The organism is Stenotrophomonas sp. YJH_SMC_65, assembly GCF_059369475.1.
The window spans coordinates 223760-281430 of the sequence record NZ_JCAFSR010000003.1 but is presented as its reverse complement, the minus strand read 5'-3'; the positions used below and the strand labels follow the sequence as shown (position 1 = coordinate 281430).

Below are 57671 nucleotides of genomic sequence, written 5' to 3'. Positions count from 1 at the left end.
TCGCGCATCACCAGCACCGGTTTGGCCAGCGCCGGGGCTTCTTCCTGCACGCCACCGGAGTCGGTGAGGATGACGTCGGCGCGCTGCATCAGGCGCACGAAGCGCAGGTAATCCTGCGGCGGCACCAGGTGCACGTTGTCGAGGTTGCCGAGGTGGGCATTGACCGGGCCCTGCACGTTCGGGTTGAGGTGCACCGGGTACAGCACCTGCAGGTCCGGCCGCCGTGCCAGCTCGGCCAGCGCACGGCAGATGTCCTCGAAGCCCTGGCCGAAACTCTCGCGGCGATGGCCGGTGACCAGCAGCAGCCGGCGGCCGGGGTCGAGCATATGGAAGGGTTGGTCGGCCTGCGCACGCAGTGCCGGATCGGCATCCAGCCGCTGCACGGTCTGCTGCAGGGCATCGATGACGGTGTTGCCGGTGACCAGGATCTGCCCGCCCAGGTGCTCACGGGCCAGGTTGGCGCGCGAGCCGGGAGTGGGTGCATACAACTGATGGCCGACCACATCGATCACCCGCCGGTTCATCTCCTCCGGCCACGGCCGGTGGATGTCGCCGGTGCGCAGGCCGGCCTCGACATGGCCGATCGGGATGAGGTGATGGAACGCGGCCAGGGCCGCGGTCATCGCCGTGGTGGTATCGCCATGCACCAGCACGTAGTCGGGGCGGGCCTGCGTGTAGAGCGCGTCAAGCCGTTCGAACAGCCTGGAACACAGGCCATTGAGGGTCTGGTTGGGCACCATGACATCGAGGTCATGGTCGGCGGTGATCTCGAACAGCGCCATCACCTGGTCGAGCATCGCCCGGTGCTGCCCGGTGATGCAGACCACCGATTCGATATCCGCAGCGTGTGCCAGGGCGCGCACCAGCGGCCCCATCTTGATGGCTTCCGGTCGCGTGCCGAACACCGACAGGACCTTCACCGGAGCGCTCCCGAAAGCCGGCGCGGAAGGGGGCAAGCAGCAGTAGCCACGTCTGGATCCTTTCGGCGTTGCCGTCCAGCACCCGCAGGCAGGAGACGGTCACCTCATGAGGAAACTCCAAATTCGCGACATACATCACACTAAGGCGTCTGTATGCGCGTCGTGGCATCGATCTTCATCGTTGCAGGATCAAGACGCAGTCAACGCCGCCCGTGAGCCGGGCGACGTTGCGGCGGAGCGCAGCAGGGGCAGCCGCCGGGGCGGCCTTACTCGTACTGGATGGTGAACGTGGCCTGGCCGTTTGCGACACCCGCGCCCACCGTACCGGCCTGGGTCTGCACGTAGCGCGCGCGCAGCGGCAGCGCCATGACGCTGGTACCCGGCGCGGTGGTGCCAACGCTGATGGTCTGGCCAAAGCGCACTTCACGCTCGGTGCTGCCATCGCGCTGGACCATCTGGATGCCGATGCGGGTGGCACTGTTGCTGGCCGCGCTCAGCTTCAGCACGCCCGGCATGTTCGAGCTGTCCTGGTCGGCATCGAGGCGGATGCCGATCTTGCTCTGGTAGGCGGCAACGTTGCTGCCCTGGCAGTTCAGGCGGATCTCGAAGTCGCGATCAACGGCCTTGGAGCCGACACCAGTGAAGGTGGTGTTGGGCACACTGCCGAAATCGACGGCAATGTTGCGGCTGCCGGCCTGCACTTCACAGGTCGGGCTGACCACGGTGGTGCCCGAGCCCTTGAACGTCGAGGTCAGTACCGGGCGCCCGGGGCCATCGCCGTCGAAGTAGTAGTTGGTGAAGCGGCCGTTCGGCGCGATCACGCCCGAACCGGTCTGCGCAGCGGTCTTGATCAGCTGGATGCGGAACTGGCCACCGATGAGGCTGACCACGGAACCGCCACCGAAGTTGATCGAGTGCGGGTAGTAGGTCTGGATCGCACCCGAATCGCGGTACAGGCGGATGCCGACGCCTGCCACATCGGTTTCATAGACGTTCGAGAAGCCGGCCACGGGGCGCTTCTGCGCTGCGTTGACGTACTCACCGATCGAACGACCGCCGGTCCAGGAATCGCAGCGGGCAACGCTGTTCTGCTGGGTGATCGGTTCACTGATTTCCTTGATCACACCGCCGACCGGGGTGCTGGGCAGGATCACGATCTGGCCCATGTCCATGGTCACGTCCTGGGCGATGAACCAGCTGTTCTGGATGCGGCAGGCGGCGCTGGCCTGCTGCGCCAGCAGCACGCCGCCCAGTACGGCCAGCGCGGCCAGCGCCTTGCGGCCACGGGAAGAAATCATCGGCATGCTGCCTCCAGCGGGATGAAGCCGGTCTTGGACGCATCGGCGCCCGCCGGTACCTGGTAATCAATGGTGCAGCGCTGGTCGGCACCGGCGCCCCACTCGACCTGCAACTGGCCCTGGTTCTTCTCGCTGCGCACGTACAGGCGGCCGCCCTGGCTGACCATGCCGACCGGCTGGCCCTGTTCGTCCTTGACCTGCGCACCGAACGGCATGCTGCGGCCATCGGCGTTGCGCACCTGGATCAGCAGCGCGTTGCCCTTGCGGGTGTCGAAGCGCAGGTAGCTGATGGCACCGGCGAACGGCGCGATGGACTGGCTGGTGCTTTCCAGTTCGACGTCGTGGGCCATGCCCTGCGGATCGAGGGTGACGGTGTTGAGGCGGTACGGCGACACGTACGGCACCACGGCGTAGCCGCGGCCATCGACGCGCAGGCCCGGCGCGTTGCTGACGATCGCATCGCGCGCGCCCGGCGCTTCGACCAGCACCATGGTGTCGCCGCGCTGCGGGGTGAAGGTGAAGCCGCCCGGATGCACGACCACACTGCCGTTGGCACCGACCGACGCCTGGCGGAAATCACGCGAGTGGCTGTAGGTGGCGTTCAACGCGGAGTAGCGGCTGCGGTACTCCGCATTGCCGACCGCGGTGGTGCCGCCCTCGCGGGAATCGGACAGGGCCACGCCGTAGCTGAAGTTGTTGTCGACGCCGGCCGAACCGGTGATGCCGACGCGGCTGTTGTCGTAGCCACCGCGGTCGCGCGCGCCAAGGTCGGCGCTGAACGACACCGGGTGGGTGCCCCGGCCCAGCGGCACGCTCATCGACAGCAGGTACTGGGTATCGGAACGGCCGAGCACGCCTTCTTCGGTGCGCAGCGCCGAGAAGCCGTAGTTCACCGAGCGCCAGGCGTTGTTGTAGCCCACCTGGTACTGCTTGGAGGTGCCGGAACGGTCGTAAAAGTCACGCACCGAGCCGGTCACGTACAGCGCACCGCCACGTCGGCCCAGCGGCTGGTTCAGCGTTACCTGGAACTGGCTGCGCTGACGGCCACGGGTGGTCGGATCGATGCCGCGCTTGTCCGAATCACGGCCATACAGCGCGTCCTGCAGGCTGTAGAAGCCTTCAGTGGAGTAGCGGTAGGCGGCCAGGGTCAGGTTGGTCCCGGTCTCGCCGATCATGTTGCTGTAGCTCAGCCGCACACTGGCGCCGGTATGGCTGCCGTAGTGGTCGAACGAGGTCCGTGCATGGGTGACGTCGGCAGCGAAGGCACCGATGCGCGTGGACAGGCCGACACCGTACAGCAGCGACAGGTAGCCTTCGCTCAGCGCGCTGCCGCCGTACAGGGTCAACTGGTTGCCGATGCCACGCTGGTAGGTACCCTGCACCAGCCACGGCTCATCGGCCAGCAGCTTGTTGCGCACCTGGCCGGCGGTCAGCGAGTAGCGCGACACGCCTTCGCGCAGCATCTGCGGCACAGAACCGAACGGCACCTTGAATTCGCGGTGGCGGCCGTCGGCCTCGATCACGCTCACTTCCAGGTCGCCGCCGTAGCCGGTCGGGTACAGGTCGTCGATGACGAAGCTGCCCGGCGATACGGTGGAGGAGTAGATCAGCTGCTGGTTCTGGCGCACTTCGATGCGCGCGTTGGTTTCGGCAATACCGCGCACGACCGGCGCGTAACCGCGCAGCGAATCGGGCAGCATGCGGTCGTCGCTGGCCAGGCTGGCACCCCGGTAGCCGATCGAATCGAACAGCTCGCCCGTGGTGTAGGCCTCACCAATGGTGAGCATGCCGCGCACCTGCGGGATGCCGCGCTGCGCATAGGTGGCAATGCTCTGCCAGTGGCGGCCGTTGCCTTCGGACCAGGTCAGGTTGGAATCGTGGCGGAACTGCCAGCCTCCCAGGTTCAGGCCGGCGTTGAGGCCGAGGTAGGCGCTGCGATTGCGCTGCCCCCCTTCAACACGGCTGTCGCTGTCGATGGCGTTGAAGCTGTAGCCGACGAAGCCAGCGTTGATGCCGCGGTCCCACAGCGACGGATTGACGTAGCCGCGCGCCTCGCGGCGCAGGAACACCTGCGGGATGCTGAGGTCGTAGCGCAGGTTGCCGCTGTCATAGATGCCATAGGCATTGGCCATGCGCCGCTGTACCGGCACGCAGCTGTTCGTGTCGGTCGGCAGCGTCGGGTCCTGCTGCAGCAGCACGGCCTCGCTGTCCACACCCATTTCTTCCAGCATCGGCAGCGGCAGGCAGGCGTCGACGCGGCCCTGCTCATCGGCCTTGAACTGCAGATCGCGACGGCCCTGCCAGCCACCGTTGACGTAGACGTCGACACGGTAGGTGCCAGCCACCATCGGGTTGCCATTGGTGAAGGAGGCCAGGTCGACCTGCTTGGCCTGGCCGGAGAGGAAGCTGGAGTTGAACTGGGCCGACTCGGGTGCACGCGCATTGGCCGCACCGCTCTGCGCCATCAGCGCCTGTTCGCCGAGATTGGCCGGCGCAGCCAGCGCCCATCCTGGGCAGGCCACGCCAGCAACCAGCAGGCAGATCGCCTGGTGGATCGACAATGTCAATCTGTTTCCGATCACACTGACATTCCTTCAATTCGCCGCACGGCGGCGGTGGCGGGATGCGCAGGCCCATGGCCGGCGCGGCGCGTTCAGCCCCCGGTACTGCCGAGGCGGACCGTGTGCTCCACCCGACCGCCGTAATCGTTGATGGTGATGAAGCGCACCTGGTCGGAGCCCGCCGGTGCGGTGAACTCCAGGCTCTGCTTCGGCGCGACCATGGCGCCCTTGTCCTCGACGGTCTTCTCGCTGCTGCCGGTCACGGCATGCACTTCGGCCAGCGTGACGTGGAAGGGGCTGGGGTTTTCCACCCGCAGGCGATCGCCCGTGCGGGTCCAGCGCAACGCTGCCGGCGCGTCGTTGGCGACGCCCTTCAGGCCCTGCGGCCGGTAGAACAGTTTCAGGCGCGAACGGAACGCGACCTGCAGGTAATTCTGGTCGCCGCTGTCGGCGTTGTCGGGCGACGGCGGCACATCCAGCACGTTGAGCCAGAACACCGACTCACGATCGGTCGGCAGCTGCGCACCGGAGAAGATCACGCGCAGCGCCTGGCTGCGGCCCGGCTCGACACGCGCGATCGGCGGCGTCAATACAAACGGGGCGTCGCTGTTGTCGGCGGTCTGGTTGGCGTCGCCGCTGTCGATCCAGGCCTGGACCAGCGCCGGCGAATCGCCCACGTTGTCGACCTGCACGGTCACTTCGCGCGCCTGCGCCGGATAGATCACTCGCGTGCCGTTGACCACCACGCCGGCCAGAGCGTTCTGGCAGAAGGGCAGCGTGAACGCTGCCAGCAGCAGCGCCCGGGGAAAGATTGCTTTCATCGGAAGTACTACGCTCGAGGGGTGTGGCCAGGGGCCGCGAAGCACTGGCCGGCGCGTACGCCGGCCAGTGCGGGTACGACGACGATCAGTTGTAGATGATCGTGTACTTGACGCTGCTGGTGACGTCGCCCGGGGTGGCGGCGGCAGTGGCGTAGTACTCAGCGTAGTAGTTCAGATCGGCCGAGCCGTCGGTGCCGACGGTGACCCACTGCGAGTTGGTCTGCGCCAGGCCAGCGCCGGCAGCCTTGATCGGCAGGAACTGGTTGTTCGAGCCCAGCAGCTGCAGCTGCACGTTGGTGGCAGCGTTGGCCGAGGCCTGGTTGACCAGGCGGCCGCTGTTGAAGTCGACGGTCGAACCCGGCTCGAAGTAGGTGGCGACGTTGCCGGCGCTGCACTTGGTCAGGTTGATGGCGAACGGGGTACGGCCCGCAACGGCACCGGCGGTGGCCAGGGTGTTCTTGGACACGGTCGGCAGGGTCACGGCGAAGTCCTTGCCGCCCGGGGTCGAGATGGTGCAGGTCTTGTCGGTCACCTTGCCATTGAAGGTGATGGTGCCGTCGGCGGCGTTGGCGGCCAGCGGAGCGGCGGCCAGCATCAGAGCGGCAATGAGGTTCATCTTGTGCATTCGCTTTTACCTAACCCTACTGAAGAGATGAGAAGTAGAGGAGGAAGCAAGGAGCACTGCCGGGCTAACAAGACCCATCCTTGCGTCTCACCTGTGGCCGGACTCGGACATACCTCTCCCTGAATCCGTGACGCAAGTATAGGCACAACTGTGATGAAAGTCTCATTATTTTTCTGAACGCCAATTCATTGACGCATTAAATGTGACGTGCTAGGCGAAATCACAGCCTCGGGGTGCGGGGGATTTGACGCGGGGCCCGGTCACGCTACAAACGACTGGGGATGTCGCATTGCGCGACGCGTTCGGCACGCGCGGAAACAGGCATTTTTCAGGGGGAATTTGGCTTCTTTGATGCGCATCACTCTTTCTTGGTGATGGCCCTAGCAGATTCGGAATCGTCCTATTAAAGGTTGATCGATCCTGTCGCTAACTAGGACACACCGAACCAGAGAACGTGTCATGAGGAACTCCATTCTGCTGTGCGTGGCCCTGATGTCCGTCAGTGCGCTGGCCCAGGCCAGCAGCGGCAGCATCCGTTTCAGCGGCCGTATCGCCGAGCCGGGCTGCACGACGAACCTGTCCCAGGGTGAGCTGAGCCTGGCGGCCTGCCCGCCGTCGGCCAAGGGTTCGACGGTGGCCGTGACGGCACTGGCCGATGGCCAGGCGGCGACGCTGCGTGACGGCAAGCGCCAGGGCCAGAAGCTGTCGGTGTCGGCCAGCGCGATGCGCGCCGGCGATATCGCCTTCTCCGAGCGCTACAGCGTGCAGGCTTCGAAGCAGCAGCCGCTGCAGGGCGCCTACCTGGTGGTCGTCGACTACCTGTAAGCCCTGCAGGCCGGTATTACTCCGGCTGTGGCAATTCGAACACCTGGCGCAGGTAGGCCAGGTAACCCGGGTCGTCGCACATGCTCTTGCCCGGCGAATCGCTGAGCTTGGCCACCGGCTGGCCGTTGCAGCGGACCATCTTGATGACGATGTTGAGCGGCGTCGGGCCCAGGTCATTGGTCAGGTGGGTGCCAACGCCGAACGCGACCTGGCAGCGACCGCGGAAGTAGTCGTACAGCCGCATCACCTTGGCGATGTCGAGCCCATCGCTGAACACCAGCACCTTGCTGCGCGGATCGACCCGGCGCTGCTGGAAATGCGCCAGCATGCGGTCGCCCCAGTCGAACGGATCGCCGGAGTCATGGCGCACACCGTCGAACAGCTTGCAGAAATACATGTCGAAGTCGCGCAGGAACGCGTCCAGGCCGACCACGTCGGACAGCGCGATGCCAAGATCGCCACGGTACTCGCGCGCCCACGATTCCAGTGCTGCCACCTGCGAATCACGCAGGCGCGGGCCGAGCGCCTGGAACGCCTGCAGGTACTCGTGGGCCATGGTGCCGTGCGGGGTCATGCCATACAGGCGCGCGAAGTGGACGTTGCTGGTACCGACCAGCTGCGGGCCGAGCGCGTCGCGCAGCAGCGGCAGCAGGCGGGCATGCCAGTCACGCGAGTAGCGGCGGCGGCTGCCGTAGTCGGCGATGCGGCAGTGCTCGAAACCGGGGGTATCGCGCAGCAGCGCGGCCTTGGCCTGCAGGCGGCGCTCGCCTTCGGCGAAGTCGGCCGTGGTGGTGTTGCGGAACCAGACTTCGTTGATGATCGCCAGCAGCGGCACTTCGAACAGGATGGTGTGCAGCCACGGGCCGGTGATGTCCAGCTCGATCTCGCCGGGCACGGCCGTCGACGCACGCAGCTGGATGTACTTGCGGTCCAGATGGAACAGGCCGAGGAAATCGGCGAAGTCCGGCTTCACGAAGCGCAGGCCACGCATGTAGTCCAGTTCCGCGTCGCTGAAACGCAGGCTGCACAGGTGGTCGATTTCCTCATCGATCTGGGCGATGTAGCTTGCCAGGTCGATGCCGGGGGTGCGGCACTTGAACCGGTACTGCACCTGGGCGCCGGGGTGCTGGTGGAGCACCGCCTGCATCATGGTGAACTTGTACAGGTCGGTGTCGAGCAGGGACTGGATGATAGGCATGGGGCGGATTATGCGCCCGGCGGAGTGAACCGTGGGCGCGGCGAGTGGAGCCACACCATGCGTGGATGACCCTTTCCATGCAGCCGAGCGTGGGCTCGGCTCTACAACGACCTGCGCAGCAGGCGCGGCACCAGCATCAGCGCATGCGCCCAGATCGCAGCCCATACCGCCGCGCGCACCGGCAGCGAACGCTGCCTGGCCTCGAACTTCTGGAAGTAGCGCCACAGCCCCCTGTGCTTGTGCCATTCCACGAAGAACGGCCGCGAGCGGCTGGAGACACCGCGCACATGGGTAACCTGCAGGTCGTTGGCGATCGCTACCACCGCGCCGGCTTCGCGCGCGCGCCGGCACAGGTCCAGGTCCTCGGCGTGCAGGCGATAGCCCGCGTCCCAGCCACCGATACGGTCGAACAGCGCGCGCGGCATCATCAGCAGTGCGCCGGATAGTGCCGGCACCCGCTGCAGTGCCTGGTGCGGCTCACGCGGAACCGCCAGCTTCGAGCCCTTGCCGGGCGAACGCAGCATCCTCAGGAAATCCGGGTCGCGGCGGCGCACCGCCTCGTCGGCATGGCCATGCTCGTCCACCTGTTCAACGCCCAGCAGGCAGTCGCCCAGCGCTTCGGCGCGGGAGCGCAGTTCGGCCAGCGTGTCCGGCTCGACCATCAGGTCCGGGTTGATGAAGGCCAGCCACGGGCTGTGCGAGTCGGCCACGCCCTGGTTGTTGGCGGCGGCGAAGCCGGGATTGTCCGGGTTGCCGACGAAGCGCACGCGTGGATCGTGGCTGGCATGCCGCTGCACGATGTCCAGGGTGCCATCCAGCGAACCATTGTCGATCACCCGGATCTCGGCCACATCCTGCGCCTGGCGCAGGCGCGAGAGGCAGGCATCGATGGTGCTCCCACTCTGGTAAGTGACGACGATGGCGGCGATGGCAACATTCAAACGGGTGGCTCCGGCACTGACGGGACGAACAGGTCGCCCTGTTCCTTCGGCATTATCGCCTGCCGCATGCGCTGCTGCAGGTCGGCGCGCAGCCCGTGCAGCGGGTCGTGCATCAGGAAATCGGCCAGCCGCGGTACCCAGGCCGGCCAGCGCGCGGCCAGGGCCTCCAGATCGCCATCGCGGCTGACCGCCTCCCCTGCCCGGCTGACGAAGGCGGTCTCGCACAGCACGTTGCGCCAGCCAAGGCCGGCCATGCGCAGGCTGAGGTCGACCAGTGCCGCGTTCCAGCCAGCGTAGCTGTCCACGTCCAGGCCGCCGGCGCGACGGCGCGCGTTGCCGCGCACCAGCACCGCGTGGGTGACCGCCGATGGCAGCTCCGGGTGCAGCGTCGGCAGCGTCGCGCAGGTGTGCGCCAGCAGGACCGGGTCCTGCGGCTCGGCATTGATCTCGCCCAGCCGTGGCCACGCGGCGGTCTCGCCGGCATTGCACCAGGGGGTTGCGGTGGCGATCGCGGCATCGCGGGCGAAGGCATCCTGCAACTGCTGCAACCAGCCGGGTGATGGCACGCTGTCCGGCGCCAGCACGGCCACGTCCAGGCCATCGCAGGCGCGCAGCATCTCGTCCAGATGGGCGACTTCGCCCAGTGGCCGCGCGCGCCGGGTGTACTCGGCCTGCAGCGGCGTATGCGCCAGCCAGTGTTCCACCACCGCCTGCGCGCGTGGCCCGGTCTGTGCGTCATCGGCCAACCAGACCGCGGTCCCTGGCGCCGTGCCGGCATCCAGCGCGGCCAGGCAGCGGTCGAGTGCGGCATCGTCCACGCACAGCGGCAACAACACGATCGCCCCCATCCCGCCTCCGTGGTTGTCGGTGGCCACAGCGTAGCACCGGGAGGGTATCGGCCGGGTTGCACCCGGCACCCGCGGAGGCTGGAGCCGAAGCCGAAGCAACAGCCAGAGCGGGTTCCTGGGGGATGGCGGGGTGGGTCCGGTTGCGGGGGACGCTGCAAGTACGTCCATGTAAGCTCGGTCTCCGCATCCATGCGGCTCACGCCCCCGCAACCGGACCCACCCCGCCTTCGACAGATTTCTGCGATCTGTCGGCAAAGCCTGGGGTCAGATCCGTTTTCCAGAGGAAAACGGATCTGACCCCATTTTCTGATTTCGAAATCTGACAGACAGTCATCCACGCATGGCGTGGATCGTGTCGACCAAGGTCGACACCTACCAACAGCCGCGGGAGTCTGTCAGAGGTGGGTCGGCGTGGGGTGGCAGGACCGTTGGCGCCATGGATGGCGCCATCGAGCCCCCAGGGACGGGTTTACGGCGTGTCCTGCCACCCCACGCCGACCCACCCTCCCTCAGTAAACCCGCTGTTGCTGTTGCTGTTGCTTTCGCTTTGGCCGTTGCCGTTGCTCCGGCCTCGGCGGGTGCCGGGCGCCGCCCGGCCGTAACCCCTTACTTCTTCGCGCGCGGCTGGTTCAGCGGCTCCATCGCGCGGAAGCGCTTGCTGTACTCGTCGGTCAGGTTGCGCGATTCCAGGCTGTTGCGCACGATGCTCGGGGTCAGCAGCACGATCACCTCGGAACGGCGGCTGGAGCGGCTCTTCTGCCCGAACAGCGCGCCAACTACCGGAATACGGCTCAGGCCGGGAATGCCGCTGCTGCCATCGGTGCCCGAATCCGTGATCAGGCCAGCCAGCATGATGGTGTCGCCGCTCTGCACCGCCGCTTCGGTCGACAGCTTCTTTGTGGAAATTCGCGGGTTGCAGTTGCGCTCGGTCGGATTGCAGTTGTCGGGCACGTTCGAGGCGCTGCTCACTTCCTGCACGATATCCAGGAACACCGTGCCATCGCGGGTCACGCGCGGACGCACCTTCAGGATCACGCCGGTGTCGATGTACTGCACCGAGCTGTAGGTGCTGGTGCCCACGCCGGTGTTCACCGTGGTGGTGTTGATCGGCACCTTGTCGCCCACGTTGAGCGTGGCCTCGGCGTTGTTGCGCACGAACACCGAAGGCGTCTGCAGCAGGCGTACATCCGTGACCTTGTCCAGCGCACTTACCACCGCCGCGCCATTGTGGCCGGTGAATGCCCAGCCCAGGCCTTCGCCGCCCGTTGCGGCACCGGCGAAGCTGCTCCACGAGCCACCCGCTGCCGCCGGCAGGGTCACGCCGCCCAATGCGCCCGTCAGGGCACGCCCGGCCACGGCATTGTCAAAGAACCAGTTCACGCCGTACTTCAGGTCGCCATCCAGCGAGACCTCGGCCACCTGGGCTTCGATGTGTACCTGCAGCGGCATCACGTCCAGCTTCTCGATCACCTCGCGGATCGAGCGCCACGCCTGCGGCGTCGAGCGCACCAGCAGGGTGTTGGTTTCCTCCACCGCCGACACGCCGACGCGGTCGCCCTCCACTTCCAGGCTGACACTGACGTTGCCGGGCTGGCGCTGCGGCAGGTTCAGGCTGCCATTGCTGCTGCCACTGCCACTACCACTGGTTCCGCCCAGCGTCGAACCCAGGTTGCTGCTGCTGTTGTCCATGCCACGGTCGCCGTCGCCGCCCAGCTGCGACGGAATGGCGCCCGGTGCCAGCGAGGCCGGGCTGGAGCCGCCGCGGTTGCCACTGCTGGCGAAGGCCTCGCTGAGGCGCTCGGCCAGGTCGCGCGCCTTGATGTAGCGCAGCTCGTAGGAGAACAGGCGGGCGCTGCCACCAGCGGTGTCGATGCGATCCAGCCACTGCTGGATCTGGTCCAGGTAGCGCACCTGCGGCGTGATCACCAACACGGCGTTGGCATTCTCCAGCGGCAGGAAACGGAACATGCCGGCGCTGGGCGTCTTGCTCTCTTCGCCGAACACCTTTTCCAGGTCGGCCGCGACCTGCTCGGCCTTGCCCGACTGGATCGGGAACACGCCCACCGACATGCCCGACAACCAGTCGACGTCGAAGATCTCGACGGTGCGCAGGTAGTTTTCCAGTTCCGCGCGGGTACCCCCCAGGGTGATCACGTTGCGGCCACTGTCCACGTTGACGATGGCGTTGGGGCGCGCGTACGGCTCCAGCACCTTCTTCATTTCGGTGGCGGAGATGAACTGCAGCGGGACCACGCGGACTTCGAAGCCGCGCGCGCTGGCCGCGGGTGCCGTGCTTGGCGCGACCGTGCCGGCCAGCGCCTGGTCGGCGGCGACGATGTTGTAGCGCCCACCGCTGTAGACCATCCGCGCGTTGTTCCAGCCCAGCACCATCTCCAGCAGGTTCAGTGCCTGCGCCGGCGATACCGGCTTGGGCGTGGCCAGGGTGACCGTGCCCTGCACGCCTGGCGCGATCACGTAGTTCTGGCCAAGCATGTCACCAAGGATGGCCTTGACCACCGCATGCAGCGATTCGCCTTCGAAGTTGAAGGTCGCCTCGCCGGTACTGGCACCGTGCAGCGCCGGTGCCGGCGCACGCGCGGCCTCGCGGTTGATCATGGTGCCGGTGCCGCGGCGGATCACCGCCTGCGGTGCCCCCTGGCTTTCACGGGCGGCATCGGCAGCGACATCGGCCGCCTGGCCGGCGTCGGCGCTGGGCGACAGATTGCCGTTGCGCTGCACGTGCGGCGCGGACACCGTACTGCAGCCGACCAGCAGCGCGAGGGCAAAGGACCAGGGAAGAAAACGCAGGTTCATGCATTCACTCTATCGGTTGGTGCCATCGCCCGGGGGCGGCGACGGTTGTTGCTGCTGTTGCTGCAGCTGGCGGCGGCGGGCCTGGATGCGCTCGCGGATGGCCTGCATCTGCGCTTCACTGGGACCGTTGTTGTTGGCCGGTGGGGTTGTTGCAGCGGCCGCCGCAGGCGCTGGTGCATTGCCAGCGGGCGACGGCGATGGGATTGCCGCGGGCGGTGGCGGCGCCGGCGGAGCGCCCGCCGAGGGCGGCACCACGATCGCACCTGCAGGCGGTGCGCCGTTGGCACCGCGCAGCACCGTCGGCGGCTCACCGCCCTGGCCGTTGAACACCGCCAGTTCCAGGACCTGGTTGCCACCGGGGCCGATCACCGTCGCCTGGCGCGGCTGCAGCGCCACCAGCTGCCAGCCATCCACGGCTTCGCCGTTGAGGCGCAGGCGCAGCGAGCGGTTCTGTTCGGTGGTGAACGTGGCCATGCCGAAATCGCCGGTCAGCAGCACACCGGTGAGGCGCAACGCGGCGCTGGCCGCCGGTTCGCTGCCACCCAGCAGATAAGGCCGCGGCCTGCGGTCTTCGGCGAACAACGGGCGCTCACCGATCGCGCTGTAGCTGTCGGCGCTGGCCATGCGCTCGGCCGCCAGCGGCGGCAGCGATGGCAGCGATGGCGCGGCGTCGGCATCACCGCCGGCACCCGGCAGCTGGCTGCCCAGCCCGAAGCCGGTCGCCAGCCAGACGGCGGCCGCCCAACCGGCCAGCGCCAGCAGGAAGCCGGTACGCAGGCTGATCTGCTCAAGCTTCATCGGCCACCTCCTGTCCTTCGGACGGGGGCGCCGGCTGCGGCGCAGGTGCGGCCTCGGCCGGCGACGCGGACGGTGCCGGTGTCGCAGCAGGCGCCGGAACCGTGCCATCGGCGGCAGCGCCCGGCAGCAGATAGCCGGCCAGCTCGAAGGACACGTCCAGGCCCAGCCCCGATTCGTTCGGTGATTGCTGGAAGCGCTGCGCGATCAGGTTGAGGTTGTCGACGAACAGGCGTGGGCTGCCGGTTTCCAGGCTGTGCAGCACGGTGGCCAGTTCGGCCACCCCGCAGCGCAGGCGCACCTGCATGGCGACGCGCACGAACTCGGCGTCGCGCCGGTTGTCGGTCAGCGGCGTGCGGTTGCTGATGGTGCAGCTGCGGTTGCCCGGGCTGGCCATCGCCACCGCATCCTGCAGCCGGGCGCCCAATGCAGCGGCGGCAGCTTCGGCAGTGGCTTCGCGCAGGAAGCCTGGCCGCTGCTGCAGTGCCTCGCGGGTAGCGCGAAGGCGCTGTTCGATCTGCGGCTGCTGCTGCAGCTGCGCCTGCACGCGCGACTCGCGTTCGCGCAGTGCGGCGACATCGGCATCGATCGCACGCAGCGGCTGGGTGAACCAGGGGTGCACCAGCAGCAGATAGGCCAGGCCCAGCACTGCCAGCAGCAGTGCCAGCGCCAGCCAGCGGTCACGGCGTGCGCTTGGCATCGGCATCGGCCGCCTCCGGGGTTGGTGCGGCGGCCGGCAACGGCTGCAGTTCGGCGGTCATGGTGAAGCGGTCGCGGCCACTGGCCGCGCCATCGGCCTGCAGCACCCCGGTCAGGTTGACCTTGCGCCACTGCGGTGCGTCCTGCAGCAGCTGCACCAGCTGCGACGCCTCGCGGCTCAGGCCGATCAGCTGCAGGTTGTTGTTCTCGATCGCCAGCTTCTCCAGGTAGGTACCTTCCGGCAGGCGCCGGGTCAGTTCGTTCCAGATTTCAACGGTGCCGGCGCGCTGGCTGCGCTGCTTCTCCAGGAATGCGGCGCCATCGATCAGCGCCTGCAGCTGCGCGCGTTCGCTGGCCACACCTCGCGCACTGCGCGCGCTGCGCTCGACCTGTGCACGCAGCTCATCGGCGGCGGCCTGGCGGTTGTCGAGCAGCTGCACCGCGGCCAGTACCAGCATCACGACGGCAGCCACTGCCAGAAGCAGGTTCCAGCGTCGCATCGGGTCTGGCCGCAGTTGGCGCTGTGCGGGCGGCAGCAGGTTCACCTGCAGCACGTTGCCCTGCGCATCGATGGCATCGACGCCCGCCAGCGCATCGGCCCATGGGCCCACACTGGTGCGCCATGCGTCCAGCTGCCGCAATGGCCACGCCACCAGTTCGACCTGCAGCTGGCCCTCGCCGCCCGCGCCGAGCTCACGCACGTCATAACTGACCTGGGATGATTCGAACGGGGTCTGCCGGTCGATCTCGAAACCGACCACGGCGCGCAGGCGGTCGGCCGCTGCGGCAGGCAGGCGCAGGCTACGCCGCAGGACGTCCGTCGCCGGCAGCAGCCACACCCGCGGCAGAGTACGCAGGCGAGGCTCCAGCACGCGGTCCAGCTCCACCGGCGACAGCGGCCACGGCAGGCGCGCCACCGCTTCGCGGCGTTCGCCGGCTTCACGCCAGACCTGCAGCTGGTCGCCCTCGTGCAGCAGCAGCAGGCGTGCCTGGCCCCAGCCCAATGCCCATTGCCAGCGCACCGGCACCCAGGCCAGCAGCGACTGCCGCCACCAGCGCAGGAAACGGCCGGCGCCCGGGCCGATCCGGCCCTGCACCTGCCGCAGACTGTCCTGCCACGCCGTCATCTTGCTGTCATTCCCTGCTCCCAGCGAAGCACTGTGTAAGTCCGCCCGGGAACCCCGCCCGAGCCACTGCGTACCACTGCCTGCAACACCGACCTGCGTCCACTGCCGTCGATGGCACCGGACTCGATACTATAGGTGCCGCTGCTGCTGGCAAGCGTTGTCGTGCCGCCAGCGGAATCTGCATCACGCTCCTGCTGTGCGCGCTGCGCCATCACACTGTCCGCATCCAGGCCCAGCGCGGTCAGCACCGGCGCGCTGGCGAACTGCGGATCCGGCCGTGCCTGGCGGCTGTAGAGGGTCAGGTGCGGCAGCATCGCCCGGTACAGGGGTCCGCGCATGCCCAGGACCCGCTGCAGCTCGCCCAGGGTCTCGAAGCGCTTGTTGCGTGGGCCGTAGGGCAATCCGGCTGCGGCGTAGTCCGGCGCTTCGGCGCCACCGCCCGGTTGCAGCAGGCTGTCCTCGTCGCGCCAGTCGATGATGGCGCCGGCCAACTGCCGGGCCTGTGCATCGTCTTCGCCCAGCGCCTTGAGGAAGGCGGTCAGCAGTGCGGCGTCGGCCAGGTTCAGGTTGATCTTGCCGTTCTCGTCCAGCACCTTGATCTCGATGCTGGCGTCGTCGAACTGCCAGCGGTAGGTACGGCCATCGGCACGCCAGGGCGCCCGTTGCGGATCGGCTGACAGGCGCAGGAGGGCATATTCGAGGCCGGCGCGCGCACGTTCCTGCCCGCGTGCATCGTCATCCAGCACGCGCTGCTGCAGGTGCTCGACCCGTGCGCTCAGCGCGAACGCACCGACCAGCGCCGTCATCAATGCGATCAGCCACAGCACCAGCACCAATGCCGCCCCGCGCTGACGGCTCATCGCGTGCCTCCACTGCCACCGGCACGCAGCGCCACCACCAGTGGCGGCCACGGCGCGCCCCGGGATGGCACGATCTGGATTTCCACCAGCATCGGCAGGCGGCGGGTGTCATCCCAGCGCGGCAGCCAGTCGGTCACCTGCCCGGTGCTGGCATCGATGCCGCGATAGCGCAGCTGCACCGACTTCAGGTTGTCCACCAGCACCTCCGGCGGGCGCGGCGGATTCTCGGCGATGCGCTCGCCTTCCTGCAGCAGCACGAGGTCCAGCAGCAGGCGCTGTTGGCCACCGCGTCCGTCCACCTGCAGCGCGTGCAGGTAGGGGCCGCCACGGCCGAGGTAACCGGGCAGGTCGGCGGCGAACAGCATGCGTTGCTCCTCGCCCTGGAAGAAGATGGGTTCGCGGGTGGGGTCCGGGGCCTCCAGCGGGGTGCGCAGTGCACCCGCCAGCTGCCTGCGCAGCAACGACTCGACCGCGCGCATGCGTTCGCTTTCAGCGGCGATCTGCTCGCCGCGCTGGCTGACCGCCATCGCCGAGCGCACGCTGGCAAAGGCCAGTGCCAGGCCACCGGCCAGCAGCACGGTGGCCAGCATCACTTCGACCAGGGTGAAGCCCGCGGCGCGCCGCTTCATCGCGCGTTCTCCAGGTCGGGCGGCAACAGGCGCAGGCTGCGCCAGTGCAGTTGTTCGCGCTCGCTGTCGCCCCAGCGCACCCGCAGCTGCAGCTCGGCCAGCCATGGGGTGCCCGCTGACGTGGCCTGCACGACGTTGCCGGCGCGTGGCTCGACCCACGGCTGGACCTGCAGCTCCCAGTGATAGCGCCCCTGTTCCCAGTCACCCTGCTGGCTGCCCACCTGCAGCGGCGCGTCGACACCGGCCTGGGCCAGCAACGACTGTGCATGCAGCACCGCACGCGTGCGCAGCTCGGCGTCACGTACCTGCTTCGCGCCACCGGACAGGCTGCCCAGCAGCAGGGTCAACGCCAGGCCCAGCAGGGCGAAAGCGACGATCACTTCCAGCAGGGTGAAGCCACGCGCGCGCCGCTTCATTGCGCCCGCCAGGGGCCGGAGCGGACCTCGCCGGTCAGCCAGCCGACGTCGACGCGCCATTCGGCACCGTCGCGCTGCAACCGGATACGGCCGCCGCTGGAGCCACCATCGGGATGGAACTCGATCACGCCCTGCCCCGCCGCGGTGGCCAGCTGTGCGGCACCTTCGAACTGCACCTGCAGCTGTGCCGGCACCTCACCGTGGCGCTGGTTGGCCCCCTCCCAGCGGCGCCGTGCCGGTTCGATCACGAAGCGCTGCGGTTCGCCGCGGGCGATCGCCTGCGCGCGCACCATGCGCAGCTGGCTGGCGATGTCCTTGCCGGCGCTGCGCAGCTGCATGCCGGCGAACCCGCGCGACAGGCCGGCGGCGGTGATCAGGCCGATCGCCGCGATCAATGCGATCACCAGCAGCATTTCCAGCAACGACAGTCCAGCCGCGCGCCTGCCGTGCAGGCGCGGGCGTGGCAACCGGCGCGGCAGGAAGTGCGTCATGCGCGGTTACGGCTGGTAGCGGATGTCAGCGTCGACGCTGCTGCCGCCAGCCTTGCCATCCTTGCCCAGGCTGACCAGCTCATACGGCTGGCCTTCGCCCGGCGCCCGGTACTCCAGTGCGTGGCCCCACGGGTCATTCAGGTCGGCGGGCTTGGCGTACGGGCCGAGCCAGCCGCCGACACCGGCCGGCGCCGTCACCAGGTCGTTGAGCGTGGCCGGCAGCTTGCCGGTGTCGATCTGGTAGTTGTCGATCTTGGAGGCGACGGTCTGCACCTGCGCCTTGGCGATGTTGGCCTTGCCACGGTCGGCGCCGCCCAGCACGCGGCTGGCGACCAGGGTCAGCACCGCGCCGATCAGCACGATGACGATGATGATTTCCAGCAGGCTCATGCCCGACTGGTTGCGCGCGGCGGTGAAGGAAAGGCGGATCGGTCGGCGACGGGCAATCATGGACGGTCCTTTCAGTTGCGGAGTATCGGGGTTGCAGGGAGTGCCATCGTCAACCGATGGCATTGGTCAGGTCATACAGCGGCACCAGCACGGCCACGATCACCGCGCCGACCACCGAGGCCAGCACCAGGGTGATCGCCGGCACCATCGCCGCCAGCATGCGGTCGATGCGCCGGGCGCTGTCCTGTTCGAAGGTGTCGGCGGCCTTGAGCAGCATGGTATCGAGTGCGCCGGATTCCTCGCCGACCTGGATCATCTGCAGCGCCAGGCGCGGGAACCGCTTGCCGCGCGACAGGGCCAGCGACAGGCCGGCGCCGTTCTTCACTTCATCGGCGGCCGTTTCGACGTCAGCGGCCAGGGCGCGGTTGCCCAGCACGTTGCGCGCGATGCCCAGTGCCCCCAGCAAGGGGACGCCGTTGCGCAGCAGTGTGCCCAGCGTGCGCGCCAGCCGGGCGGTTTCCAGCTCGCCGATGAGGCGACCGATGCCACGCCGCTGCAGCAGCCAGCCATCCAGCGCCAACCGGAACGCCGGTTGCCGCGCCTTGCGCTCGAAGAACAGCACCAGCACGCCGGGCACCACCAGCAGCAGCACCCACCAGTCACGCACGAACAGGCCCAGCTGCAGTACCGCGTTGGTGAACCACGGCAGCGCCACGTCCAGGCTTTCGTACATCTGCGCGAACTGCGGCACCACGTAGCCGAGCAGGAACAACAGCGCGCCACCGACCACCACCAGCAGGATCGCCGGGTAGACCAGCGCGTTGATGACCTTGCCCTGCAGCGCGCGGCTGCGCTCGAGGTAGTCGGCCAGGCGTTGCAGGGTTTCATGCAGGCTGCCACCGGCTTCGCCGGCGCGCACCATGTTCACGTACAGGCGCGAGAACAGCCCATGCTGGCGCTCCAGCGCGGTGGACAGCGGTGCGCCACCGCGCACCACGTCGCGGATGTCGGTGATCGCGCGGCGCGATCGTTCGTCCTCGGGCAACCCCAGCAGGATCGACAGCGCGCGGTCCAGTGGCTGGCCAGCACCGAGCAGGGTCGCCAGCTGCTGGGTGAACTGCAGCAGCGCGGCCCCCTGCAGCGGGCGCTGCTGCAGCAGGTTGCGCCAGCTGCTGCCGCCGATCGCGCCGGCGTCGGCCAGCTGCGTCTCCATCGGCAGGTGGCCCTGGTCCTGCAGGCGCGCGATCAGCTCGGCCTCGCTGGCCGCTTCCATCTGCCCATCGAAGACCTCGCCATGCGGATTGAGCGCCTTGTAGCGATAGTTCGGCATGTCAGCCCCGGCGTCCTGCACGCATCAGCTTTCCTCGGTCACGCGCAGCACTTCCTCGATGGTGGTCTGCCCGCTCAACGCCTTGGACAGGCCATCCTCGTACATGGTGCGCATGCCGGCCTCGCGGGCGATGCGCTCGATCTCGCCCATGCCATCGCGGCGCATCACCGCACGGCGCAGCGCATCGTTCATCACCAGGAATTCCATGATGGTGGTACGCCCCAGGTAGCCGGTCGGTGCCAGCGCAGACGGCTTCGGGCGGTACAGGTGGATCGGCCCTTCCGGCTGCAGGCGGCGCAGTTCGAACCGCTCGATCTCTTCCGGCGAGGCTTCGTAGCGCTCGGCGTGGGTCGGCTCCAGCCGGCGTACCAGGCGCTGGGCCAGGATGCCGTTGATGGTGGACGTGAGCAGGTAGTCCTCCACGCCCATGTCGAGCAGGCGGGTGATGCCACCGGCGGCGTTGTTGGTATGCAGGGTGGACAGCACCAGATGGCCGGTCAGCGCCGACTGGATGGCGATGCGCGCGGTTTCCAGGTCGCGCATTTCACCGATCATGATGATGTCCGGATCCTGGCGCACGATGCTGCGCAGGGCATTGGCGAAGTCGAGGCCGATCTGCGGCTTGGCCTGGATCTGGTTGATGCCTTCTATCTGGTATTCCACCGGGTCTTCGACCGTGATGATCTTGACGTCGGCGGTGTTGAGCTGGCTCAGCGCGGTGTACAGCGTGGTGGTCTTGCCCGAGCCGGTCGGGCCGGTGACCAGCAGGATGCCATGCGGCTGTTCCAGCACCTTGCGGAACTGCGGCAGGAAGGCATCGGTGAAGCCGAGCCGGTGGAAATCGAACACCACCGTTTCGCGGTCCAGCAGGCGCATCACCACGCTTTCGCCATGCGCGGTCGGTACCGTGCTCACGCGCAGGTCCAGCTCCTTGCCCTGCACGCGCAGCATGATGCGGCCGTCCTGCGGCAGGCGGCGCTCGGCGATGTTGAGCCGGGCCATGATCTTGATGCGGCTGATCACCGCAGCGGTGAGGTTGGCCGGCGGGCTTTCGCCCTCCACCAGCACGCCATCGACGCGGTAGCGGACCTTCAACCGGCTCTCGAACGGTTCGACATGGATATCCGAAGCGCGCAGCTCCACCGCACGCTGGATCACCAGGTTGACCAGGCGGATCACCGGTGCTTCCGACGCAAGGTCGCGCAGGTGCTCGATGTCGTCGACCGCACCGCCCTCGCCATCCGCGGTTTCCACGATCGCGCCCATCGCGCTGCGGCCCTGGCCGAACCAGCGCTCGACCAGGTCATCGATCTCCGCGCGCATGCCCAGCACCGGTGTCACCGGGACCCCAAGGGCCAACTGCACGGCCTGCTGTGGATAGGCGTCGTGGGCATCGGCCAGCCACAGCCGCACCCCGTGTTCATCCAACTCCAGCGGGCACACATGGAACTGCTTCAGGAAGCGCAGCGACAGCGGAAGTCCCTCGGCCAGCGCCTGCGGCGGGGCCTCCGGCACCTGCTTGCCTTCCAGCAGCGGCCGGCCCAGCACCTCAGCGCTGGCCTGTGCCTGGTCGCGTTCAGACACCAGGCCCAGGCGCACCAGCAGGCCCAGCAGACTGCCGCCGGCCTCGGCATGCAATGGCCGCGCGCGTGCCAGGTCTCCTTCCTTGAGCCGGCCGCGCGCCAGCAACGCATCCAGAATGCGGCCTTCGGCGTCGTCGGTAACGGTTGCAGCGAGCGCGTTCACGTGACTCTCCTGTCAATCGGCCCGACTTTAGCAGTTAAGCCGTGATTTCCGCCGCCCTGCGGCCACCTTTCGTAAAAAGACGAAGCCCGTCACACAGGGTGACGGGCGTCGGCCGTTCAACTACGACACGAGGTGATTACTGCGTGGCGAGAATGCTCACGCCGTTGTATGCCGCTTCGCCCACCACCTTGATGTAGTAGGTGCCCGCCACCGGCTTGTTCACCCGCACCGTTTCGGACGTGCCGGGACGGGTCGACTTGCCGTCGTTGTCGCTGGCGCTCGGCTCACGCCCCTGGGCAATGTAGACCGAGACGTTGCCGGTGCCACCGTAGGTGATCACGCTGAGCTGCTTTCCGGCGACGGCTTCGAAGCTGTACAGCTTGCTGCTGCCGGCAGCACCGTTCAGGCCGCCGACTGCGGCCTTGTTGGTCAGCGGCGTGGCCACCGGCCCGCAGTTCTCGGTGCACGGTTCTTCCAGTGCCTTGGCCAGCGCGGCCTTGGCATCGAGGATGCCGGTACCGATCGGGGTCGCCGCCGGGATGGCGACCGGGAACGGACGCGCCGTTTCCTTCAGCAGGGTACGCATCGCGGCCGGGGTCAACGGATCCTTGCCCTTGGCGATCAGTGCGCTCTGCACCAGTGCCGCAACGGCGGCCACATGCGGCGAGGCCATCGAGGTACCGCCCATGCCCATGTAGCCCGGCGTGCCCGATTCCGGCGTGGTGGCCGCATTGGAGCCGGTCTGCCAGATGTAGCCGCCCGGGTTGCCGTCGACACTGCCGCCACCGCCCGGACCGGACAGGTCCACGCGGGCTCCATAGTTGGAGTAGTAGGTGATGCCACCGGTGATGCGGGTGGCACCCACGGTCACCACGCCTTCGCAGCTGGCCGGCTGGTACTTGGACGCGTTGTCGGCTTCATTGCCGGCAGCCACCACCACCGTGGTACCGCGCGAGATCGCGCCGTTGATCGCGTCCTGGTAGGTGCTGGCGCAGGAACCACCGCCCCCCAGGCTCATGTTGATGATCTCGGCCGGATTGGTGTTGGCCGGGATGCCGGTCACGGTACCGCCGGAGGCCCAGGTCACCGCATCAGCGATGTCGGACAGGTAGCCGCCGCACTTGCCCAGCACGCGGACCGGCAGCACCTTGGCCTTGTAGGCGACACCGGCCATGCCGACGCCGTTGTTGGTCTGCTCGGCCACGGTGCCAGCGACGTGGGTGCCGTGCCAGGAACTGTCGTCGGCCAGCGAGCCGTCATAGCACTCGTTGTCGTTCTCGACCCAATCACCGTAGTCCTGCGCACCCGGCACGCGATCGTTGGTCGGGCGCCGCGAGGTCTCCGCATCGCTGATGAAGTCGTAGCCTTCCAGCAGGTTTCCGACCAGGTCCGGATGCTGCGGCAGGACGCCGGTATCGATCACTGCCACCACGATGCCCTCGCCCTGCGAGACATCCCACGCCGCCGGTGCGTTGATGCCGCCGACCGCATTGTGCAGATGCCACTGGCTCTGCTGGTAGAAGGGATCGTTCGGCACCAGCGCCGGCTGCACGTTGCCGGCACGCAGTTCGCTGCGGCGCAGCTTCACGTCGGCTTCGGCGTACTGCACCGACGGATCGGCCTTCAGTTCCTTCAGCACGCGCTGCAGTTCGGCCGGTGCCAGGCGGCCCTGCACACGGATGAGGTCCGCACCGGTAGACAGCTTGCGGACCACCTGCGGGCCGAGCGTGCTGGCGCGTGACGTGCCGCCGGAGAGACTGGCACGGGTCAGTGCGGACTGCACGGTGGACAGCTTCGCCGAGCGGTCGGTGGCGGCAGCAGCGCCGGCCCGGTACTTGACGATGATGCGCTCGGTACCCGGCTGGGCGGTGCTGGCCTGGCGCACCGGTTCACGGGTCGGCAACCCGGCGGCGTGGACGGCACCGACCGCCGTCATCGACAGCACGGCGGCGGCAAGCACATTGATGCGAAGGTTCTGCTTCTTGATCACGTCGAATTCCTCTTCTGGGTCATGGATCGAACCAACACTGCGGCCATCATTCCTTGACGACTCCCGGCCGGCCCAGCCGGGATTGCCGTGACCTCCCCCCAGGCCCTCACTGCAGGTACGGCGCCGGCGTGGGTGGCCGCCGGCGCGATGGAGTGGCTTACCAGCCGAAGCCGGCACCGACGCCGACCGAACTGTCGTCACTGCTGAAGGCGCCGCCGAAGGTGACCGTGGCGCGATCGCTGATCGCACGCTGGTAACCCAGCGACAACGCCGACTCGCCACCCTGGAAACCGATGCCGACGCCGACACGGTTCTGGGTGCGGATACCGGCGGCACTGGTGGCCATGTTGAGCATCGCTGCGCTCATCGCGCCCTGGCGGTCGATGCGGCGGTCCATGTGGCGCAGGCGTCCGTCGATCTCGCCCTTGAACACATCGAAGCTGTCGGCAACGGCCTGGACGCGACTGTCGGTGTAGCTGTTCGCCGTCGCCATGCCACGATCCAGTTGGCCCTTGTTGACGGCGTCGGTGGCGGTGGTGCCCGCGGCGACGTTGGTGACCTGGCGTTCGTTGCCTTCGCTGCCCACCGAGACCGTGTTGGCACGATCGGCAACCGAGCCCTGGCCCAGCGCCACGGCATTTGCCGCCGTGGCACTGGCGCCCTGGCCGATGGCCGTGGACGAAGCGCCGCTGGCTACCGCGCCATCGCCCATGGCCACGGCGTTGAAGCCGGTGGCCGGGGTGCCGACCGGAATGCCCGCCCCCGCCGCGGCCACCGTTGGCGTGCCCTGCACGCGTGCGGCACTGGCCGGTGCGGCATCGGTCGTTGCCGGTGCGTCGGCCACGCTGGCCAGCGGGCTTTCATCCAGCGAAGCACTCATTGCGCGCAGGCTGGACGCGCCTGCTCGCGTGCCACCGGCAGTGCGACGGTCAATCTCACTGACCTTGCGGTCCAGCGCGCCCAGCGCATCGCCGACATTGCTGTAGGTGGCGCCCTGGATCACGTAGTTCGGCGCCACGAACACACCCTGCATGCCGACGCTGGCACCACCGCCGAGGAAGCTGGCGGCATCACTGAGCGACTGGAACAGCTGCCCGCCATTGATCGCCTGGCGGCTGCCGGCGGCGATGTTGCCCGCGCCGACGTTGTCGATGGTGGTGCCCTGGAAGCCGGACAGGGTCAGGCGGTCACGGCTGGCGTCGTCATAGCCGACGGCGCTGGCCGCCGTGGTCTCGACCGTGGCGATGCGCGAGTCGAAATCACCGACACGGGTTTCCACGGCGCCCACGCGCTGGTTGGTGACGTTGAGCTGCGAGCCGGTGACCGCGTCGCTGCTGCCGGCGGCGATGCGGCCGTCGGCCACATTGACGATGCGGCGCGCGGCCGGGCCATCGGTGCCGTTGCCACCACCGACCGACACCACGTTGGCATCGAGCGCACGCGAGCCCGCACCCAGTGCCACCGAGTTCGCACCGGACGCGCCGGCACTGTTGCCCAGTGCAAGCGCACCGTTGCCGATGGCCATCGCATTGGCACCCAGCGCATTGCTGCGTGCGCCGCTGGCACTGGCGGCCGAACCGATCGCTGCGGCATCGCTGCCGCTGGCACTGGCGGTACCCGCGCCGCTGGCCTTGACGTAGCGTGCGGTGCCATCGGCGGTCGCCGCGACCGCATCGAGCTGGCCACGATTGACTGCATCGGTGCGCTCGGTACCGGCGGCGACACGGGTGATCTGTCGATCACTGCTGGCACTGCCGACCGACACGGTGTTGGCACGATCAGCCACCGAGCCTGCGCCCAGTGCGATGCTGCCGGCCGCCGAAGCGTTGGCACTGACACCCACCGCGGTGGCGTTCGCACCGGTGGCCTTGCTGCCGTAGCCCACCGCAGTACCCAGTCGACCACTGGCTTCGGCGTAGCTGCCCAGCGCCGAGGCGCCATCGGCCGAGGCAGTGGCGCGGAAACCGCTGGCCTGCGACTGCGTGCCGCTGGCCGTGGCCTGCGCGCCGCTGGCGGTGCTGTAGGCGCCCTTGGCCTGGGCGCCGGCGCCGGTAGCGCTGGCGCCGAGTTCACTGGCGCGGGCAGCGCTGCCCACGGCCACGCTGTCGACACCACTGGCCTGTGCGTTGGTACCCAGTGCCGCCGCGTTGCTGCCGGTCGCCAGGGCGTCGGCGCCTACCGCCGTGGCGTTGGCGGCCATCGCGTTGGCGCCACTGCCCAGCGCGGTGGCACCGTTGCCGATGGCGTTGGACGCGTTGCCGGCGGCCAAGGCGTTGTCACCGTCCACCAGGGCACCGGCCTCGCCATCGGCATTGCCGCTGGCCTGGAACTGGCGGCTGGTCCTGTCGGCGACGCTGGCAACGGCATCCAGCTGGCCCTTGTTCACCGCGTCGGTGGCTTCGGTACCGGCTGCCACATGGGTCACCTGGCGTTCGCCACCGGCCTTGCCGACGGCCACGGTGTTGTCACGGTCGGCCTTGGAGCCGGCACCGAGGGCGACACTGTTGCTGCCGTTGGCGGTGGCGTTGGCGCCCAGGGCCGTGGCATTGCTGCCGGCGGCCCACGAGTTCCAGCCGATTGCCGTGGCGTAGTCTTCGGTCGCCCATGCGCCGGCACCGAACGCCGCCGCACCGGTGCCACTGGCACGCGACGGGATCAGGCCGAAGAAGGTGCTGCCACCGATGGCCACGCTCTCCTCGCCGCTGGCCTCGCTGGACTGACCCACCGCCACGGCACCGGTACCGGCTGCAGCAGCACCGAAGCCGACGGCGGTCGTGTTGGCACCACTGGCCGCCGAGCCGTAGCCCAATGCGGTGCCGAGGCGTCCACTGGCCTCGGCATAGCCACCGACGGCAGTGGTGCCATCGGCAGAGGCGGCACTACGGAAGCCGCTGGCCAGGGCCTGCGTGCCGCTGGCGTTGGATTCGGTGCCGGTTGCCGTGCTGTACGCACCGCTGGCCTGTGCACGCGCACCGACCGCGCTGGCGCCGAGCTCGCTGGCGCTGGCACCGGTGCCGAGCGCAAGGCTGTCTTCACCGCTGGCCTGCGCTGTGCTGCCCAGCGCCGCCGCATTGTTGCCGGTGGCCAATGCATCGATGCCCACGGCCGTGGCGTTGGCCGCCAGCGCGTTGGCACCGCTGCCCAGCGCGGTGGCCCCGTTGCCGATGGCGTTGGCCGCATCGCCGGCCGCCAGCGCGTTGTCGCCCTCGACCAGTGCCCCTGTTTCGCCATCGGCGTTGCCGCTGGCCTGGAACTGCCTGCTGGTCTTTTCCGCTGCGGCGGCTACGGCGTCGAGCTGGCTCTTGTTGACCGCATCATTGCCCTGCGTGCCATCAGCCACGTTGGTGATCTGGCGGGTGTTGCCACCGCCGCCGACCGACACGGTGTTGTCGCGGTCGGCGATCGAATCGGCACCCAGCGCCACGCTGTTGGCAGCGCGCGATTCGGCGGCGTTGCCCAGCGCGGTGCTGTTGATGCCACCGGACCAGGCGCCGCCACCGACGGCGGTGGAGTAGTTGCCCGATGCTTCGGTGGCCAGCACGCCGAACAGCGATCCGCCGACGGCGACGCTGTTGGTGCCGGTGGCCAGGCTGCCCTGGCCAGTGGCGGTGCTGTAGGCACCGGAGGCTTCCGAATCACCGCCCAGCGCCACGCTGTTGGAGCCGGAGGCATTGGCGAAGTTGCCGAAGGCCGTGGCATTGAAGGCCGAGGCCTGTGCATAGCCACCGATGGCGGTGCTGTAGCCGCCGGTCGCCTCGGCACCGATGCCGAACGCTGCCGACGCGGTGCCACTTGCGACACTCTCGCTGCCGACCGCGGTGGCGCCGCTGCCACTGGCATTGCTGAAGTACCCCACTGCCACCGCCTCCTCGCCGGAGGCTTCGGACAGCACGCCGGTCGCGGTGCTGCCAGCACCGCTGGCGATGCTGGCCGCACCGAACGCCGCACTCTGCTCGCCACTGGCCTCGCTTTCCGCACCCTGCGCGGTTGCGTATTCAGCGGTCGCCTGTGCATTTGCACCGACCGCGCTGGCGTTGGCGGCGCTGGCCAGGGCGTTGACGCCCAGTGCCTGCGCATTGCTGGCCAGCGCGTTGGCGCCACTGCCGAGTGCGGTGGCCCCGTTGCCGATGGCGTTGGCCGCATCACCGGCGGCCAGCGCGTTGTCACCGTCCACCAGTGCACCGGCCACATCACCGCCGTTGCCGCTGGCCTGGAAGAAGCGGCTGGTGGTGGCTGCCGCGCCCGCCACGGCATCCAGCTGCGCCTTGTTCACCGCGTCGGTGGCCTGGGTACCGGCGGCGACGTTGGTCACCTGGCGTTCGTTGCCGGTGCTGCCGACCGAAACGCTGCGGGCGCGGTTGGCGACCGAGCCGGCGCCCAGTGCGACGGCGTTGCTGGCGCTGGCGTTGCTGCCGGCACCGAGCGCGATCGCGCTTTCACCACCGGCCACCGTGTTGGTGCCGATGGCGATGCTGTTGAGGCTGTTGCCCAGCGCCTGGAAGCCCAGCGCCACGCTGTTGTCGCCATAACCGAATGCGCCGCGACCGACGGCGGTGGAGCTGGTGCCGTTGGCCCAGCTGTTGTAACCGATGGAGGTCGCACCACTGCCACTGGCCCAGGCCGCGTTGCCAAATGCCGAGGCATTGGTGGCCGTTGCCCAGGCGCCGGAACCGAACGCACTCGCCCCGCTTTCGGTAGCCCAGCTGTAGCCACCGACGGCGGTGCTGTCGTCACTGCTGGCGAAGGCGCTGTCGCCAACCGCAACCGCGTAGCTGCCGGTCGCACGCGACTTGCCGCCGGCCGCGAAGCTGTTGTCTCCGCTGGCCCTGGCGGCGTTGCCGAACGCACTGCTGGCAGCACCGGTCGCCTGCGCACCACTGCCGACCGCTGTGGCGTCGGCGACGGCAGTGGTGCCGACCTGCTGTGCCGTACCGTCGGCACCGATGATCGGCTGGTTGTACTCGTCGTAGGCCTGGCCGAGGCCACCGATGGCAACACCGCCATTGCCGGTGGCGTTGCTGTTGCGACCCACCGCCACGGCGTCGTCACCGATGGCCGAGGCTGCTGCGCCCTGTGCAACCGCGCCGGCGCCGATCGCATTGCTCGACGAACCCGCCGCAACCGCACCTTCGCCCTCGGCCAATGCACCCGCATCGCTGCCTGCTTCCGGCTGGGCCTGGAAGAAGCGCGCTGTGCTGTCGGCGGTGCTGGCCACCGCGTCGAGCTGCGCCTTGTTCACTGCATCGGTGGCTTCACTGCCCGCGGCGACGCTGGTGATCTGCCGTTCGTTGCCGGCACTGCCCACGGCCACGCTGTTGGCACGCACCGCTTCGGAGTTGGCGCCGAGCGCAACGCTGTTGGCACCGCGTGCGGTGGCGTAGTAGCCCACGGCGGTGCTCTGCGCGCCGCTGGCCCAGGTCTGCGCGCCGAGCGCGCTGGCGTTCTCGCCCGGTGCGTAGGCGAAGTAGCCGACCGCAGTCGCTTCGGCGCCGGACGCTTCGGTCAGGCTGCCGTTGGCCACCGCGCGATCACCGCTGGCGATGGCGCCGGCGCCGACGGCGGTCGACGCTTCGCCGCTGGCCTGGGTCTGCACGAAGAAGCCCAGGCCTGGAATCAGATCGGCCGGGCCGCCGATGGCCACGCTGCTGGTGCCGGTGGCATTGCTCTGCGTACCCAGCGCGGTGGAGTAATCACCGATGGCATTGGCAACCGCACCGAACGCGGACGACTGCGCGCCGGCGGCATATGCGCCAACGCCATAGGACGACGCGGCGAAACCACCGGCCTCGGCACTCGCACCCACCGCAGTACCCCCGACACCGGCACTGGTGGCGCCGGTTTCCACCGGCACGCCGCCACTGGTGATCAGCGGATTGCCATCGGCATCCACCGCAGCACCACCGACGGCGACGCTGCCTGGGCCGTTCGCCTGTGCATTGTTGCCGAACGCGGCGCTGTTCTGACCTGAGGCCAGTGCGTTGTTGCCAACGGCGGTGGCGTTCTGCGCGACGGCGGTTGCACCGGCGCCCACGGCCGTCGCACCCTTGCCGATCGCATTGGCGGCCTCGCCAGCCGCCAGCGCCTCGTCGCCCTCGGCCAATGCACCCGCATCACTGTTGCTGCTGCCCGTGGCCTGGAAACGCTTGGCGGTGGCATCGGCCACGGCGGCGACGCCCTTCAACTGGCCGACGTTGACCGCGTCGGTGTCTTCGGTGCCCGCCGCGACGCTGGTGATCTGCCGGGTCAGGCCGTATTCGGCGGCGCCGACCGACACGGTGTCGACACGGTCGGCCAGCGAGCCGGCGCCCAGCGCCACGCTGCCGGTGGCGACCGCCGCCGAGTTGGACCCCAGCGCGGTGCTGTACTCACCCACGGCAGTGCTGAACGCCCCCACCGCGATCGATGCTTCATTGGCGGCAGTGGCGCCGCGGCCCAGTGCGGTGCTGCCCGGGCCCATCGCCACGGCACCACCGCCGACGGCCGTCGCGCCATCGGCAGTGGCTTCGGACAACGCACCGAGTGCGGTGGCCGCGCCGTTCTCGCTGGCTGCGTACGCGCTGGCGCCGACGGCTGTATCGCCAAGCCCGAACGCGGCCGCGCTCTGCCCGACCACCACGCTGGCATCGCCGATGGCCAGGGCGCCCTGGCCGAAGGCACTGGCGCCGAGACCGGCGGCAATGGCCTGGGTTCCGATGGCGGTGGTGGCGTTGGCCAGCGCCTGTGCACCGGCGCCGGCCGCGACTGCGCCCTGCCCCTCGATCTTCGCCGCGTCGCTGTCATCGCCTGCGCCGTCGGCCTTGAAATAGCGGTTTCCATCGGCGGCGACATCAGCCAGCGCGGCCTGCGTGGCGCGCGCCTGCGCGTCCAGCTGCGCCTTGTTCACCGCATCGGTGCCCTGCGTGCCAGCAGCCACGTTGGTGATCTGCCGCTCCTTGCCGGCATCGCCGATGGACACGGTATTGGCCCGCGTGGCCTTGGAGCCAGCGCCCAGCGCCACGCTGTTGGCGGCGCTGGCATTGCTGTTGCTGCCGATCGCCACCGCGTTGCTGCCCTTGGCCGTGGCCGAGCCTTCGATCAGGCACTTTTCCAGCAGCTTGCCGCTGAATGCAACGCAGGTGGCGCTGCCGCCGATCTGCACCGACTGTGCCGTCGCGCTGCCGCTCATGCCCAACCCCAATACCAGGCCCAGTGCCACCGCCAGCAGTGCGGGCGTGGCCTGTGTCGCATCGCGGCGCTGGTCGACGACCCCGCCACTGCTGCTGTCGGAGGAGGCCAGTTCCGAGGCCACCACCAACTGACCCAGTGCTTTGTTCCAGACCTTGCGATAAATCCGATTCATCGGTACGGCTCCTGATTGGACTGGTTTTGGGCAAAGCAACGCCACCGCTGGGCTTTCCGGCCCAACGTCCCCTGGGGGCGTTTATTCGCGTGATTTACTGCGGGGTATTGCCGAACGGCGCGCAGCGACAGAAAACCGAGCGCGTGCGCCAACCGGTTACTGCGAAATGAATGATTCTGAAACGGGGTTCAAGTGTTAACGGCAACTTTGCAGATCGTCAAGACTTTGACACGACAAATCCTATTGCCGTGAAGCAGTTCACTATTTCACGTGTTTATAAAGGCATTTTGTTAGACATACGTGACGAACTGCTGGCGCATGAAAACGGATGTAACTAGCGGCCAGATCAGCAATTTCACGCACACAAAGAAAAACCCGCCGACAAAGCGGCGGGTTTTTCCATACGCGGTGGCATTGCGGCCTGCGCGGAACGATGCGATCAGCCGCACCACACCCGCGCGTTGCGGAACATGCGCATCCACGGCGAATCACCCTGCCATTCAGCCGGTGCCCAGCTCAGGTTGAGCGCGCGCGGGGTGCGCTCCGGGTGCGGCATCATGATGGTGACGCGGCCGTCGGTGCTGGTCAGGCCGGTGATGCCGTCCGGCGAACCGTTCGGGTTCAGCGGGTACTGGCTGGCGACGTTGCCATGGCCATCGATGTAGCGCAGCGAGACGCGGGCGGCAGCCTGGTCGACGGCGTTGTCGAACACGGCCTGGCCTTCGCCGTGCGCCACCGCTACCGGCAGGCGCGAGCCGGCCATGCCACGCAGCAGGATCGACGGCGATTCCACCACTTCCAGCAGCGCGGTGCGGGCTTCGAACTGCTCGCTGGCATTGCGGCGGAACTGCGGCCAGTGTCCGGCACCCGGGATGATGTTCTTGAGCTGGCTCATCATCTGGCAGCCGTTGCACACGCCCAGCGCGAAGCTGTCTTCGCGCGCGAAGAACGCGGCGAAGGCATCACGCAGCGCGCTGCGCTCCAGGATCGAGGTGGCCCAGCCACGGCCGGCACCGAGCACGTCGCCGTAGCTGAAGCCACCGCAGGCGACCAGGCCGGTGAAGTCCTGCAGCGCCACGCGGCCTTCGATCAGGTCGCTCATGTGCACGTCGAAGGCGCGGAAGCCGGCACGTTCGAAGGCGTTGGCCATTTCGATCTGGCCGTTGACGCCCTGCTCGCGCAGCACCGCCACGCGCGGACGCGCACCGGTGCTGATGAACGGTGCCGCCACATCCTCGTTTAGGTCAAAGCTGAGCTTGGGCTTCAGGCCCGGTGCGTTGAAGGCACGGGCGACCTCGCGCTCGGCATCGGCGTTGGCCGGGTTGTCGCGGCGCTTCTGCATCGCGTGGGTGACCGACCACCAGGCGTCGAACAGCGCGTCCCAACGCCATTCGGCCAGGTTCTCGCCACCCAGCGACACGCGCACCACCGGCGCGGTGGTCGGCTTGGCGATGCGCTGTGCGCATTCGGTCAGTGCGTGGCGTTCGACCAGGTCGGCGAACGCAGCGCGGTCTTCGCGCGCGATCTGCACCACCGCACCCAGTTCTTCGTTGAACAGGCTGCGGAACGGATCATCGCCCCAGGCATCGAGCGTGATGTCCAGGCCAAGGCGCGAAGTGAAGGCCATTTCGCACAGTGCGGCGAAGGCACCACCGTCGCTGCGGTCGTGGTAGGCCAGCAGCAGGCCGGACTGGCGCGCATCGCGGATCAGCTCGAAGAAGCCACGCAGGCGCTGCGGATCGTCCAGGTCCGGAGCGGCACCGGCGAAGGCCGGCAGATCGCCATGGTCGGCGTGCACCTGGGCCAGGATCGAACCGCCCAGGCGCTGCTTGCCGGCACCCAGGCCGATCAGCCACAGCTCGCTGTCCACGTCGCGGTCGAGCAGCGGGGTCAGCTGCTGGCGCACGTCGGCGACCGGCGCGAAAGCCGAGATCACCAGCGACACCGGCGACACGCTCTTGTGCGCTTCGCCCTGGTCGTGCCACTGCGCCTGCATCGACAGCGAGTCCTTGCCCACCGGGATGCTGATGTCCAGCTGCGGGCACAGTTCCATGCCCACCGCCTTCACCGCGTCGTACAGCAGTGCGTCTTCGCCCGGATGACCGGCCGCGGCCATCCAGTTCGCCGACAGCTTGATTTCATCCAGCGCATCGACCGGGGCCGCACACAGGTTGGTCAGCGCTTCGCCCACCGCCATGCGTGCCGAAGCCGCCGCATCGAGCAGGGCCAGCGGGGTGCGCTCGCCGATCGACATCGCTTCGCCAGCCACGCCATCGAAGTCGGCCAGGGTGATCGCCACGTCGGCCACCGGCAGCTGCCACGGGCCGACCATCTGCTCACGCGCGGTCAGGCCACCGACGCTGCGGTCACCGATGGTGACCAGGAAGTTCTTCGAGGCGACGGTCGGGTGCGCGAGTACGCGCAGGCCGGCTTCCTGCAGGTCCAGGCCGCCGGTCTTCAGCGCCGGCCAGCGCGGTGCCGGCGGGTGCGCGGTGTCGCGGTGCATCTTCGGCGGCTTGCCGAACAGCACGTCCATCGGCAGGTCGATCGGCGCATCGGCCGGGGTGTGGCCCGGCACGGCACCGTAGGCCACCACCAGGTGCTCCTCAGCGGTGGCCACGCCGACGGCAGCGAACGGGCAGCGCTCGCGGGCGCACAGCGCGGCGAACTCGGCCAGGCGCTCCTGGGCCACGCCCAGCACGTAGCGCTCCTGCGACTCGTTGCACCACAGCTGCATCGGCGACAGCGACGGATCATCGGTGGGCACCTTGCCCAGGTCGATGACACCGCCAACCTTGGAGTCGTGCAGCAGTTCGGGGATGGCATTGGACAGGCCACCGGCACCGACGTCGTGGAAGAACTTGATCGGGTTGTTGGCGCCCATCGCCACGCAGCGGTCGATGACCTCCTGGCAGCGGCGCTCCATTTCCGGGTTGTCGCGCTGCACGCTGGCAAAGTCCAGGTCCTCGGCGCTCTCGCCGGAGGCCACCGAACTGGCGGCGCCACCGCCCAGGCCGATCAGCATCGCCGGCCCGCCGAGCACGATGACCGCATCACCGGCCTGCAGCGGGATCTTGTCGACCTGCACGCGATCAATCGCGCCGAGGCCGCCGGCCAGCATGATCGGCTTGTCGTACGCACGCACCAGATCGGCGCCTTCGGGCAGCTCGAAGCTGCGGAAGTAGCCGAGCAGGTTCGGGCGGCCGAATTCGTTGTTGAACGCGGCGCCGCCGAGCGGGCCGTCGGTCATGATTTCCAGCGCCGGCGCCATGCGCGGGTTCAGCGCGCGCGGCGCTTCCCACGGCTGCGGCAGCTCGGGGATGCGCAGGTGCGAGACCGAGAAGCCGGTCAGGCCCGCCTTCGGCTTGCCGCCACGGCCGGTCGCGCCCTCGTCGCGGATCTCGCCACCGGCACCGGTCGAGGCACCCGGGAACGGCGCGATCGCGGTCGGATGGTTGTGCGTTTCCACCTTGATCTGGAACGCGCTGGGCACCTGCGGCTCGCGGCGGTATTCGCCACTGGCCGGATCGGGGCGATAGCGCGAGGCCGGATGGCCTTCGATCACCGCGGCATTGTCGCTGTACGCGCTGAGCGTGTGCTGCGGAGTCTGCTGGTGGGTGTTCTTGATCATCCGGAACAGCGAGCGGTCCTGCTCCTGGCCGTCGATGGTCCAGCTGGCGTTGAAGATCTTGTGGCGGCAGTGCTCGGAATTGGCCTGCGCGAACATCATCAGTTCCACGTCCGACGGCGACCGGCCCAGCGCAGTGAAACGCTCGCGCAGGTAGTCGATCTCGTCCTGGGCCATGGCCAGGCCGAGGCGCTGGTTGGCGGCCTCCAGCTGGTCCACCGGCACGCGCTCCAGTTCACCCCGGGCCGGTGCCGAGAACAGCGCCTGGCCCTGTTCCACGGTCTCCAGCACCGACTGCGTCATCGGGTCGTGCAGCGCCTTGACCAGCGCCTGCTGGGCGGCGGCATCGGCCGGCCAGCCCTGCACGTCGATGCGCAGGCCACGCTCGACCCGGCTGACCGGCTGGCCGGCACCGCGGACCAGTTCGGTGGCCTTGCTCGACCACGGCGACAGCGTGCCCAGGCGCGGCACCACGATGCGGCTGACCGCGCCGTCGGCCACGGCTTCGGCCTGCGGCGCCGCTTCGAGGATGCGGCACAGGGTGGTCAGGTCGGGGGCGGCGCTGCCTTCGGGCTGCACGAAATAGACGTGCCAGGCACCGCTGATGCGCAGGGAGGGAGCGATGGACTGCAGGCGGGATTCAAGACGTTCGCGGCGGAACGGCGACAGGGCGGGCGCGCCCTCGAGGACCATCATGTCCGGGGAACCGTAGTTGGGAAACGGGCCCGACATTGTACCGGAAGCGGGGGATGGGCTCTGGCCGGGCGGCGCCCGGCACCCGCCGAGGCCAAGGCAGCGGCAACGGCAATGGCAACGGCAATGGCCCAAGCAAAAGCTGGGTTCCCGTGGGATGGCGGGGGGGTGGGGGCCAGCAGGACACGCCGTAAACCCGTCCATGGGAGCTCGATGGCGCCATCCATGGCGCCAACGGTCCTGCTGGCCCCCACCACCCCGCCCCCGACAGTTTCCCGCGATGTGCGGTGGATCCACGCCATGCGTGGAGGCTCTGCGGTAGTGCCGGCCGCTGGCCGGCAACCAGGGAACATCAGAAATCAGGCATTGGAGAGCGCAGCGACCGGCTTCTGCTTTTGATTTTGATTTTTTGTTCTGTCTTTCGTGGCTGGCTGCGCAGGAACCTGTCAGAGGCCGGGTGGGTGGGGTCAGGCGGGGTGTCCGCGGCATGGATGCCGCGGCCAAGCCCCCAGGGACGGGTTCACGGCGTCCCCGCCTGACCCCACCCACCCGGCCAAACCCATGAATTCGCGCCCGACCAGCCACGAGGGGGCTCCGCCGATGGCCGCCGACCGCGCGCAGCGCCGCTCTCCGCCCGAATCCCGGAACCATGCGCTTGCTCACGGATTGACCACGCGATTGATGACAACGTTGTCCCCACCTGGCGCCGGACTCTCTCCCCGGCCCCCCAGGTACCCCGTCCGCCCCCTCCGTCGCCTTCCCGGGCGACGCCCGGACCTGCGTCACGCGCGGCGCCATCGGGGCCCGCGCGCCCTTTGATCGGAGACTTACCCATGTACGACCCGATTGTGCGCAGTGCCGAACGTTCGACCCGAAGCTGTCGTCCCCGCCACCTGGCCTGGCTGCTTGCCCTGGCCGCCGGTACCGCCGCCCTGCCCGGCCTGGCACAGGCTGCCAGCTGTGCCGGCGTGGCCCAGTGGGACCAGGCCAGGATCTACCGGGCCGGCGATACCCTGCAGAAAGGAGGCGTCCTCTATCGGGCGAACCAGGACATCTGGAACGCGCCGCCGGACCATCCGGCCGGTGCGCCCTACTACACCAACCTTGGTGCCTGCGATGGCAGCGGCAGCAACCAGCCGCCGGTGGTCAGCCTGACCTCGCCGGCCAACGGCGCCACCTTCAGCGCCGGCAGCACGGTCAACGTGACCGCTACCGCCAGTGACCCGGACGGCAGCGTCGCCAAGGTCGAGTTCTTCCGCGACGGCAGCTCGCTGGGCGTGGCCACCGGTGCGCCGTATGCGGCCAGCTGGGCCAATGCCAGCGCCGGCAGCCACACCCTGCGTGCGGTCGCGACCGACAACAACAACGCCACCACCAGCACCCCGACCATCACCATCACCGTCAACGCCGCCGGTGGCGACACCACCGCACCGAGCGTGCCGGGCGGGCTGGCGGTCGGCACCCGTACCGCCAGCAGCATCGCGCTCAGCTGGAGCCCGTCCACCGACAACACCGGTGGCAGTGGCCTGGCTGGCTATGACGTGTACCGCAACGGCAGCCTGGTCGGTTCGCCGTCCAGCGCCAGCTATGTGGATGGCGGGCTGACCGCATCGACCACCTACCGTTACCGCGTGCGGGCGCGCGACAACGCCGGCAACGCGTCGGCGCAGGGCACCGAAATCAGCGCCACCACGCTGGCCGGTGACGGCGGCACCACCGGCAAGCGGGTCATCGGTTACTTCACCCAGTGGGGCATCTACGGCCGCAACTACCGGGTCAAGAACATCGACAGCAGCGGCTCGGCCGCACGCCTGACCCACATCAACTACGCGTTCGGCAACGTGCGCAACAACCGATGCGAAGTCGGCATCACCCAGCCGTCGGATCCGAACAGCGGTGCCGGTGGCGATGCCTTCGCCGACTACACCAAGGCCTTCAGTGCCGCCGAGAGCGTCAGCGGCAGTGCCGATACCTGGGACCAGCCGCTGCGCGGCAACTGGAACCAGCTCAAGCAGCTCAAGGCCAAATACCCGGGCATGAAGGTGCTGATCTCGCTGGGTGGCTGGACCTGGTCGCGCGGCTTCTCCAGCGCAGCGCGCCCGGAAAACCGCCAGGCCTTCGTCGCCTCGTGCATCGACGCCTACATCAAGGGCAACCTGCCGGTGACCGACGGTGCCGGCGGTGCCGGTGCCGCGCTGGGCGTGTTCGACGGCATCGACATCGACTGGGAATACCCGGTGGCCTGTGGCATCGAATGCGGCAAGCCGGAAGACAACGCCAACTTCACCGCGCTGATGGCCGAGTTCCGCCGCCAACTCGATGCGGTGCGGCCGGGCCTGTTGCTGACGGTGGCGGTGGGTGCCGGCATCGACAAGATCCGTGTCACCGATCCGGCCGCATACCACCCGTACCTGGACTACATCAACGTGATGACCTACGACTTCCACGGCGCGTGGGATGCGAAGACCAATCACCAGTCGGCGCTGTTCGATTCGCCGAATGATCCGTCCACCGGCGACCAGAAGCTGTACAACAGCAACGACGCCATCGAGGCCTTCATCAGCCGTGGCGTGCCCGCCGCCAAGCTCAACCTGGGCATTGGCTACTACGGGCGTGGCTGGACGGGTGTGGCCAACGCCAACAACGGCCTGTACCAGATCGCGACCGGCGCCGCCCCGGGTACGTATGAAGCCGGCATCGAGGACTGGAAGGTGCTGAAGAACCTGGCGTGGCCGGGCTACACCGACAACACCGCCGGTGCCACCTGGATCTACAACGGCAGCACGCTGTGGAGCTTCGACACCCCGGCCAACATCACCCGCAAGATGGGGTACGTGAAGACCCAGGGCCTGGGCGGCGCGTTCGTCTGGGAGTTCAGCGGTGACGATGCGCAGGGCACGCTGACCAAGGCGGTCAGTGATGGCCTGAAGTAAGCAAAAGGCCGGGGACGCGACACGCATCCCCGGCTTCCTGCCTGTAGAGCCGAGCCCATGCTCGGCTGCTGTTTCCACGGCCGAGCATGGGCTCGGCTCTACAGGAAAAGACCAGCGGCGATCAGCGCTTGGCCGACAGCTTCTCCAGCGCGGCACGCAGCTGCGCCGGCGGCAGGTAGCCGCCCAGCTGGGTGCCATCCGGCGCGAAGATCGCCGGCGTTCCATTCACGCCCAGCTGCTGGCCCAGCGCGTACTGCATCGCCACCGGGTTGGTGCAGTTCCTGGCCGGCACGCTGCCACCGCGCTTGGCGTTGGTCAGGGCCTGGCGACGATCCGCTGCACACCAGACCGAGATCATGTCGGTGTAGTCCTTGCTGCCCAGGCCCATGCGCGGAAACGCCAGGTACTCGACGGTGATGCCGTTGCGGTTGAGTTCGGCGATGTCCTGGTGCAGCTTGCGGCAGTAACCACACTCGATGTCGGTGAACACGCTGATGGTGTACTTGGCGTTCGGCGCGGCAAACACGATGCGATCGCCGTGGTTGGCCTTGGCCAGCAGGCCGCGGCGGTAACCAAGCAGGCCCTCGCTGTTGGCCGGACCCTTGGCGCGGGTGTCGTAAGGCTGCGACTGGAACAGGTAGCGGCCGTCATCGGACACGTACAGCAGCTGGCCGGAAACGACGACCTCGCGGAAGCCTGGGAACGGCGCGGCACCGATGTAATCGACCTGGAAACCCGGATTGAGCGCGGTCAACGCGGCACGTACCGCCTGGTCGGCCGGCGCGTTGGCGGCCGGGCTGGCCTTTGCCGCAGCGGCAGCAGGCGCCTTGGCGGCCGGCGGAGCCGGCTGGGCGCAGGCGGTCAGGCTGAGCGCACCGAACACGGCGGCGATGGCAAATCGGAGCATGGAGCGATCCGCAACAGAAGAAGACTCCGGATTCTGACACAGCCGCCGGTACCGGGCCGCGCCGCCCGGCACGGCCCCGGGCAGCGATTCAGCCCGGCGCTCAGCCGCGCGGATGGTGGCGGGCGTGCAGCTTCTGCAGATGCTCGCGCGCTACCAGGGTGTAGATCTGGGTGGTCGACAAGGAACTGTGGCCGAGCAGCATCTGCAGCGCGCGCAGGTCGGCACCGCGGTTGAGCAGATGGGTGGCGAAGCTGTGGCGCAGGCCATGCGGGCTGATCCGCGCCGGGTCGATGCCGGCCACCTGCGCGTGGCGCTTGACCAGGTGCCAGAACGCCTGCCGGGTCAGCGCATGCAACGTCGGCTCGATGAACAACGGGGTCTGACCATCCGCCAGGGCATGCACCTTGCCCTTGCCCACCAGCAGCGGGCGCGACTGCTGCAGGTAACGATCCAGCCAGTGCTGCGATTCCTCGCCCAGCGGCACCAGCCGCTCCTTGCTGCCCTTGCCGGTGACCCGCAACACGCCCTGGCGCAGGTTGACCGCCGTGGCCGGCAGCAGCACCAGCTCGCTCACGCGCAGGCCGGCGGCATACATCAGTTCCAGCATGGCGCGGTCGCGCAGGCCCAGCGGGCTGTCGATGTCCGGTGCCGCCAGCAGCGCATCGATCTGGCTCTCGGCCAGCGCCTTGGGCAACAGCCGCGGCAGCTTCGGGGGGTCGAGCAGCGCACTGGGGTCTTCGCTGCGTTCGCCACGGCGCACGCCATCGGCGAAGAACGCCCGCAGCGCCGACAGCAGGCGCGCGTTGCTGCGCGGCGACCAGCCGTGGCGGGTGCGCCAGGCCAGGTAGTCGAACAGCCCGGGACGTTCGATGCCGGCCAGGCCACCGTCGCGTCCATCCATCCAGCGCGCCAGCCCTTCCAGGTCGCGCCGGTAGCTGTCCAGGGTGGCGCGGGCCAGGCCGTTCTCGGCCCAGATCGCATCGAGGAAGCGCTGGATGCGCACACTGTCGTCGGCGCGCAGCTCGGGCAGTTGCTGGACCAGCTGGCGGCGTTCGGCGGGGGTGGAAACAAGGGCCATGCATGCAGGATACGAGGGCCACTGCGGGCACGGCCAGCTTTGCGTATGCTCGGCGCATGTCCCGCCCTGCCACCGACACGGCCCCTGCGGCCGCTACCGAAACGCTCCGTCCGCGCGCGCTGCTGCCCTGGCGCATGCTGGCGATGGTCTACGACGCGCTGCCGGTGCTGGCGCTGTGGATGCTGGCCGGCACGCTGTTCACCCTCGCCTACACCTTCAGCGGCCACGCGCAGCGCGAGAACATCGCACCGTTCAGCGCTTGGCAGTGGCTGCTGTGGGCGGTGTGCTGGGCGATCACGGGGTGGTATGCCACGGCCAGCTGGCGCCGTGGCGGACAGACGCTGGGCATGCGGCCGTGGCGGCTGAAACTGCAGTCGCGCGATGGCACGTCGTTGCGGCGCGGCCAGCTGTGGCTGCGCTTCGCGGTGGGGACGCTGTCGCTGCTGCTGGGCGGCCTGGGATTCTGGTGGGCCTGGGTCGACCGCCAACGCCTGACCTGGCACGACCGCGCCAGCGGCACCCGCCTGGTGCGCATGCCCAAGCGGTGATGCACGATCTGTAGAGCCGAGCCCATGCTCGGCTGGCAGGCGGTGCGCAAAAAGCAGCCGAGCATGGGCTCGGCTCTACAGAATCCAGCACGCTGGGCCGGGATGCTGGTGGTCGTGGCACGGATGCCGAAGCGGTGGATTGCCCCGGTAGCGCCGGGCATGGCCCCGCGCTACCAGAATCAGCCCGACTTGCGCCGGAACAACAGTCCGGACACGGCCAGCATGACGATCGGCGGCAGCGCATAGGCAATGCGGTAATCGAACTTCAGCGCACCGGCCATGCGGCCGAAGAACAGCTGCAGCAGCCAGAAGCTCAGTGCAAACAGGATGCCCAGGAACAGGCGCTTGCCCATGCCGCCGCTACGCAGCGACCCGAACGCGAACGGCACCGCGGCCAGGCACAGCGCCAGCACGTTCACCGGGTAGAACCAGCGGCTCCAGTACACATCCTCGAAATCGCGCGCATCCAGCCCGTTGCGCTGGCGGTAGGCAATGCTGGTGCTCAGCTCGGCCACGCTGAGGTTTCGCGGCTTGGCGATGCCGGTGGCCAGCGCCGCCGGATCCAGCTTCGAGTTCCACGGCTCACGCGCCACTTCCTGGCGAGTGGCCGAGCGCTCGCCGAAGGTGTCGCGACGCACCCCGGTCAGCACCCAACCGTCCTTGTCGTGCTCGGCGGTGGCGGCATGGGTCAACGAGGCGATATTGCCGTCTTCGGCGATCCGGTACAGCCGCACGTCACGCAGGATCAGCCGCGTGCCCTTGTCGCCCACCAGCTGTTCCTCGCCGCTCTGGGCGTTGAGGAAGGTGTCGCCTTCGCGTGCCCATAGGCCGGAGTAGCGGGTGGTGGAGATGTCCCGCCCCCACTTGGCACTGGCCTTCAATGCATCGGCACGGTCCTGCCCCCACGGGCCCAGCGTCTCGGCGCTGAGCACCATCACTGCGGTCAGCAGCGACAGCGCGATCGCCACCGACACGCTCAGGCGCTTGCGCGACAGGCCCAGCGCACGCAGTGCGGTCAGCTCCGAGGTCGCGGCCAGCTGGCCCAGACCCATCAGCGCGCCGATCACCGCGGCGGTCGGGAACATCGTGTAGGCGCGGCGCGGCACCGTGTACAGCACCCAGGCGGCGGCATGGCCCAGGGTGTAGCCGTTCTTGCCGATGTCCTTGAACTCGCCGGAGAACGCCATCACCACGTCCAGGCCGACCAGCACCGCCCAGGTCAGCAGCACCGTGGTGAACACCGACTGGCCCAGGTACAGATCGAAACGCATCGGGCGCAGCCTCATGCGCGGGCTCCCTTCGAGCGGCCCAGGCGGCCATCACGTGCATACATCCAGATCGCCAGCGCCAGCAGCGGCACGGTCAACCACCACAGGCCGAGCGCGGCCGGAATCTTGCCGTTGGCGATCCAGCCACTGCCGATGAACATCAGGTTGGTGCCCACCATGTAGGCCATCAGGGCCAGCATCATGCGGCCGTAGCGCTGCTGGCGCGGCGAGCTGCGGCCCAGCGGCACGGTCAGCAGGGCGAAGGCCAGCGCGATCAGCGGCGGTGCCAGGCGGCGGTGCAGCTGCGCCTGCGCCTGGGGGCGCTCATCGCCGATCAGCTGCAGGGTCGGCATCAGTTCCGGGTCGTCCTCGGTGCGGGTCTGTGCACCGTCGGGCAGGGCCACGTCGTTGCGGGCAAAGGTCGCCAGCCGGTAATCCAGCGCGCCGGCCACCGGGCCTTCCACCTGGTGGCCATCATCCAGCTCCAGGAAGCGCTGGCGGGTGCCCTCGAAGAACATGCGGCCACCATTGGCGGACACCACTTCCAGGCGGTCATCCTTCTGGCGCTGCAGGAACACCTTACCCAGCTGGGTGCCATCGGGCGAGATCGAGGACAGGTACACCACGCCGCCATTGGGCAGCGGGGTGAAGCGGCCCGGCTCCAGGCCGGCCATCAGCACGCTGCGGTTGGCCTCGATGATCATCTGCTCGGCCATCCGGCCGGCCCACGGGCCCAGCCACAGCGAGCAGGCGCCGACCAGCAGCACCACCGGCACCACCAGCATCAGCAGTGGCCGCAGCAGCCGCTTGGGCCCCACGCCAATGGCGGTGATGACCGCCATCTCCGAGTCGCGGTAGAGCCGGGCCACGGCCAGCAGCAGGCCCAGCATCAGCGCCAGCGGCAGGATCAGCGGCAGGTAGGCGATGAACTGCAAGCCCAGCTGGGAGAACAGCAGCTTGGCCGGCAGGCGTCCGTCGGCGATGTTGCCGAGGATGTCCACCAGCACGCCGCCCACGCTGACCACCAGCAGGACGATCAGGGTAGCCAGGAAACTCTGGACGAAATCGCCCAGCAGGTATCGGTCGAGCTTCAGCATGGGGCGGTGGTTTAAACTCTGGGGTTCGTTCGCGGTGCCGCCCAGTCTACTGTCTGGGCGTAAACGGCCTGCGATTGTACGGACTCGCCAATGGAATCTGCTCAATGGCCCTCGAATTCACCCTGAACCACGTTGCTCCGGCCGCCGCCACCGTTGATTGCCTGGTGGTCGGCGCGTATGCCGACCATACCCTGACCCCGGCCGCGCAGGCCCTGGACGCCGCCAGCGGTGGCCGCCTGGCCGCCCTGGCCCAGCGCGGCGACCTGTCCGGCAAGACCGGCGCGACCACCCTGCTGCACGACCTGCCGGGCGTGACCGCGCCGCGCGTGCTGGTGGTCGGCCTCGGCGACGCCGCCCGCTTCGGCGTGCCGCAGTACCTGAAGGCCGTGGGCGACGCGGTGCGCGCGCTGAAGGCCGGCGCCGCCCGCAGCGCGCTGTTCACCCTGTCCGAAGTGGCCATCAAGGACCGCGACGCGGCCTGGGCGATCCGCCAGGCAGTGATCGCCGCCGATCACGCCGCCTACCGCTACACCGCCACCCTGGGCAAGAAGAAGGCCGACGATGCCGGCCTGGCGCAGCTGGCCGTGGCCGGTGACGACGCCCAGGCCCTGGCCCAGGGCCAGGCCATCGCCGCCGGTGTCGAGTTCGCCCGCGAACTGGGCAACCTGCCGCCGAACTACTGCACCCCGGCCCATCTGGCCGAGGTCGGCGTGAAGTTCGCCGGCGAGCACGACGGTGCCGAAGCCGAGATCCTCGACGAGCACCAGATGGAAGCGCTGGGCATGGGCTCGCTGCTGGCCGTGGCCCGCGGTTCGGCCAACCGCCCGCGCCTGGTCGTGCTGAAGTGGAACAATGGCGGCGACGCCAAGCCCTACGTGCTGGTCGGCAAGGGCATCACCTTCGATACCGGTGGCGTCAACCTGAAGACCCAGGGCGGCATCGAAGAGATGAAGTACGACATGTGCGGCGGCGCCAACGTCATCGGCACCTTCGTCGCGGCGGTCAAGGCCAAGCTGCCGCTGAACCTGGTGGTGGTGGTGCCGGCGGTGGAAAACGCCATCGACGGCAACGCCTACCGTCCTTCCGACGTGATCACCTCGATGTCGGGCAAGACCATCGAAGTCGGCAACACCGACGCCGAAGGCCGCCTGATCCTGTGCGACGCGCTGACCTACGCACAGCGCTTCGAGCCGGCCGCGCTGGTCGACGTCGCCACCCTGACCGGTGCCTGCATGGTCGCCCTGGGCCACCAGACCGCCGGCCTGATGAGCAAGCACGACGACCTGGCCAACGAGCTGCTGGCCGCCGGCGAGCACGTGTTCGACCGCGCCTGGCGCCTGCCGCTGTGGGACGAGTACCAGCCGATGCTGGATTCGACCTTCGCCGACGTCTACAACATCGGCGGCCGCTGGGCCGGCGCGATCACCGCCGGCTGCTTCCTGTCGCGCTTCACCGAAGGCCAGCGCTGGGCCCACCTGGACATCGCCGGCGTCGCCAGCGATGAAGGCAAGCGTGGCATGGCCACCGGCCGCCCGGTCGGCCTGCTGAGCCAGTGGCTGCTGGACCAGGTCGCCCGCGCCTGATGCCGTACCCGACCCTGGCCGGCAGACGCCGGCCGGGGCCTCGCCCGGCACTGCCGGGCCCTTGCCTGACCCGGACCCTGCCATGCCCCGCGCCGACTTCTACCTGATCGCCAAGCCCCGCTTCCTGACCGAGCCGTTGCGCCTGGTCTGCGAACTGGCGCGCAAGGCCAACGACGCCGGGCTGTTCACCCTGGTGCTGGCCCGTGACCAGGCCCAGGCCGAGGAACTGGACGAGCTGCTGTGGGCGTTCGACAACGATGCCTACATCCCGCACCAGATTGCCGGCGAAGACATGGACGAGGAAGAGGCCCTGGTGCTGATCGCCGTACCCGGCACCGACGCGCCGGCACGCCCGCTGGTGATCAACCTGCGCGATGAGCCCTGGCTGGGCCAGTGCGAGCGTGTGCTGGAAGTGGTCCCGGCCGATCCGGAAGCGCGCGAACCGCTGCGCGAGCGCTGGCGCCAGTACAAGGCCGCCGGTTACGACCTCAACAAGCACGACATGTGAGCCCGGCGAGGACCCCTTGATGCGCCTGCTGATCGCCCTGATTCTTCCCTGGCTGTCCTTCTTCACCATCGGCCGGCCGCTGGCCGGGATCGTCTGCCTGATCCTGCAGATCACCCTGATCGGCTGGCTGCCCGCCGCCATCTGGGCCGCCTACGCGGTCAGCCAGTACCACACCGACCAGAAGATCCGCCGCGCCCTCGGGTCGCGCTGATCTCCCTTCCGCCTTGATTACCGGTTCCCCCGCATGACCCAACTCGCCTCCAGCTACGACCCGACGTCCTTCGAGACCGACCTCTACGAGGCCTGGGAGAAGGCCGGCCACTTCAAGCCGTCCGGCACGGGCGAGCCGTACACCATCCTGCTGCCACCGCCGAACGTGACCGGCACCCTGCACATGGGCCATGCCTTCCAGCAGACCCTGATGGATGCGCTGGTGCGCTACCACCGCATGCGCGGCTACGACACGCTGTGGCAGGTCGGTACCGACCATGCCGGCATCGCCACCGAAATGGTGGTCAGCCGCAACCTGGCGCTGGAAGGCAAGGGCGAGACCCGCGATTCGCTGGGCCGCGAAGGCTTCATCGGCAAGGTCTGGGAGTGGAAGCAGCAGTCCGGCGACACCATCGAACGCCAGATGCGCCGCCTCGGCACCTCCGCCGACTGGTCGCGCAGCACTTTCACCATGGACCCGCAGCCATCGGCGGCGGTCAACGAGGCCTTCGTGCGCTGGTACGAGCAGGGCCTGATCTACCGCGGCCAGCGCCTGGTCAACTGGGACCCGGTGCTGAAGACCGCCATTTCCGACCTGGAAGTGGAGAGCGCCGAGGAGGACGGCTTCCTGTGGTCGATCGCCTACACGCTGGATGACGGCCTGAGCTACGAACACGTCGAGCGCGATGCCGACGGCGTGGAAACCCTGCGCGAAACCCGCGACTACCTGGTCGTTGCCACCACCCGCCCGGAAACCCTGCTGGGCGATACCGCGGTGATGGTGCACCCGGAAGACGAGCGTTACGCGCACCTGATCGGCAGGAACGTAGTGCTGCCGCTGACCGGGCGCCGCGTGCCGGTGATCGCCGACGACTACGTGGACCGCGCGTTCGGCACCGGCGTGGTCAAGGTCACCCCTGCACATGATTTCAACGACTATGAAGTGGGCGTGCGCCACAGCCTGCCGATGATCAACCTGTTCACCCCGGTGGCGGCGCTGAACGAGAACGCGCCGGAACGCTTCCGGGGCCTGGACCGCTATGAAGCACGCAAGGCCGTGCTGGCCGAGCTGGAAGACCTGGGCATCCTGGTCGAGACCAAGGCGCACAAGCTGCAGGTGCCGCGTGGCGACCGAACCGGCCAGGTGATCGAGCCGTACCTGACCGACCAGTGGTTCGTGAAGATGGACGACCTGGCCAAGCGTGGCCTGGAACTGGTCGAGGACGGAAGCATTGCCTTCGTGCCGCCGAACTGGATCAACACCTACCGCCACTGGATGAACAACATCCAGGACTGGTGCATCAGCCGCCAGCTGTGGTGGGGCCACCGCATCCCGGCGTGGTTCGATGCCGCCACCGGCAGCTGCTACGTCGGTCGCAGCGAAGAGGAAGTGCGGGCCAAGCACAACCTGGGCAGCGAGGTGGTGCTGAACCAGGAAAGCGACGTGCTGGAGACCTGGTTCTCCTCGCAGCTGTGGCCGTTCTCCACCCTGGGCTGGCCGAACGAACAGGCCATGGCCGAGCGCGGCTTCGATCGTTACCTGCCGTCGTCGGTGCTGATCACCGGCTTCGACATCATCTTCTTCTGGGTGGCGCGCATGATCATGGCCACCGACAACCTGGTCGGGAAGATCCCGTTCAAGGACGTGTACTTCACCGGCCTGATCCGCGACGGCCAGGGCCAGAAGATGTCCAAGAGCAAGGGCAACGTGCTCGACCCGCTGGACATCATCGACGGCATCACCATCGACGACCTGGTCGCCAAGCGCACCGGCGGCCTGATGCAGCCGAAGATGGTGGAGAAGATCGAGAAGGCCACCCGCAAGGAATTCCCGGACGGCATTGCTGCCCACGGTGCCGATGCGCTGCGCTTCACCATCGCCGCGCTGGCCACCCACGGCCGCGACATCAAGTTCGACATGAACCGCGCCGAGGGCTACAAGAACTTCTGCAACAAGCTGTGGAACGCCAGCCGCTTCGCGCTGATGAACACCGAAGGTGCGGCGTTCACCGGCGTGCCGACCCCGCGCACCGATGCCGAGCGCTGGATCCTTTCGCGCCTGGCCGCCACCACCGCCGAAGCGCAGGGCCATTTCGCCGCGTACCGCTTCGACCTGCTGGCGCAGTGCCTGTACGAGTTCGCCTGGAACGCGTTCTGCGACTGGTTCCTGGAGCTGAGCAAGCCGGCACTGAACGGTGCCGACGCGGCTGATGCCGAAAGCACCCGCCACACCCTGCTGTACGTGCTGGAAGCGCTGCTGCGCCTGCTGCACCCGCTCACCCCGTTCATCACCGAACAGCTGTGGCAGCAGCTGGCCCCGCGCCTGGGCCTGGCCGAAACCACGCTGTCGCTGCGCCCGTACCCGACCGCCGCCGAATTCGCCGGTGATTTCGCCCAGGCCGAGGCCGACGTGGAATGGCTGAAGGCGGTGATCAGTGCGGTGCGTCGCGTGCGCAGCGAATTGAACGTCGCGCCGTCCAGGCAGGTGCCGCTGCGCCTGCAGGCCGGCCTGGAGCAGGACCGCGTACGCATCGAACGCTTCAGCGCCTCGCTGTCGTTCCTGCTGAAGCTGGACAGCATCCAGTGGCTGGCCGAGGGCGAAAGCGCACCGCCGGCGGCCGCCGCGATCGTGGGTGAGCTGAAGCTGCTGGTGCCGCTGGAAGGCCTGGTCGATCTCGATGCCGAGCGCGCGCGCCTGGACAAGGAGATCAAGCGCGTGGAAGGCGAGCAGGAAAAGAGCGAAACCAAGCTGGCCAGGTTCACCGACAAGGTGCCACCGGCGGTGGTCGACCAGGAGCGCGTGCGCCTGGTCGACTGGAACACCCAGCTGGCCGGCCTGCGCGAGCAGCGCGCGAAGCTGTAACGCCGCTCTGGTGCGTGCCAACCAAGGTTGGCACCTACCACGGCAGGGGAGGATTGGCACCTGCCACGGCGGGAGAGGTTGGCACCCACCGAAGCGGAATCGGAAACGCCGGGCGATGCCCGGCGTTTCCATTTGCCCCGCATGGCATCATCGGCGGATGCCGCTTTCCATCTTCCTGCTCGTCCTCGCTGCCGCGGCGCTGCATGCCAGCTGGAATGCGATCGTCAAGCGCGGCCCGGACAAGTTCCTCGGTACCGTGCTGGTGACCGGCAGTGCCGCGTTGCTGTCGGCCGCCGCCCTGCCCTTCCTGCCCTTCCCGGCCGCGCACAGCTGGCCCTGGCTGGCTGCGTCGGTGCTGCTGCAGGTGACCTACTACGGGCTGGTCGCGCGTTGTTACCAGCAGGTCGACATGAGCCTGGCCTACCCGCTGATGCGTGGCAGCGCGCCGATCCTGGTCGCACTGGCCGGCACCCTGCTCGGTGAGCCATTGCCCGCCGCAGCGTGGCTGGGCGTGGTGCTGGTGAGCACCGGCATCCTGTGCATGGCACTGGGGGCGCGCGGCGGCCAACTGCGCCTGCCGCTGCTGACCGCAGCGATGATCGCCACCTACACGCTGGTCGATGCGCAGGGTGCGCGCCAGTCCGGCAGCGCGCTCAGCTACACGTTGTGGTTGTTCCTGCTGTCGGGCATCCCGCTGCCGCTGTGGGCGTTGTATACGCGCGGCGGCGCGGTACTGGACTATGCGCGGCAGCATTGGCCGCTGGGACTGGCCGGTGGCGTCGGCACCACCGCCTCCTATGCGATGGCGTTGTGGGCCATGACCCAGGCGCCGGTGGCAATGATCTCGGCACTGCGCGAATCCTCGATCCTGTTCGCGCTGCTGATCTCGGTGTTCCTGCTGCGCGAGCGGGTGCCGCGCACGCGCTGGCTGGCAGCGTCGCTCATCGTGGGCGGCGTGCTGGCGTTGCGGCTGGCGTGAGCGACGCATCGGTAGTGCCGGCCGCTGGCCGGCAACCCGTCTGCGTTACAGCGGCGGCATTTCCTGCAGATCGCCGTCGACCAGCTCGATCGCCATCACGACCGCATCCTCGCGGCCCTGTGCAGCCGGGTAGTAGCGCGGGCGGCGGCCGATCTCGTTGAATCCTTCGCTGTGATACAGCGCCAGCGCCGGCGTATTGGACGGACGCACTTCCAGGAAGACGCGCTGTGCGCCACGGTCGGCGGCCAGCTGCACCAGCGCGCGCAGCAGCTGGCGACCCAGCCCGCGCGACTGTGCCAGCGGATCGATGCAGATGTTCAGCACGTGCGCTTCATCGGCGGCGATGCTGAGCACGCCATAGCCGACCAGCAGGCCATCGCGCTCCATCGCCAGGCCGGGATAGCCGGCACGCAGGCAGTCGATGAAGATGCCGCGGGTCCAGGGAAAAGGATAGCCGCGCAGTTCGATCGCCATTACCGCATTGAGGTCGCTCTCGCGCAGCGCACGCAGGCTGACCGGGCCGGGCCGGGTGACCGCGCTCATGGCGTGCCCCGCTTGCGCAGGGCACGCAGCTGCGGCCACAGCGCACGCTTGGCGGCCGGGTCGTGGCGCAGCTGGTCCAGCGGCCAGCTGTCCATCAACCGCTGCGTAGCCGGGTCGTTCGGGTTGCAGCCGGACGCACGCAGCAGCGCGATCTGCAGGCGATCCGGCAGGCGGACCACCGGCTGGCGCGCGTTGCCGCTGGGCATCGGGCGCTCAGCCGCCGGCACGGTATCCGGGGCACTGACCGGCGTTTCGCGGCGCGGCGGTGCCGGGCGTTCCGGGCGGGCTGCGGGCGCCACCCCGGCATGCTGTTCGCGCGACGGCACGGGGGCCCGCACCGGTTCCGGCGGGGCGACGCTGGCCTCGGCTTCGGCCACGCTCAACTGCAGCGCGGCATCCAGCTCGGCAGCCAGCTGGCCATCGTGATAGACGGTGTAGCCCATGGCCTGCAGCCAGGCCTGCTGGGCCGGTGACCACAGCACGGGCAGGTCCTCGCTCACGCGGCCTCGGACTTCTTGCGCAGGCGCTGCACGGCCCACATCACCGGGCCGGACAAGGCGTACAGGATGCCGACCGCGAACAGCACGCGCGGCAGGTCGATGACCGCAATCGCGATCGCCACCGGCACCAGTGCCAGCACCAGGAACGGCACGCGGTCCGAACGGGTGCCCTTGGCAGCGCCACCCTTGAAGCTCCAGAAGCGGATGCGGCTGACCATCAGCAGCGCAGCGATGATCGTCACCGCCAGCGCCACGTACCGCAGCTGGTTGCCGTCCCAGCCCAGGTTGCCATCGGCGAACGCCCAGACGAAGGACATCATCAGGCCCGCTGCGGCCGGGCTGGCCAGGCCGACGAACCAGCGCTTGTCGACCACCGCTACCTGGGTATTGAAGCGGGCCAGGCGCAGCGCCGCGCAGGCCGCATACAGGAAGGCCACGGCCCAGCCGACGCGGCCGAGCAGCGGATCGTCGAACTTCAGCCACGACAGCGACCAGTGGTACATCACCAACGCCGGAGCCATGCCGAAGCTGACCAGGTCGGCCAGCGAGTCGTACTGCACGCCGAATTCGCTGCTGGTACCGGTCAGGCGCGCCACGCGCCCGTCCAGTCCATCCATCACCGCCGCCACGAACACGGCGATGCTGGCATTGACGAAATCCCCGTTGGCCGCGGCGATGATCGCGTAGAAACCGGCGAACAGGCCGGCGGTGGTGAACAGGTTGGGCAGCAGGTAAATCGTGCGCGAGCGCGGCGGCGGTGTGATCGGGTCCATGGAATCCAGTTTAATCGACTTGCCAGCGGTCGGCGCCAATGCTGCAATCGACGTTCTGCGCCCATTCCGTGGAGTCTGCCATGCGTGCCCTGTCCTGCCTTGGATGCCTGCTGCTGTTGGCCACTGCCAACGCCGTGGCCGGCCCCGTCTACAAATGGAAGGACGCCCATGGCGTAACCCAGTATTCGGAGACCCCGCCGGCGGGCAAGAAGTTCGAAACCCGCGAGCAGGCCCGCACCCCGCAGGCCGCAGCCGGCACCGAGACCCCGGCCGCGCCGGTCCCCGGGCAGTGCGGCACGGCCCGGGCCAACCTGGCCCTGCTGGACGGTGGTGGCCAGGTGATGCAGGACACCGATGGTGATGGCAAGGCCGATACCCCGTTGACTCCGGAGCAGCACACCGCGCAGAGGGGATTGGCGGAGGCCGCCATCAAGGCGTACTGCCCACCGGCCGGTTAAGGGTATCGGCAGGGCTGCGCCCTGCACCTGCAGAGGCTGCAAGCAACGGCAACGTCAAAAGCGGGCATTCCGTGGAATGGCGGGGCGGTGTCGGATTGCGGGGACGCCGTAAACCCGTCCATGGGGGCTTGGCCGCGGCATCCATGCCGCGGACACCCCGCAATCCGACACCGCCCCACCCCCGACAGATCCCCGGTGGCCAGTAGATCCACGCGATGCGTGGATCAAATCTGTCGGATCTCGAATTGAATCCGGGGTCAGAGCCGTTTTCCTGCGGAAAACGGATCTGACCCCAGGAGCCATTCCGACAGCTCGCAGGAAACTGTCGAAGGCGGGGTGGGTCCGGCGGCAGGGGTGTGAGCGGCATGGATGCCGCGACCAAGCCCCCTGGGATGGGTTCACGGCGTCCCCTGCCGCCGGACCCACCCCGCCATCTCCCAGGAAACCCGTTTTTGCTGTTGCTGTTGCTGTTGACGTTGCTTGAGGCGGGTGCAGGGCGCAGCCCTGCCGATACCCCTCCCCCCGGCCGGGCTGGCAGAATAGAGGTCTCTGCCGTTATCCGAAGCCGACGATGCGCCTCTCCCAGTTCCACCTGCACACCACCAAGGAAACCCCCAGCGACGCCGAGCTGACCAGCCATCGGCTGATGCTGCGCGCGGGCATGATCCGCAAGCTGGCATCGGGCCTGTATACCTGGTCGCCGCTGGGCCTGCGCGTGCTGCGCAAGGTCGAGCGCATCGTGCGTGAGGAAATGGACCGGGCCGGTGCCGTGGAATTCCAGATCCCGACCATCCAGCCGAAGGAACTGTGGGAGCAGACCGGCCGCTGGCAGAAGTTCGGCCCGCAGCTGCTGAAGATCAAGGACCGCAAGGACCAGGTGTTCTGCTACAGCCCGACCGCCGAAGAAGCCGCCTGCGACTTCGCGCGCAGCGAGCTGTCCAGCTACAAGCAGCTGCCGGTGAACTTCTACCAGGTGCAGACCAAGTTCCGCGACGAGATCCGCCCGCGCTTCGGCGTGATGCGCTCGCGCGAGTTCCTGATGAAGGACGCCTATTCGTTCCACCTGCACGATGAGTGCCTGGTGCGCGAATACGAGAACATGAAGTCGGCCTACAGCCGCATCTTCACCCGCCTCGGCCTGGATTTCCGCATGGTGCAGGCGGACTCCGGTGCCATCGGCGGTGATGCGTCGCAGGAATTCCACGTCATCGCCGATTCCGGCGAGGACGCGCTGGTGTTCTCCACCGGCTCGGACTACGCAGCCAACATGGAAGCGGCGATTGCCGCCGATCCGGCGCCGCGTGCGGCCGCCACCGAAACGATGCGCAAGGTGGATACCCCCACCCAGAAGACCTGCGAGGACGTCGCGGCGCTGCTCGGCATCGACCTGCAGCGCACGGTGAAGTCGGTGGCGCTGATCGCCGGCGAAGGCAAGGCACAGCAGTTCGTGCTGGCGCTGGTGCGTGGCGACCATGAGGTCAACGAGATCAAGCTGGCCAAGGTCGCCGGCCTGGACGAGCAGCGCTTCGCCAGCGAGGCGGAAATCGCCGAGCACCTGGGCAGCGTGCCGGGCTTCCTTGGCCCGGTCGCCCCGGCCAAGGCCATCCGCGTGGTCGCCGATCGCGAAGTGGCGGCGATGGCCGACTTCGTCGTCGGCGCCAACGAAGCCGGTTTCCACCTGGCCGGCGTCAACTGGGGCCGCGACCTGCCGGAACCGGAAGTGGCCGACATCCGCAACGTGCGGGCCGGCGACCGTGCCGTGGACGGCGGTGAACTGAAGATCGCACGTGGCATCGAAGTCGGCCATGTGTTCCAGCTCGGCCGCAAGTACGCCGAAGCGCTGGATGCCACCGTGCTGGACGAGAACGGCAAGGCCGCGGTGATGGCGATGGGGTGCTACGGCATCGGCATCTCGCGTGTGGTGGCTGCCGCGATCGAACAGAACCATGACGATGCCGGCATCATCTGGCCGGACGCGATGGCGCCGTGGCAGGTGGTGGTGTGTGTGATCAACCCGAAGGGCGATGCGGCCGTGGCCGACGCCGCTGCCAACCTGCTGCAGGAGCTGCGCGAGGCGGGCCTGGACGCTGCACTCGACGACCGCGGCCTGCGCCCGGGCGCGATGTTCGCCGACATGGAGCTGATCGGTATTCCGCATCGCGTGGTGGTCAGCGAACGCGGCCTGGCCGCTGGCACCTACGAGTACCGCTCGCGCCGCGCCAGCGACGCGGAGAACCTGGACAAGGCCTCCCTGCTGCAGCGTCTGCAGGGCTGATCAGGAAAAGACCGGGGCCTGCCCCGGTCTTTTTTTTGCCCGCGCCCTTCCCCGATATTGCAGCGGACATAATCCGGTCAAAATCACCGCGACGGCGTCTGCATGCCGCCACGCCATGACCCGCCTGCATTTGTGCTGTGATTAATTCATCTCTATTCTGTCCGCCGACGCCATGGACTGGCTTGTCCCGTCCACACATTAGTTTCCGGAGTAACCGTAAATGAGCATTGACCTGACCGGCCTGTCAGCACGCGAGCTGGGCGCCCTGATCCGTACCGCCAAGAAGCAGCAGACCATCGTCGCCAAGCGCCGGCCGATCACCAAGGTCCGGGCCCAGCTGACCAAGCTGGCCAAGACCGAGGGTTACACCATCGAAGAACTGTTCGGCAGCGCCCCGGCCACGCGTGCCCGCAAGGCCGCCCCGGCCGCCAAGGCCCCGTCGAAGACCGCCGGCCGCAAGCTGGGCAAGGTTGCACCGAAGTACCGCAATCCGGCCAATCCGAAGGAAACCTGGACCGGCCGTGGCAAGCAGCCGCGCTGGATGGCTGAACTGACCGCCAAGGGCAACAAGAAGCCGGAAGATTTCCTGATCAAGAAGGCCTGAGGCCGGGATCAGGTTGGAATGAAAAACGCCGGCGGACGCCGGCGTTTTTCATTCTCCGGTGTGTGGACCGGGGTCCACACCCACCGACATCATCACAGGGTCTTGCGAGCGGGCATCAGCAGGTTGCCGAACAGCAGGCCGGCGACCAGCGCCATCACCACGTTGAGCACGGTGAGGAACACGCTCTGGCCGGCGCCGACATCCTGTTGCTGGACCAGGGTCAGCACGCCGCGCAGGCTGGTGCTGCCGGGCACCATCATGATGATGCCGGGCAGGCGGATGATCGCGCCCGGACGCCCGACCAGGCGACCGAACAGATTGCCGCCCGCGGTCAGCAGCATCGCCGACAGGAAGATGCCGGCCGGCGCCCCCCAGGCATGGCCGCCGAACTTGGAGATCGCATAACCGGCCACCGAGGCGGCGATCACCCACGGGTAATCGCGCCGGTTGGCCTTGAACAGCATCGCGAACGCAAAGGCCGCGGTCAGCAGCGAACCCCACTCCACCCACGGCCCCTGCGGCCGCGCGGCGCGGATCACCGGATCCAGCCCGAGCACGTCGGCCAGGGTCACCGCGATCATCGCGCCGACGCTGAGCTTCATGATGGTGGTCAGCGCGCCGGCAAAGCGCGCGGTGCCCGACACCCAGTGCTGGCTGGCCAGCTCATTGACCGCATTGGTCAGTGACATGCCGGGCAGCAGCACCACCAGCGAGGCGATGATCACCGTATTGAGGTTGAGCGCGCCAATGAAGGACGCCACCAGGGTGGCGACCATGCCGGCCAGCAGCGCCGCCAGCGCCTCGGCCGCTTCGCGGGTGGCCGGGCGGCGGTCGGTGACCATGCCGAGCAGGCCGATCATCAGGCCGATGACACCGGCGGTGGCGATGTCGAGCCACGGCAGCTTCCACATGCCGGCCACGCCGGCCGCGCCGAGGGTGAATGACAGGATGGTGCGCAGCTTGCCGCGCCGGCCCGGATCCTTGTCCAGCTGGCGCAGCGCGGTATGGCCCTGGGCGATGCTCATCCGCCCGTTGGACACTTCTTCGGCGATATGGTCGGCGACGCTGAGCTTGTGCAGGTCGTTCTCACCGGGCGCCAGGCGGATCACGCGGGTGATGTCGCTGGAGCCGATCGCCTGCGCCGGATCGCTGAAGCTGAGGATGATACCGGTGGGATTCGACCACGGTTCACAATCCAGATCGAGCTGGCGGGCCAGTGCCACCACCGCCGTTTCCAGGCGCTGGGCCGTGGTGCCATAGCTGTGCAGGCGTCCGGCGATCTCGGAAACAAAGGCCACGCGCTGTGCGTAGGTGGCCTGGGGCGTGGGGATCGTGTGAGCGTCTGCGGACATGCGCCGTAGTATTACCTACGCTGGGGCCCACCGGAGAAATTCATCCGAGTTCGACGCGAAGCCCGATACAGAACGGTTATGCTGCGACCCGAATGGCCTACGTCACCCCGAACCTCGCCCCCCAGCTCGAACAGGATGCCCATGACCCGGGCCTGATCCACCTGTCCGGCACCTGGACCTTGAAGACCGCGCTGGCCGCGGCCGAGGTCCTGCACGGCGTTCCCGACAAGCTGACCGGCATCGATGCCACCGGCATCGAGCAGCTGGATTCGGCCGGCGTGCTGCAGGTGCTGCGCGTGGCCCACCGTGCCGATCTGCACGAAGACGCACTGCAGTTCCGCGCGGACCACCAGGCGCTGGTGTGCACCATCGAGGAAGTGGCCGACGACCGCCCCAAGCCCAAGCGCGATTTCGGCGTGCTGGCCGCGCTGGAACGGCTGGGTGTCAGCGTCCACGCCACTGGCCACAACATCAAGGCGCTGTGCAGTTTCCTCGGCGAGAACCTGGTCAAGGCGGCCCGGCTGGTCAAGGAACCCCGCCGCTTCCGGCTGACCGCCACCGTGCACCAGATGGAGCAGGTGGGGCTGGATGCGGTACCGCTGGTGGCGCTGCTGTCCTACCTGGTGGGTGCGGTGATCGCATTCCTCGGCTCGACCATACTGCGCGACTTCGGCGCCGAGATCTACGTGGTCGAGCTGGTCAACATCGCCTTCCTGCGCGAGTTCGCGGTACTGCTGACCGCGATCGTGCTGGCCGGCCGCACCGCCAGTGCGTTCACCGCGCAGATTGGTGCGATGAAGGCACGCGAGGAGATCGATGCAATGCGCACGCTGGGCCTGGACCCGGTCGACCTGCTGGTGCTGCCGCGACTGCTGGCGCTGCTGGTCACCCTGCCCTTGCTGACCTTCATCGCGATGATCGCGGGCCTGGCCGGCGGCATCACCGTCGGCGCGTTCGACCTCGACATCCCGCCGCAGATGTACATCGCGCGCATGCACGAGACGATGGAAGTGCGGCACCTGCTGGTCGGCCTGTCCAAGGCACCCGTGTTCGCGCTGGTGATCGGCCTGATCGGCTGCCTGGAAGGACTGAAGGTCGAGGGCACCGCGCAGTCGGTCGGCGAGCGCACCACCTCCAGCGTGGTGCAGACGATCTCGCTGGTGATCATCATCGACGCCTTCGCGGCGTTGTGGTTCATGCACATGGACTGGTGACATGAGCACATCCGCCCTCCCCGACTCCATCGACATGCGCGACGACCAGGGCCACGAACTGGCCATCCGCGTGCGTGGCCTGGTCAACCGCTTCGGCAGCCAGACCGTGCACGAAGACCTGGACCTGGATGTGCGCCGCGGCGAAATCCTGGGCGTGGTCGGCGGCTCCGGTACCGGCAAATCGGTGCTGATGCGCTCGATCCTGGGCCTGCGCGTGCCCGATGCCGGGCAGATCGAAGTACTCGGCCGCGACGCGCGTGCCGACGACGCCGAGAGCCGGCTGCACATCGAGCGCAACACCGGCGTGTTGTTCCAGGACGGCGCCCTGTTCTCCTCGCTGACCGTGGGCGAGAACGTGCAGGTGCCGCTGAAGGAACACCACCGCGAGCTGCCCGAGCGCTGGCACTACGAACTGGCGCTGCTGAAAGTGAAGCTGGCCGGCCTGCCCGCCGATGCGATCAACAAGCTGCCCTCACAGCTGTCCGGCGGCATGCGCAAGCGCGCCGGCCTGGCCCGGGCACTGGCGCTGGATCCGCCATTGCTGTTCCTGGACGAACCCACCGCCGGCCTCGACCCGATCGGCGCGGCCGCGTTCGACCGCCTGATCAAGACCCTGCAGGAAGCGCTGGGGCTGACCGTGTTCCTGATCACCCACGACCTGGACACGCTGTACGCGATCTGCGACCGGGTCGCGGTGATCGCCGACCGCAGGGTGGTGGCCAACGCACCCTTGCCTGACATCGAGAAACTGGATCATCCGTGGATCCAGGAATACTTCCACGGACCCCGCGCGCGCGCCGCGCGTGGCGAACAGATCGAGAGTGCCTGAGCCATGGAAACCAAAGCCAACTACGTGCTGATCGGCGCGTTCACCCTGATCACCGGCCTGGCCCTGCTGGCCTTTGGCCTGTGGGCCGCCAAATACTCCTCCGACCGTACCTGGCAGGAGTACCGCGTGGTGTTCCGCGAAGCGGTGACCGGCCTGTCGGTGGGC

43 protein-coding genes and 1 pseudogene (2 of these 44 running past the window's edge) are annotated in these 57671 nt (G+C 68.4%); 14 read left to right on the top strand and 30 right to left on the bottom strand.

Annotated elements, in window-relative coordinates:
- From wecB to AC5P7A_RS07220, 5 genes and pseudogenes are all read right to left on the bottom strand, one after another.
- Positions 1 to 920, bottom strand: a pseudogene (wecB, locus tag AC5P7A_RS07240) (non-hydrolyzing UDP-N-acetylglucosamine 2-epimerase) (it extends 264 nt beyond the left edge of the window).
- A 266-nt stretch (positions 921 to 1186) separates the two neighbouring features.
- Positions 1187 to 2224 carry a fimbrial protein gene (locus tag AC5P7A_RS07235; RefSeq protein WP_049442171.1) on the bottom strand — a complete coding sequence of 346 codons (1038 nt, stop codon included), beginning with the start codon at positions 2222 to 2224 and terminating at the stop codon, positions 1187 to 1189.
- Positions 2215 to 4779 (bottom strand): fimbria/pilus outer membrane usher protein, encoded by a 2565-nt coding sequence (locus tag AC5P7A_RS07230; RefSeq protein WP_495220025.1) that lies wholly within the window; start codon positions 4777 to 4779, stop codon positions 2215 to 2217. The genes AC5P7A_RS07235 and AC5P7A_RS07230 overlap by 10 nt, the downstream gene beginning before the upstream one ends.
- A 92-nt stretch (positions 4780 to 4871) precedes the next feature.
- A complete protein-coding gene (locus tag AC5P7A_RS07225) occupies positions 4872 to 5600 on the bottom strand; it encodes a fimbrial biogenesis chaperone (RefSeq protein ID WP_014645904.1) in 729 nt (242 codons plus the stop codon).
- A gap of 85 nt (positions 5601 to 5685) precedes the next feature.
- On the bottom strand, positions 5686 to 6225 hold the full coding sequence (locus AC5P7A_RS07220; protein WP_014645903.1) for a fimbrial protein: 540 nt from the start codon (positions 6223 to 6225) through the stop codon (positions 5686 to 5688).
- Between the two features lie 459 nt (positions 6226 to 6684).
- On the opposite strand from AC5P7A_RS07220, the gene AC5P7A_RS07215 reads away from it, so the two are divergent.
- On the top strand, positions 6685 to 7050 hold the full coding sequence (locus AC5P7A_RS07215) for a hypothetical protein (RefSeq protein ID WP_014645902.1): 366 nt from the start codon (positions 6685 to 6687) through the stop codon (positions 7048 to 7050).
- Between the two features lie 16 nt (positions 7051 to 7066).
- Here AC5P7A_RS07215 and pncB read toward each other — a convergent pair whose 3' ends face one another.
- The 17 genes from pncB to purL all read right to left on the bottom strand — a co-directional run bounded on the left by pncB (position 7067) and on the right by purL (position 34987).
- Positions 7067 to 8248, bottom strand: coding sequence for a nicotinate phosphoribosyltransferase (gene pncB, locus AC5P7A_RS07210; RefSeq protein ID WP_014645901.1), 1182 nt, complete (start codon positions 8246 to 8248; stop codon positions 7067 to 7069).
- A 101-nt stretch (positions 8249 to 8349) separates the two neighbouring features.
- Positions 8350 to 9189 carry a glycosyltransferase family 2 protein gene (locus AC5P7A_RS07205; protein ID WP_014645900.1) on the bottom strand — a complete coding sequence of 280 codons (840 nt, stop codon included), beginning with the start codon at positions 9187 to 9189 and terminating at the stop codon, positions 8350 to 8352.
- Positions 9186 to 10037 carry a glycosyltransferase family 2 protein gene (locus AC5P7A_RS07200; protein ID WP_346601527.1) on the bottom strand — a complete coding sequence of 284 codons (852 nt, stop codon included), beginning with the start codon at positions 10035 to 10037 and terminating at the stop codon, positions 9186 to 9188. Before AC5P7A_RS07200 ends, AC5P7A_RS07205 begins: the two co-directional genes overlap by 4 nt.
- A gap of 606 nt (positions 10038 to 10643) precedes the next feature.
- Positions 10644 to 12851 (bottom strand): type II secretion system secretin GspD, encoded by a 2208-nt coding sequence (gspD, locus tag AC5P7A_RS07195; protein WP_049404733.1) that lies wholly within the window; start codon positions 12849 to 12851, stop codon positions 10644 to 10646.
- A gap of 9 nt (positions 12852 to 12860) precedes the next feature.
- Positions 12861 to 13649: a type II secretion system protein, XpsN-like gene (locus AC5P7A_RS07190; RefSeq protein ID WP_014645897.1), complete on the bottom strand. Its 789-nt coding sequence runs from the start codon at positions 13647 to 13649 to the stop codon at positions 12861 to 12863.
- Complete coding sequence (gspM, locus tag AC5P7A_RS07185; RefSeq protein WP_032957951.1) at positions 13639 to 14352, bottom strand: type II secretion system protein GspM; 714 nt, start codon at positions 14350 to 14352, stop codon at positions 13639 to 13641. The genes AC5P7A_RS07190 and gspM overlap by 11 nt, the downstream gene beginning before the upstream one ends.
- Positions 14327 to 15472, bottom strand: a complete 1146-nt coding sequence (locus tag AC5P7A_RS07180; protein WP_111205443.1) for a PilN domain-containing protein — start codon at positions 15470 to 15472, stop codon at positions 14327 to 14329. The genes gspM and AC5P7A_RS07180 overlap by 26 nt, the downstream gene beginning before the upstream one ends.
- Positions 15469 to 16332, bottom strand: a complete 864-nt coding sequence (locus AC5P7A_RS07175; RefSeq protein WP_046428741.1) for a type II secretion system minor pseudopilin — start codon at positions 16330 to 16332, stop codon at positions 15469 to 15471. Before AC5P7A_RS07175 ends, AC5P7A_RS07180 begins: the two co-directional genes overlap by 4 nt.
- A complete protein-coding gene (locus AC5P7A_RS07170) occupies positions 16329 to 16961 on the bottom strand; it encodes a type II secretion system protein J (RefSeq protein WP_049404741.1) in 633 nt (210 codons plus the stop codon). The genes AC5P7A_RS07175 and AC5P7A_RS07170 overlap by 4 nt, the downstream gene beginning before the upstream one ends.
- On the bottom strand, positions 16958 to 17377 hold the full coding sequence (xpsI, locus tag AC5P7A_RS07165) for a type II secretion system protein XpsI (protein WP_075076486.1): 420 nt from the start codon (positions 17375 to 17377) through the stop codon (positions 16958 to 16960). The genes AC5P7A_RS07170 and xpsI overlap by 4 nt, the downstream gene beginning before the upstream one ends.
- On the bottom strand, positions 17374 to 17868 hold the full coding sequence (gene xpsH / locus AC5P7A_RS07160; protein ID WP_014645891.1) for a type II secretion system protein XpsH: 495 nt from the start codon (positions 17866 to 17868) through the stop codon (positions 17374 to 17376). Before xpsH ends, xpsI begins: the two co-directional genes overlap by 4 nt.
- A 6-nt stretch (positions 17869 to 17874) precedes the next feature.
- Positions 17875 to 18318 carry a type II secretion system major pseudopilin GspG gene (gene gspG, locus AC5P7A_RS07155; RefSeq protein ID WP_014645890.1) on the bottom strand — a complete coding sequence of 148 codons (444 nt, stop codon included), beginning with the start codon at positions 18316 to 18318 and terminating at the stop codon, positions 17875 to 17877.
- 49 nt (positions 18319 to 18367) lie between these two features.
- On the bottom strand, positions 18368 to 19588 hold the full coding sequence (gene xpsF, locus AC5P7A_RS07150; protein ID WP_032956504.1) for a type II secretion system protein XpsF: 1221 nt from the start codon (positions 19586 to 19588) through the stop codon (positions 18368 to 18370).
- Positions 19589 to 19612: 24 nt separating this feature from the next.
- Complete coding sequence (gspE, locus tag AC5P7A_RS07145) at positions 19613 to 21334, bottom strand: type II secretion system ATPase GspE (protein ID WP_495219992.1); 1722 nt, start codon at positions 21332 to 21334, stop codon at positions 19613 to 19615.
- A gap of 136 nt (positions 21335 to 21470) precedes the next feature.
- On the bottom strand, positions 21471 to 23324 hold the full coding sequence (locus tag AC5P7A_RS07140) for a S8 family peptidase (protein ID WP_495219991.1): 1854 nt from the start codon (positions 23322 to 23324) through the stop codon (positions 21471 to 21473).
- Positions 23325 to 23481: 157 nt separating this feature from the next.
- Entirely contained in the window at positions 23482 to 30663 is a 7182-nt protein-coding gene (locus AC5P7A_RS07135; protein WP_495219990.1) for an ESPR-type extended signal peptide-containing protein, read from the bottom strand.
- 439 nt (positions 30664 to 31102) lie between these two features.
- The gene (gene purL / locus AC5P7A_RS07130; protein ID WP_140222906.1) at positions 31103 to 34987 is read right to left on the bottom strand and encodes a phosphoribosylformylglycinamidine synthase; all 3885 of its coding nucleotides are present in this window, start codon (positions 34985 to 34987) and stop codon (positions 31103 to 31105) included.
- Between the two features lie 830 nt (positions 34988 to 35817).
- On the opposite strand from purL, the gene AC5P7A_RS07125 reads away from it, so the two are divergent.
- Entirely contained in the window at positions 35818 to 37917 is a 2100-nt protein-coding gene (locus AC5P7A_RS07125; RefSeq protein WP_495219989.1) for a glycosyl hydrolase family 18 protein, read from the top strand.
- Between the two features lie 121 nt (positions 37918 to 38038).
- On the opposite strand, the gene AC5P7A_RS07120 is transcribed toward AC5P7A_RS07125, so the two are convergent.
- Together AC5P7A_RS07120 and xerD are read right to left on the bottom strand one after the other, a co-directional pair.
- Positions 38039 to 38824 carry a thioredoxin fold domain-containing protein gene (locus AC5P7A_RS07120; RefSeq protein ID WP_014645882.1) on the bottom strand — a complete coding sequence of 262 codons (786 nt, stop codon included), beginning with the start codon at positions 38822 to 38824 and terminating at the stop codon, positions 38039 to 38041.
- Positions 38825 to 38924: 100 nt separating this feature from the next.
- Positions 38925 to 39902: a site-specific tyrosine recombinase XerD gene (gene xerD, locus AC5P7A_RS07115; RefSeq protein WP_495219988.1), complete on the bottom strand. Its 978-nt coding sequence runs from the start codon at positions 39900 to 39902 to the stop codon at positions 38925 to 38927.
- Between the two features lie 56 nt (positions 39903 to 39958).
- Here xerD and AC5P7A_RS07110 point away from each other — a divergent pair, with 56 nt between their 5' ends.
- Positions 39959 to 40450 (top strand): RDD family protein, encoded by a 492-nt coding sequence (locus tag AC5P7A_RS07110; RefSeq protein WP_069118014.1) that lies wholly within the window; start codon positions 39959 to 39961, stop codon positions 40448 to 40450.
- Between the two features lie 179 nt (positions 40451 to 40629).
- Here the strand turns inward: AC5P7A_RS07110 and lptG are convergent, their stop codons facing one another.
- Positions 40630 to 41736 carry an LPS export ABC transporter permease LptG gene (gene lptG, locus AC5P7A_RS07105; protein ID WP_495219987.1) on the bottom strand — a complete coding sequence of 369 codons (1107 nt, stop codon included), beginning with the start codon at positions 41734 to 41736 and terminating at the stop codon, positions 40630 to 40632.
- Positions 41733 to 42815 carry an LPS export ABC transporter permease LptF gene (lptF, locus tag AC5P7A_RS07100; protein ID WP_032962260.1) on the bottom strand — a complete coding sequence of 361 codons (1083 nt, stop codon included), beginning with the start codon at positions 42813 to 42815 and terminating at the stop codon, positions 41733 to 41735. The genes lptG and lptF overlap by 4 nt, the downstream gene beginning before the upstream one ends.
- Before the next feature lie 104 nt (positions 42816 to 42919).
- On the opposite strand from lptF, the gene AC5P7A_RS07095 reads away from it, so the two are divergent.
- From AC5P7A_RS07095 to AC5P7A_RS07075, 5 genes are all read left to right on the top strand, one after another.
- Positions 42920 to 44398 carry a leucyl aminopeptidase gene (locus tag AC5P7A_RS07095; protein ID WP_069118015.1) on the top strand — a complete coding sequence of 493 codons (1479 nt, stop codon included), beginning with the start codon at positions 42920 to 42922 and terminating at the stop codon, positions 44396 to 44398.
- Positions 44399 to 44480: 82 nt separating this feature from the next.
- Positions 44481 to 44906: a DNA polymerase III subunit chi gene (locus AC5P7A_RS07090; protein WP_014645876.1), complete on the top strand. Its 426-nt coding sequence runs from the start codon at positions 44481 to 44483 to the stop codon at positions 44904 to 44906.
- Between the two features lie 19 nt (positions 44907 to 44925).
- A complete protein-coding gene (locus AC5P7A_RS07085) occupies positions 44926 to 45117 on the top strand; it encodes a YqaE/Pmp3 family membrane protein (protein ID WP_014035920.1) in 192 nt (63 codons plus the stop codon).
- A 33-nt stretch (positions 45118 to 45150) separates the two neighbouring features.
- Positions 45151 to 47979, top strand: coding sequence for a valine--tRNA ligase (locus AC5P7A_RS07080; RefSeq protein ID WP_046428421.1), 2829 nt, complete (start codon positions 45151 to 45153; stop codon positions 47977 to 47979).
- A 157-nt stretch (positions 47980 to 48136) separates the two neighbouring features.
- Positions 48137 to 48958, top strand: a complete 822-nt coding sequence (locus AC5P7A_RS07075; RefSeq protein ID WP_032962266.1) for an EamA family transporter — start codon at positions 48137 to 48139, stop codon at positions 48956 to 48958.
- 45 nt (positions 48959 to 49003) lie between these two features.
- Here the strand turns inward: AC5P7A_RS07075 and rimI are convergent, their stop codons facing one another.
- From rimI to pssA, 3 genes are read right to left on the bottom strand one after another with little or no spacing between them, the layout of a single operon-like run.
- Entirely contained in the window at positions 49004 to 49501 is a 498-nt protein-coding gene (rimI, locus tag AC5P7A_RS07070; protein ID WP_014645873.1) for a ribosomal protein S18-alanine N-acetyltransferase, read from the bottom strand.
- Positions 49498 to 50001: a hypothetical protein gene (locus AC5P7A_RS07065; protein WP_032962270.1), complete on the bottom strand. Its 504-nt coding sequence runs from the start codon at positions 49999 to 50001 to the stop codon at positions 49498 to 49500. Before AC5P7A_RS07065 ends, rimI begins: the two co-directional genes overlap by 4 nt.
- Positions 49998 to 50774, bottom strand: coding sequence for a CDP-diacylglycerol--serine O-phosphatidyltransferase (pssA, locus tag AC5P7A_RS07060; protein ID WP_069118017.1), 777 nt, complete (start codon positions 50772 to 50774; stop codon positions 49998 to 50000). The genes AC5P7A_RS07065 and pssA overlap by 4 nt, the downstream gene beginning before the upstream one ends.
- A gap of 80 nt (positions 50775 to 50854) precedes the next feature.
- Between pssA and AC5P7A_RS07055 the strand changes: the two genes are divergently transcribed.
- The 3 genes from AC5P7A_RS07055 (at position 50855) to AC5P7A_RS07045 (ending at position 54111) form a co-directional block, all read left to right on the top strand.
- Positions 50855 to 51232, top strand: coding sequence for a DUF4124 domain-containing protein (locus tag AC5P7A_RS07055; protein ID WP_197605785.1), 378 nt, complete (start codon positions 50855 to 50857; stop codon positions 51230 to 51232).
- 571 nt (positions 51233 to 51803) lie between these two features.
- Positions 51804 to 53507, top strand: a complete 1704-nt coding sequence (locus AC5P7A_RS07050; protein WP_014645869.1) for a proline--tRNA ligase — start codon at positions 51804 to 51806, stop codon at positions 53505 to 53507.
- Positions 53508 to 53727: 220 nt separating this feature from the next.
- A complete protein-coding gene (locus tag AC5P7A_RS07045) occupies positions 53728 to 54111 on the top strand; it encodes an H-NS histone family protein (protein ID WP_010480700.1) in 384 nt (127 codons plus the stop codon).
- Between the two features lie 92 nt (positions 54112 to 54203).
- Here the strand turns inward: AC5P7A_RS07045 and AC5P7A_RS07040 are convergent, their stop codons facing one another.
- Entirely contained in the window at positions 54204 to 55463 is a 1260-nt protein-coding gene (locus tag AC5P7A_RS07040; RefSeq protein WP_046428410.1) for a threonine/serine exporter family protein, read from the bottom strand.
- Between the two features lie 92 nt (positions 55464 to 55555).
- Here AC5P7A_RS07040 and AC5P7A_RS07035 point away from each other — a divergent pair, with 92 nt between their 5' ends.
- The 3 genes in view from AC5P7A_RS07035 to AC5P7A_RS07025 are tightly spaced (at most 3 nt apart) and all read left to right on the top strand, a layout consistent with a single transcriptional unit that may run on beyond the window.
- Positions 55556 to 56677: an MlaE family ABC transporter permease gene (locus tag AC5P7A_RS07035; RefSeq protein WP_495219986.1), complete on the top strand. Its 1122-nt coding sequence runs from the start codon at positions 55556 to 55558 to the stop codon at positions 56675 to 56677.
- 1 nt (position 56678) lies between these two features.
- A complete protein-coding gene (locus tag AC5P7A_RS07030; RefSeq protein WP_046428302.1) occupies positions 56679 to 57506 on the top strand; it encodes an ABC transporter ATP-binding protein in 828 nt (275 codons plus the stop codon).
- Positions 57507 to 57509: 3 nt separating this feature from the next.
- Positions 57510 to 57671, top strand: the 5' end (the start) of a protein-coding gene (locus tag AC5P7A_RS07025) for an MlaD family protein (protein WP_014645865.1). Its footprint extends 765 nt past the window's final position; the window shows 162 of its 927 coding nt (coding positions 1-162); it begins with the start codon at positions 57510 to 57512; its stop codon lies beyond the right edge, outside the window.

Bases quoted from the DNA above. Each gene is read 5' to 3' on its own strand.
- AC5P7A_RS07085 (WP_014035920.1), top strand. From the start codon at position 44,926: ATGCGCCTGCTGATCGCCCTGATTCTTCCCTGGCTGTCCTTCTTCACC.
- AC5P7A_RS07120 (WP_014645882.1), bottom strand. From the start codon at position 38,824: ATGCTCCGATTTGCCATCGCCGCCGTGTTCGGTGCGCTCAGCCTGACC.
- AC5P7A_RS07190 (WP_014645897.1), bottom strand. From the start codon at position 13,649: ATGAAGCTTGAGCAGATCAGCCTGCGTACCGGCTTCCTGCTGGCGCTG.
- AC5P7A_RS07200 (WP_346601527.1), bottom strand. From the start codon at position 10,037: ATGGGGGCGATCGTGTTGTTGCCGCTGTGCGTGGACGATGCCGCACTC.
- AC5P7A_RS07090 (WP_014645876.1), top strand. From the start codon at position 44,481: ATGCCCCGCGCCGACTTCTACCTGATCGCCAAGCCCCGCTTCCTGACC.
- AC5P7A_RS07175 (WP_046428741.1), bottom strand. From the start codon at position 16,332: ATGAGCCGTCAGCGCGGGGCGGCATTGGTGCTGGTGCTGTGGCTGATC.
- AC5P7A_RS07235 (WP_049442171.1), bottom strand. From the start codon at position 2,224: ATGCCGATGATTTCTTCCCGTGGCCGCAAGGCGCTGGCCGCGCTGGCC.
- AC5P7A_RS07170 (WP_049404741.1), bottom strand. From the start codon at position 16,961: ATGAAGCGGCGCGCCGCGGGCTTCACCCTGGTCGAAGTGATGCTGGCC.
- pssA (WP_069118017.1), bottom strand. From the start codon at position 50,774: ATGGACCCGATCACACCGCCGCCGCGCTCGCGCACGATTTACCTGCTG.
- AC5P7A_RS07180 (WP_111205443.1), bottom strand. From the start codon at position 15,472: ATGACGGCGTGGCAGGACAGTCTGCGGCAGGTGCAGGGCCGGATCGGC.
- gspG (WP_014645890.1), bottom strand. From the start codon at position 18,318: ATGATTGCCCGTCGCCGACCGATCCGCCTTTCCTTCACCGCCGCGCGC.
- gspD (WP_049404733.1), bottom strand. From the start codon at position 12,851: ATGAACCTGCGTTTTCTTCCCTGGTCCTTTGCCCTCGCGCTGCTGGTC.
- xpsH (WP_014645891.1), bottom strand. From the start codon at position 17,868: ATGACGCACTTCCTGCCGCGCCGGTTGCCACGCCCGCGCCTGCACGGC.
- purL (WP_140222906.1), bottom strand. From the start codon at position 34,987: ATGATGGTCCTCGAGGGCGCGCCCGCCCTGTCGCCGTTCCGCCGCGAA.
- AC5P7A_RS07050 (WP_014645869.1), top strand. From the start codon at position 51,804: ATGCGCCTCTCCCAGTTCCACCTGCACACCACCAAGGAAACCCCCAGC.
- AC5P7A_RS07030 (WP_046428302.1), top strand. From the start codon at position 56,679: ATGAGCACATCCGCCCTCCCCGACTCCATCGACATGCGCGACGACCAG.
- AC5P7A_RS07035 (WP_495219986.1), top strand. From the start codon at position 55,556: ATGGCCTACGTCACCCCGAACCTCGCCCCCCAGCTCGAACAGGATGCC.
- AC5P7A_RS07110 (WP_069118014.1), top strand. From the start codon at position 39,959: ATGTCCCGCCCTGCCACCGACACGGCCCCTGCGGCCGCTACCGAAACG.
- AC5P7A_RS07040 (WP_046428410.1), bottom strand. From the start codon at position 55,463: ATGTCCGCAGACGCTCACACGATCCCCACGCCCCAGGCCACCTACGCA.
- gspM (WP_032957951.1), bottom strand. From the start codon at position 14,352: ATGCCGATGCCAAGCGCACGCCGTGACCGCTGGCTGGCGCTGGCACTG.
- xpsF (WP_032956504.1), bottom strand. From the start codon at position 19,588: ATGCCGAACTATCGCTACAAGGCGCTCAATCCGCATGGCGAGGTCTTC.
- AC5P7A_RS07225 (WP_014645904.1), bottom strand. From the start codon at position 5,600: ATGAAAGCAATCTTTCCCCGGGCGCTGCTGCTGGCAGCGTTCACGCTG.
- rimI (WP_014645873.1), bottom strand. From the start codon at position 49,501: ATGAGCGCGGTCACCCGGCCCGGCCCGGTCAGCCTGCGTGCGCTGCGC.
- xpsI (WP_075076486.1), bottom strand. From the start codon at position 17,377: ATGAAGCGGCGCGCGCGTGGCTTCACCCTGCTGGAAGTGATCGTCGCT.
- pncB (WP_014645901.1), bottom strand. From the start codon at position 8,248: ATGCCTATCATCCAGTCCCTGCTCGACACCGACCTGTACAAGTTCACC.
- AC5P7A_RS07135 (WP_495219990.1), bottom strand. From the start codon at position 30,663: ATGAATCGGATTTATCGCAAGGTCTGGAACAAAGCACTGGGTCAGTTG.
- lptF (WP_032962260.1), bottom strand. From the start codon at position 42,815: ATGCTGAAGCTCGACCGATACCTGCTGGGCGATTTCGTCCAGAGTTTC.
- AC5P7A_RS07125 (WP_495219989.1), top strand. From the start codon at position 35,818: ATGTACGACCCGATTGTGCGCAGTGCCGAACGTTCGACCCGAAGCTGT.
- AC5P7A_RS07055 (WP_197605785.1), top strand. From the start codon at position 50,855: ATGCGTGCCCTGTCCTGCCTTGGATGCCTGCTGCTGTTGGCCACTGCC.
- AC5P7A_RS07220 (WP_014645903.1), bottom strand. From the start codon at position 6,225: ATGCACAAGATGAACCTCATTGCCGCTCTGATGCTGGCCGCCGCTCCG.
- xerD (WP_495219988.1), bottom strand. From the start codon at position 39,902: ATGGCCCTTGTTTCCACCCCCGCCGAACGCCGCCAGCTGGTCCAGCAA.
- lptG (WP_495219987.1), bottom strand. From the start codon at position 41,736: ATGAGGCTGCGCCCGATGCGTTTCGATCTGTACCTGGGCCAGTCGGTG.
- AC5P7A_RS07045 (WP_010480700.1), top strand. From the start codon at position 53,728: ATGAGCATTGACCTGACCGGCCTGTCAGCACGCGAGCTGGGCGCCCTG.
- AC5P7A_RS07095 (WP_069118015.1), top strand. From the start codon at position 42,920: ATGGCCCTCGAATTCACCCTGAACCACGTTGCTCCGGCCGCCGCCACC.
- AC5P7A_RS07075 (WP_032962266.1), top strand. From the start codon at position 48,137: ATGCCGCTTTCCATCTTCCTGCTCGTCCTCGCTGCCGCGGCGCTGCAT.
- AC5P7A_RS07215 (WP_014645902.1), top strand. From the start codon at position 6,685: ATGAGGAACTCCATTCTGCTGTGCGTGGCCCTGATGTCCGTCAGTGCG.
- AC5P7A_RS07080 (WP_046428421.1), top strand. From the start codon at position 45,151: ATGACCCAACTCGCCTCCAGCTACGACCCGACGTCCTTCGAGACCGAC.